At 37.9% G+C, this 56835-nt stretch carries 60 protein-coding genes, 1 pseudogene and 1 other annotated feature; of the genes and pseudogenes, 58 read left to right on the plus strand and 3 right to left on the minus strand.

Translation table 11 applies throughout. From position 1 onward, the window contains the following. Positions 1 to 102 precede the first annotated feature (102 nt). The 10 genes from FFM62_RS07025 to FFM62_RS07070 are packed head-to-tail and all read left to right on the plus strand — an operon-like array spanning position 103 to position 8662. Positions 103 to 939, plus strand: coding sequence for a phage tail domain-containing protein (locus FFM62_RS07025; RefSeq protein ID WP_115470279.1), 837 nt, complete (start codon positions 103 to 105; stop codon positions 937 to 939). Next, the gene (locus FFM62_RS07030) at positions 939 to 2066 is read left to right on the plus strand and encodes a phage tail protein (protein ID WP_115470280.1); all 1128 of its coding nucleotides are present in this window, start codon (positions 939 to 941) and stop codon (positions 2064 to 2066) included. Before FFM62_RS07025 ends, FFM62_RS07030 begins: the two co-directional genes overlap by 1 nt. Beyond that, entirely contained in the window at positions 2063 to 2872 is an 810-nt protein-coding gene (locus tag FFM62_RS07035; protein WP_165845851.1) for a GH25 family lysozyme, read from the plus strand. Before FFM62_RS07030 ends, FFM62_RS07035 begins: the two co-directional genes overlap by 4 nt. 3 nt (positions 2873 to 2875) lie before the next feature. After that, positions 2876 to 3256 carry a hypothetical protein gene (locus FFM62_RS07040; RefSeq protein ID WP_115470282.1) on the plus strand — a complete coding sequence of 127 codons (381 nt, stop codon included), beginning with the start codon at positions 2876 to 2878 and terminating at the stop codon, positions 3254 to 3256. Between the two features lie 4 nt (positions 3257 to 3260). After that, the gene (locus FFM62_RS07045) at positions 3261 to 5063 is read left to right on the plus strand and encodes a glycerophosphodiester phosphodiesterase family protein (RefSeq protein ID WP_115470283.1); all 1803 of its coding nucleotides are present in this window, start codon (positions 3261 to 3263) and stop codon (positions 5061 to 5063) included. Between the two features lie 12 nt (positions 5064 to 5075). Then, positions 5076 to 6638: a collagen-like protein gene (locus FFM62_RS10410; RefSeq protein WP_133296292.1), complete on the plus strand. Its 1563-nt coding sequence runs from the start codon at positions 5076 to 5078 to the stop codon at positions 6636 to 6638. Between the two features lie 11 nt (positions 6639 to 6649). Continuing rightward, complete coding sequence (locus FFM62_RS07055) at positions 6650 to 7003, plus strand: hypothetical protein (protein WP_115470284.1); 354 nt, start codon at positions 6650 to 6652, stop codon at positions 7001 to 7003. A 5-nt stretch (positions 7004 to 7008) separates the two neighbouring features. After that, the gene (locus FFM62_RS07060; protein WP_133296293.1) at positions 7009 to 7254 is read left to right on the plus strand and encodes a hypothetical protein; all 246 of its coding nucleotides are present in this window, start codon (positions 7009 to 7011) and stop codon (positions 7252 to 7254) included. A gap of 9 nt (positions 7255 to 7263) precedes the next feature. Beyond that, positions 7264 to 7560, plus strand: a complete 297-nt coding sequence (locus FFM62_RS07065) for a phage holin (RefSeq protein WP_115470286.1) — start codon at positions 7264 to 7266, stop codon at positions 7558 to 7560. 10 nt (positions 7561 to 7570) lie between these two features. Beyond that, entirely contained in the window at positions 7571 to 8662 is a 1092-nt protein-coding gene (locus FFM62_RS07070) for a GH25 family lysozyme (protein ID WP_115470287.1), read from the plus strand. 52 nt (positions 8663 to 8714) lie between these two features. On the opposite strand, the gene FFM62_RS07075 is transcribed toward FFM62_RS07070, so the two are convergent. Next, positions 8715 to 10514 carry a putative glycosyltransferase family protein gene (locus FFM62_RS07075; RefSeq protein ID WP_075269170.1) on the minus strand — a complete coding sequence of 600 codons (1800 nt, stop codon included), beginning with the start codon at positions 10512 to 10514 and terminating at the stop codon, positions 8715 to 8717. Positions 10515 to 10843: 329 nt separating this feature from the next. Then, positions 10844 to 10919: a sequence feature (ribosomal protein L21 leader region), on the plus strand. Positions 10920 to 10948: 29 nt separating this feature from the next. Here FFM62_RS07075 and rplU point away from each other — a divergent pair. The 11 genes from rplU to FFM62_RS07125 all read left to right on the plus strand — a co-directional run bounded on the left by rplU (position 10949) and on the right by FFM62_RS07125 (position 20876). Continuing rightward, on the plus strand, positions 10949 to 11251 hold the full coding sequence (gene rplU, locus FFM62_RS07080; RefSeq protein WP_075270165.1) for a 50S ribosomal protein L21: 303 nt from the start codon (positions 10949 to 10951) through the stop codon (positions 11249 to 11251). Between the two features lie 25 nt (positions 11252 to 11276). Beyond that, positions 11277 to 11588, plus strand: coding sequence for a 50S ribosomal protein L27 (gene rpmA, locus FFM62_RS07085; RefSeq protein ID WP_115470288.1), 312 nt, complete (start codon positions 11277 to 11279; stop codon positions 11586 to 11588). Positions 11589 to 12183: 595 nt separating this feature from the next. Further along, a complete protein-coding gene (locus FFM62_RS07090; RefSeq protein WP_115470289.1) occupies positions 12184 to 12765 on the plus strand; it encodes a hypothetical protein in 582 nt (193 codons plus the stop codon). Beyond that, a complete protein-coding gene (locus FFM62_RS07095) occupies positions 12753 to 13955 on the plus strand; it encodes a hypothetical protein (RefSeq protein ID WP_133296294.1) in 1203 nt (400 codons plus the stop codon). The genes FFM62_RS07090 and FFM62_RS07095 overlap by 13 nt, the downstream gene beginning before the upstream one ends. 11 nt (positions 13956 to 13966) lie before the next feature. Continuing rightward, positions 13967 to 15148: a poly-gamma-glutamate synthase PgsB gene (pgsB, locus tag FFM62_RS07100; RefSeq protein WP_115470291.1), complete on the plus strand. Its 1182-nt coding sequence runs from the start codon at positions 13967 to 13969 to the stop codon at positions 15146 to 15148. A 19-nt stretch (positions 15149 to 15167) separates the two neighbouring features. Continuing rightward, complete coding sequence (gene pgsC / locus FFM62_RS07105; protein ID WP_115470292.1) at positions 15168 to 15620, plus strand: poly-gamma-glutamate biosynthesis protein PgsC; 453 nt, start codon at positions 15168 to 15170, stop codon at positions 15618 to 15620. 18 nt (positions 15621 to 15638) lie between these two features. Then, positions 15639 to 16931, plus strand: a complete 1293-nt coding sequence (locus tag FFM62_RS07110; protein WP_115470293.1) for a CapA family protein — start codon at positions 15639 to 15641, stop codon at positions 16929 to 16931. A gap of 14 nt (positions 16932 to 16945) precedes the next feature. Continuing rightward, entirely contained in the window at positions 16946 to 18586 is a 1641-nt protein-coding gene (locus FFM62_RS07115; protein WP_115470294.1) for a gamma-glutamyltransferase, read from the plus strand. 312 nt (positions 18587 to 18898) lie between these two features. Continuing rightward, positions 18899 to 19060, plus strand: coding sequence for a hypothetical protein (locus tag FFM62_RS10135; RefSeq protein WP_165845852.1), 162 nt, complete (start codon positions 18899 to 18901; stop codon positions 19058 to 19060). Positions 19061 to 19207: 147 nt separating this feature from the next. Beyond that, positions 19208 to 19534 carry a hypothetical protein gene (locus FFM62_RS07120; protein ID WP_115470295.1) on the plus strand — a complete coding sequence of 109 codons (327 nt, stop codon included), beginning with the start codon at positions 19208 to 19210 and terminating at the stop codon, positions 19532 to 19534. A gap of 190 nt (positions 19535 to 19724) precedes the next feature. After that, positions 19725 to 20876: a tyrosine-type recombinase/integrase gene (locus FFM62_RS07125; RefSeq protein ID WP_115470296.1), complete on the plus strand. Its 1152-nt coding sequence runs from the start codon at positions 19725 to 19727 to the stop codon at positions 20874 to 20876. Between the two features lie 6 nt (positions 20877 to 20882). On the opposite strand, the gene FFM62_RS07130 is transcribed toward FFM62_RS07125, so the two are convergent. Then, complete coding sequence (locus FFM62_RS07130; protein ID WP_115470297.1) at positions 20883 to 22349, minus strand: hypothetical protein; 1467 nt, start codon at positions 22347 to 22349, stop codon at positions 20883 to 20885. 182 nt (positions 22350 to 22531) lie between these two features. On the opposite strand from FFM62_RS07130, the gene FFM62_RS07135 reads away from it, so the two are divergent. From FFM62_RS07135 to FFM62_RS07160, 6 genes are all read left to right on the plus strand, one after another. Then, positions 22532 to 23524, plus strand: coding sequence for a DNA polymerase (locus FFM62_RS07135; protein WP_165845853.1), 993 nt, complete (start codon positions 22532 to 22534; stop codon positions 23522 to 23524). Next, positions 23524 to 23979, plus strand: coding sequence for a hypothetical protein (locus FFM62_RS07140; protein ID WP_115470299.1), 456 nt, complete (start codon positions 23524 to 23526; stop codon positions 23977 to 23979). The genes FFM62_RS07135 and FFM62_RS07140 overlap by 1 nt, the downstream gene beginning before the upstream one ends. After that, positions 23972 to 25699: a hypothetical protein gene (locus tag FFM62_RS07145; RefSeq protein ID WP_115470300.1), complete on the plus strand. Its 1728-nt coding sequence runs from the start codon at positions 23972 to 23974 to the stop codon at positions 25697 to 25699. Before FFM62_RS07140 ends, FFM62_RS07145 begins: the two co-directional genes overlap by 8 nt. Then, the gene (locus FFM62_RS07150; protein WP_115470301.1) at positions 25686 to 25925 is read left to right on the plus strand and encodes a helix-turn-helix domain-containing protein; all 240 of its coding nucleotides are present in this window, start codon (positions 25686 to 25688) and stop codon (positions 25923 to 25925) included. Before FFM62_RS07145 ends, FFM62_RS07150 begins: the two co-directional genes overlap by 14 nt. Positions 25926 to 25939: 14 nt before the next feature. Further along, positions 25940 to 27061: a tyrosine-type recombinase/integrase gene (locus tag FFM62_RS07155; protein WP_115470302.1), complete on the plus strand. Its 1122-nt coding sequence runs from the start codon at positions 25940 to 25942 to the stop codon at positions 27059 to 27061. Between the two features lie 179 nt (positions 27062 to 27240). After that, on the plus strand, positions 27241 to 28236 hold the full coding sequence (locus tag FFM62_RS07160; protein ID WP_115470303.1) for an AbiH family protein: 996 nt from the start codon (positions 27241 to 27243) through the stop codon (positions 28234 to 28236). 566 nt (positions 28237 to 28802) lie between these two features. Here FFM62_RS07160 and FFM62_RS07165 read toward each other — a convergent pair. Further along, positions 28803 to 29156 (minus strand): winged helix-turn-helix transcriptional regulator, encoded by a 354-nt coding sequence (locus FFM62_RS07165; protein ID WP_115470304.1) that lies wholly within the window; start codon positions 29154 to 29156, stop codon positions 28803 to 28805. A gap of 106 nt (positions 29157 to 29262) precedes the next feature. On the opposite strand from FFM62_RS07165, the gene FFM62_RS07170 reads away from it, so the two are divergent. The 31 genes and pseudogenes from FFM62_RS07170 to FFM62_RS07310 form a co-directional block, all read left to right on the plus strand. Continuing rightward, positions 29263 to 30597 (plus strand): FAD-dependent oxidoreductase, encoded by a 1335-nt coding sequence (locus FFM62_RS07170; protein ID WP_115470305.1) that lies wholly within the window; start codon positions 29263 to 29265, stop codon positions 30595 to 30597. Positions 30598 to 30812: 215 nt separating this feature from the next. After that, positions 30813 to 31382 (plus strand): hypothetical protein, encoded by a 570-nt coding sequence (locus FFM62_RS10310; RefSeq protein WP_240005928.1) that lies wholly within the window; start codon positions 30813 to 30815, stop codon positions 31380 to 31382. 20 nt (positions 31383 to 31402) lie between these two features. After that, positions 31403 to 31588 (plus strand): annotated as a pseudogene (locus FFM62_RS10490) (ABC transporter permease); the annotation flags it as partial. Then, the gene (locus tag FFM62_RS10315; RefSeq protein WP_240005929.1) at positions 31589 to 32257 is read left to right on the plus strand and encodes an FtsX-like permease family protein; all 669 of its coding nucleotides are present in this window, start codon (positions 31589 to 31591) and stop codon (positions 32255 to 32257) included. It begins immediately after the preceding pseudogene. Positions 32258 to 32279: 22 nt separating this feature from the next. Next, on the plus strand, positions 32280 to 32939 hold the full coding sequence (locus FFM62_RS07180) for an ATP-binding cassette domain-containing protein (RefSeq protein WP_115470306.1): 660 nt from the start codon (positions 32280 to 32282) through the stop codon (positions 32937 to 32939). Positions 32940 to 33083: 144 nt separating this feature from the next. Continuing rightward, positions 33084 to 33437 carry a YisL family protein gene (locus tag FFM62_RS07185; protein WP_115470307.1) on the plus strand — a complete coding sequence of 118 codons (354 nt, stop codon included), beginning with the start codon at positions 33084 to 33086 and terminating at the stop codon, positions 33435 to 33437. 119 nt (positions 33438 to 33556) lie between these two features. Next, positions 33557 to 34747 carry a DUF2075 domain-containing protein gene (locus tag FFM62_RS07190; RefSeq protein ID WP_115470308.1) on the plus strand — a complete coding sequence of 397 codons (1191 nt, stop codon included), beginning with the start codon at positions 33557 to 33559 and terminating at the stop codon, positions 34745 to 34747. 205 nt (positions 34748 to 34952) lie between these two features. Then, entirely contained in the window at positions 34953 to 36134 is a 1182-nt protein-coding gene (locus FFM62_RS07195; RefSeq protein ID WP_240005930.1) for an isochorismate synthase, read from the plus strand. Further along, positions 36124 to 37803, plus strand: a complete 1680-nt coding sequence (gene menD, locus FFM62_RS07200; protein WP_115470310.1) for a 2-succinyl-5-enolpyruvyl-6-hydroxy-3-cyclohexene-1-carboxylic-acid synthase — start codon at positions 36124 to 36126, stop codon at positions 37801 to 37803. Before FFM62_RS07195 ends, menD begins: the two co-directional genes overlap by 11 nt. Then, positions 37800 to 38603, plus strand: coding sequence for a 2-succinyl-6-hydroxy-2,4-cyclohexadiene-1-carboxylate synthase (gene menH, locus FFM62_RS07205; protein WP_115470311.1), 804 nt, complete (start codon positions 37800 to 37802; stop codon positions 38601 to 38603). Before menD ends, menH begins: the two co-directional genes overlap by 4 nt. Positions 38604 to 38633: 30 nt before the next feature. Beyond that, complete coding sequence (menC, locus tag FFM62_RS07210) at positions 38634 to 39740, plus strand: o-succinylbenzoate synthase (RefSeq protein WP_240005933.1); 1107 nt, start codon at positions 38634 to 38636, stop codon at positions 39738 to 39740. A gap of 39 nt (positions 39741 to 39779) precedes the next feature. After that, positions 39780 to 40877, plus strand: coding sequence for a M24 family metallopeptidase (locus FFM62_RS07215; protein ID WP_338117861.1), 1098 nt, complete (start codon positions 39780 to 39782; stop codon positions 40875 to 40877). Position 40878: 1 nt separating this feature from the next. Next, the gene (locus tag FFM62_RS07220; RefSeq protein ID WP_115470313.1) at positions 40879 to 41331 is read left to right on the plus strand and encodes a phosphoesterase; all 453 of its coding nucleotides are present in this window, start codon (positions 40879 to 40881) and stop codon (positions 41329 to 41331) included. 15 nt (positions 41332 to 41346) lie between these two features. Continuing rightward, positions 41347 to 41967 (plus strand): metallophosphatase, encoded by a 621-nt coding sequence (locus FFM62_RS07225; RefSeq protein ID WP_115470314.1) that lies wholly within the window; start codon positions 41347 to 41349, stop codon positions 41965 to 41967. Positions 41968 to 41971: 4 nt separating this feature from the next. Continuing rightward, on the plus strand, positions 41972 to 43348 hold the full coding sequence (locus FFM62_RS07230) for a bifunctional metallophosphatase/5'-nucleotidase (protein ID WP_115470315.1): 1377 nt from the start codon (positions 41972 to 41974) through the stop codon (positions 43346 to 43348). A 17-nt stretch (positions 43349 to 43365) separates the two neighbouring features. Next, positions 43366 to 44037, plus strand: coding sequence for a YutD family protein (locus FFM62_RS07235; RefSeq protein WP_115470316.1), 672 nt, complete (start codon positions 43366 to 43368; stop codon positions 44035 to 44037). 1 nt (position 44038) lies between these two features. Then, positions 44039 to 44818, plus strand: a complete 780-nt coding sequence (locus FFM62_RS07240) for a TIGR01457 family HAD-type hydrolase (RefSeq protein ID WP_115470317.1) — start codon at positions 44039 to 44041, stop codon at positions 44816 to 44818. 112 nt (positions 44819 to 44930) lie between these two features. Further along, positions 44931 to 46088, plus strand: a complete 1158-nt coding sequence (locus FFM62_RS07245) for a hypothetical protein (RefSeq protein ID WP_115470318.1) — start codon at positions 44931 to 44933, stop codon at positions 46086 to 46088. Between the two features lie 99 nt (positions 46089 to 46187). Further along, a complete protein-coding gene (locus FFM62_RS07250) occupies positions 46188 to 47060 on the plus strand; it encodes a phosphate ABC transporter substrate-binding protein PstS family protein (RefSeq protein ID WP_115470319.1) in 873 nt (290 codons plus the stop codon). 12 nt (positions 47061 to 47072) lie between these two features. Then, positions 47073 to 47990 carry a phosphate ABC transporter permease subunit PstC gene (gene pstC, locus FFM62_RS07255; protein ID WP_115470320.1) on the plus strand — a complete coding sequence of 306 codons (918 nt, stop codon included), beginning with the start codon at positions 47073 to 47075 and terminating at the stop codon, positions 47988 to 47990. 1 nt (position 47991) lies between these two features. Beyond that, a complete protein-coding gene (gene pstA / locus FFM62_RS07260; RefSeq protein WP_075270123.1) occupies positions 47992 to 48885 on the plus strand; it encodes a phosphate ABC transporter permease PstA in 894 nt (297 codons plus the stop codon). Between the two features lie 18 nt (positions 48886 to 48903). Beyond that, positions 48904 to 49734, plus strand: coding sequence for a phosphate ABC transporter ATP-binding protein PstB (gene pstB, locus FFM62_RS07265; protein ID WP_115470321.1), 831 nt, complete (start codon positions 48904 to 48906; stop codon positions 49732 to 49734). A gap of 15 nt (positions 49735 to 49749) precedes the next feature. Continuing rightward, a complete protein-coding gene (pstB, locus tag FFM62_RS07270; protein WP_115470322.1) occupies positions 49750 to 50508 on the plus strand; it encodes a phosphate ABC transporter ATP-binding protein PstB in 759 nt (252 codons plus the stop codon). A gap of 48 nt (positions 50509 to 50556) precedes the next feature. Next, the gene (phoU, locus tag FFM62_RS07275; RefSeq protein ID WP_115470323.1) at positions 50557 to 51231 is read left to right on the plus strand and encodes a phosphate signaling complex protein PhoU; all 675 of its coding nucleotides are present in this window, start codon (positions 50557 to 50559) and stop codon (positions 51229 to 51231) included. An 87-nt stretch (positions 51232 to 51318) separates the two neighbouring features. Further along, positions 51319 to 52113: a RecX family transcriptional regulator gene (locus tag FFM62_RS07280; protein WP_240005931.1), complete on the plus strand. Its 795-nt coding sequence runs from the start codon at positions 51319 to 51321 to the stop codon at positions 52111 to 52113. 80 nt (positions 52114 to 52193) lie between these two features. Then, positions 52194 to 52748 carry a nucleoside tri-diphosphate phosphatase gene (gene ntdP / locus FFM62_RS07285; RefSeq protein ID WP_075270118.1) on the plus strand — a complete coding sequence of 185 codons (555 nt, stop codon included), beginning with the start codon at positions 52194 to 52196 and terminating at the stop codon, positions 52746 to 52748. A 171-nt stretch (positions 52749 to 52919) separates the two neighbouring features. Further along, the gene (locus tag FFM62_RS07290; protein ID WP_115470325.1) at positions 52920 to 54491 is read left to right on the plus strand and encodes a peptide chain release factor 3; all 1572 of its coding nucleotides are present in this window, start codon (positions 52920 to 52922) and stop codon (positions 54489 to 54491) included. Beyond that, positions 54488 to 54697, plus strand: a complete 210-nt coding sequence (locus FFM62_RS07295; RefSeq protein ID WP_115470326.1) for a hypothetical protein — start codon at positions 54488 to 54490, stop codon at positions 54695 to 54697. The genes FFM62_RS07290 and FFM62_RS07295 overlap by 4 nt, the downstream gene beginning before the upstream one ends. A 267-nt stretch (positions 54698 to 54964) precedes the next feature. Beyond that, positions 54965 to 55945 carry a ketopantoate reductase family protein gene (locus FFM62_RS07300; protein ID WP_115470327.1) on the plus strand — a complete coding sequence of 327 codons (981 nt, stop codon included), beginning with the start codon at positions 54965 to 54967 and terminating at the stop codon, positions 55943 to 55945. Positions 55946 to 56044: 99 nt separating this feature from the next. After that, positions 56045 to 56530, plus strand: a complete 486-nt coding sequence (locus tag FFM62_RS07305; RefSeq protein ID WP_137604534.1) for a helix-turn-helix domain-containing protein — start codon at positions 56045 to 56047, stop codon at positions 56528 to 56530. 62 nt (positions 56531 to 56592) lie between these two features. Further along, the coding region (locus FFM62_RS07310; RefSeq protein ID WP_137604535.1) for an IS3 family transposase at positions 56593 to 56835 on the plus strand (243 nt) is incomplete at its 3' end.

Genomic DNA, 56835 nt, shown 5'->3' on the forward strand with positions numbered 1-56835 from the left:
TGCAATTAGACAGTGGCGAAGTTGCTCGAGCTACTTATCCTAAGATTAAAATGTTACAAAATCAAGATATTCAATTGAAAGGTCAAATCACAGGTAATATGTATGGCTACTAAATTTCAAAGTGACATTTTAATTCAAAAGTTAGATGGAACTGTCTATGATTTAGGGGCAGAAGGTATTCGTGTTGTTACGTTTGACCCACCATCACCAGCCTATGCGCATACTTACGCACAGACGAGTGATTATGGGGCGTCTTTAACAGGCACACAGGTCACACAGACCACGATTCCTATAACGTTTGATGTATTTGCACACGATAATTTTGATTACGAATTACAAAGGCTCAAGGTACTAAAAATATTTAGTAGTGTGGAGCCTTTTTACGTGATTAGTTTACGAACGCCGTTTATGCGGTGGAAAGTAGTTGCTGATGCGTTCACTTACCCCCGATTAGGTAATTACTGGAAAGCTAAAAACGTGGCAATTAGCCTGGTTTGTTATGAGGGCTTTGCAGAAAGTATTGCCACAACACTACAAAAAGCCAAAGTGAATGGCGTTGACTATGATGCGAGCCTCGGTGTGCCATTTGATGATTATCAGTACGAATTTACAACGGCAAGTTTTAAAGTCTACAATCCGTCAGTCATTCCATTATTGGCGGATGAACGACCAGTCACCATCACGTTTAAAGGTAGCGCACCAAACGGACTGACAATTACGAATAAGACCACTAACCAATCCTTTACGTATAAAAAGGTGCTGACGGATAACGATAGTTTTCAATTAGTTGGGCTAGTTCCAATCGTTAATGGTATTCAACGGTTGGGTAATGATTACTCGAGTCGCAGTTTCCTAGACTTTGCACAGGGGTACAACGATATGGAAATTACTGGTGCGAGTGGTTTTACGATTTCATTTGAAACGAGGTTTTACTATTAATGGCAAATATAGTTTATGCACATACAGCTCATCTTGATGAAGTCCCAGCAGTTGTCACTGATTTGTCGATTACAGAGACACTGAATGAGTTTAGTACCTTGTCGTTTAGTTTTGTAGCTAATGACCGCAATAAGATAGCTGCAGAAGCTATGTTGCCACAAACAAGGGTGCTTGTGCCTGAAACTGGCCAATGGTTCCGCCTGAGCAACGTGAGCCCCACATCTACTGGTGACGTACGCACGTATCAAGTATCAGCTGTCCATGTTGGGACGGACTTACACGATAGGTACGTGGAAAATAAATTAACAAATACACAGGGTTTAGATCAGTGTATGAAATTAATTACTGAAGGCACTTTATTCAAGTATGTTATACATGATTCGTTTCCTAATTATTCGTTTAGTGATGGTTTTGGAGCAGATTATGCTGATTCATTGTTGATGAACACGTTGAAAGATGATTTTGGATTTGAATTTTATGTTGATAATTGGACCATTCATATTTATAAAATGCTTGGCCAGACAGATGGATTTATTTTCATTGACGGCTATAATGCCAGTAAAATTCAATGGACTGAAGATTACAGTAATATTCGGACCAAGATTAAAGGTCTGGGTAAGCAAAAGGATGATGGAACGTATGAAGCTACGGCCGAATACAACAGTCCAACTCAGACTATTTGGGGCATTAAACAAGCAGCAACCATTCAAGATGATCGCTTCACAGATAATAATTCATTATTAGCTTATATCAAATCAAAATTGCAAGATTATCCAATCGTCCAGTACACAATGGAACAAGCTGAGTTTGAGCATCATGCGAAACTATCAGAAATTAACAACGTTGCCATTGGTAATTCTGGTCTTATTAAGGATCGTCTGGGAGTGGATGTGGATGTACGCATTATTGGTATGACCATACATCCACAGGATGCGAAACAATCTGATACTGTGACGTTTGGTAATAAACTGTTTGATTATGCTCGTAACTACACTAATTTACAAAAAGCTCGTAAAAGCAATGAAACGTTGGGTAAAACTATTTCAAAGTTACAAATCAATATAGGAAACATTATAAATACTGATGCTAATCGAAAACTATGGAACATAGGAGAGGTGGAAGAATGACACTGAACGGAATAGATGTTTCAGGCTGGCAACCAGATATTGATTTGTCTAAAGTATCTGCTGATTTTGTCATTGTTAAAATGACACAGGGTGTAGATTATTTATCGCCTGTCAGAACAAGTCAGTATATTAGTGCTAAAAAAACTAAAAAGCTGTTAGGCGTTTATCACTATGCCGATGGTTCCGGAGCAGAGGCGGAGGCTAAATATTTTTTAAATAATGTTAAAGATTATGTTGGTGAAGCGGTATTAACTTTAGATTGGGAAGGTGAAGTTGTTACCAAAGGAGTTAGTTATGCTAAAACATGGCTAGATTATGTGTATAAGCAGACAAAAGTTAAGCCTCTAATCTACATGAGTAAATCAGTCACTAACGCTTACAATTGGTCTATTGTTTCTAAAGATTATGGATTGTGGTGTGCTCAGTATGCTTCTGAAGAATCAACTGGCTATCAAGAAGAGCCTTGGACAGATAACACGGTATTTGGTAGTTGGACGACACCAACAATTTATCAATATAGTTCACACGGTAATTTACCTGGCTACAACGGCAGCCTTGATTTAAATAAATTTTATGGGGGCAAAGATGATTGGGCAAAGTTAGCCAAAACTGGTGATATTGTGACAACCACCATTACACCTATTATTCAATACAGTGATGACAACGGTAACCGTGCGTATGCTTATACACATTGGCAGGCTGTTGCAGGGAAACCGGAATTAAATATTTTGGAAAGCCCTAACGGTACGAAATTTGAGTTGAGAGTAGATAACACGGGTAAATTAACCGCTGTTAAAAAGGAGTAGCTTATGTTCGACACAGAAAAATTGAATGATGTGGATGGTGCATTATACAAACTTCATAAAAGGTTGTATGAGCTATATATGATAAATTATCCACCAACTTCCGGTGGCCCTTTTGGAATTACTGTGGTTAATGAAAAAACCTATATTTATTTAATTGATACATTAGATCAATTAATAAAATGGCATAACTTGTTAGTGGATACTTTAACGTCATATCACATGAATCCATTTGGAAATATTAATGTTAAAAAAATTTACTATACAAATAAAGGTAGTGATTTGAACCTTTTGGTTGACGACTACAAAAAAACATTAATCGAATTGAATAGATCACTAGATACTTTTAATCAAATTATGGAATTAAACAAACTAATGAAGGAGTAAAATTATGGCAGAAAAACAAGGCCGATATACAGTAGTTGATACAACGTTAAATAAAACGGATTCTACAGTGGTGGAAGATTTGAGTGGTCGACAAGGTGATAACGGCCGCATTGTATACTTTGCAATGAAAGACAATGGATTGCCACATGACTTAACTAACCAAGATGTGACATTAAAAGCTCGCGATTCAGCTGATAAAATTAAGGTAATCAATGGTATTAATGAGATGATTTCAGCGACTGCTGGCTTATTTTCAATGTATATTCCAAATGAAATGTATGAAGCAGTGGGTGATATTAAAGAAGCCTTTTTAACAGTTACTGATAATAAAAATACAGTTGTTTCTACCATTCCGATTATGTTCACTGTGTTTGAAAATGGTATCGTCATTTCTACGCGTGCATCACAAGATTATATCGATTCAATTCAAAAAATTATTAATGAAGTCAAAGGTAAGTTAGATGGCTTTCAGTCAGCTTATGACAAGCTGAAGGCAACGATTAATGATTATGTGAATACAATCAATAGTAATGAAGTGGCGGTTAAGAATAAGACTAATGAATTCAAAGAAAATAATACGTTTGATAAAGACGTTATTGTAAAAGGAACTGTTGAAGGAAAGGTGACTGGGGATGTAACCGGTGATCTCCATGGTAAAGCAGATGATGCCAATAAATTTGGCGGCCACACGTACGCGGAAGCACTATCACATCCAGCCTTTAAAGTTGGAACGAAATTCTTTGCACATCGTGGGGCGCAAAAGATTGCGCCAGAAAATTCTTTGGTAGCCATGCGTAAAATTGCTAATCATTCTGGTATGGAAATTGACATTCATGTAACCAAAGACGGCCATTGGGTGGTTATGCATGATGGCAACATTGACCGTATGACCACTAAGTCTGGTGCCATTAGTTCATATAATTTTGCCGATTTGCGTAAGATACCAATTAGCAATGGAAGTAAGGCAGGACAATATGAAACTTCTGAGTTGGTTATTCCAACATTAGAAGAAGCTTTGACCATTGCAAAAGACAAGCGAATTATTCCAGTTATTGAAATTAAGAAAGATTCTACTGACAATTACACCGCTGCCAATTGGGATTCCCTGATTAAAATCATTAAGAAGTTCAATGTACAAAATGAAATGATGTTTATCTCATTTGATTATGGCTCACTACAAGAGGTAAAGAAACGTCTACCAGTAGTGGAAGTATCTTATCTGGTTAATAAGGTAACAAAACAGATTCTTGATGATGCCGTTGCTTTGGGTGTTAATTCAGGTGTCGATGTAAACATCGCAGGTCTAACTGCACAAAATGTTATTGACGCTCATAATCGCAATTTGAATGTTGGAGCATGGACGCCAAATGATGATTCGAAGCGAGAAAAATTGTTGTCATGGGGTGTCGATTCTATTACCACTAATAGTTTATCTGGGGAATTACGATACGAAGAATTACAGTTGGTTAATGGTTGGAAGAACCATCCTGCAGGAAATTTTAATGCTTATGTTACTGAAATTGCTCCTCAAAAAATTCAACTACATTTTCTAGTCTATGGTGGAACACGTACTAAGAATAAGGTCATTGCAAAATTGCCAAAGTGGGCAATGCCTCATTCAGCGGTTTGGGGTATTTCAGCTACTCGTATGACTAAAGGAACTGAATCAATCACTATCTCAACTTTTGATATTGATGGTAAAGGTGATTATCCAAATACAACAGTTAAGACTGGTCTTAATTGGGATAAAGGTGACAGCAATAATGATGGTGATTGGGTAAACGGTAGCCTGACCTATTACATTTAAGAAGGAGGACACATGTCAAAATTATTAAAACGGTTAAATGATAACCAAAATAAAGTTGCCGACACCAATGGCATCATGAAGTTACAGGCATGGGATTACGGTGTTGCCCAAGACTTAACCAATAAGCAAATTACAGCTACTGTTGCGAATGCCAGTGGCTTTTTATTTGACATCGATTTGGTAAGCAATGGCACTGAAATTGACTTGGACTTTAAGGACAGCCAATTGCAAAAGTTAACTCCTGATACGTATTTCCTTGAAATTAAAGTTACAGATAAAGATGGTGATGTCTCAGTATTTCCAACGGAAGGGTATGCCACATTCACTATCAATAAGAACTTACATGCCACAGAAGGTGCGTTAGTCCCGCAAATAACCTTTGACACTGTATTGGCAGATGTCAAAAAGGCAATGGACGACAAGGTGGCTGATTATACCAGCACGATTGCCAAAGGTGATAAAGGAGATACTGGTCCGCAAGGTCCACAAGGAATACAGGGTATCCAAGGTCCTAAGGGAGACAAGGGAGACGCTGGTGCTACAGGTCCACAAGGCTTTACTGGTAAAACAGGACCCCAAGGTCCAAAGGGTGATAAAGGAGACACTGGACCAAAGGGTGATAAGGGAGACACTGGTCCTGCTGGTAAAGATGGAGTTGTGGACTACAGCATGACCGTTAATACCACAGGGGACCAATCAGCAACAGGAACAAAAAGTTTTACTGATGTAAATGTCAGTCATATTTTGGAGGCAAACACACTTTACAAGCGCGTCCCTTCAGCAGGTGCTACCCCATTCCTTGAGATGAATGACACAAATAAAGGTACTAAACAAGCCATCGGGCATTACTACTCAGCATTTACTCATGGAAGTGGTGTCACTTTAGGTGCGGGTGGACTTACGATTGTTGGTGGTGGAGAGTCTGCAAAAGGACTTGGTGATGCCATCAATAATGGGTTAGCTGATACATCAGCCTCTGGTTTACCTATTTCCGACCACGGTAATGAGCATACAATTATCGCTTCAGATGGTTATATCTACTTCATGCCAGGTCAGCAAGCAGGTTACCCAACACTTGCCCCAGCGTTCCGCTTATCAAGTAGTGGATACCTTGATAAGTATACAGGTTCTGGTTGGACACCTTTAATTACTCCAACTTCTACCCTACTGGCACAAGATAGTCAAGTGGTTCACAATACAGGTAATGAAACCGTTGCGGGTAACAAGACGTTTTCTGGTAATACCACGATTGGTGGTACCTTGATGAACGATTCTGGTTGGAAAAATATGTCTCTTGCCAGTGGTGTGAAAGCAACTGTTGCTCGTTACCGCTTACTGAATGGTGTTGTTTACATTCAAGTGCTGGATGTTACTGCCGATGTTGGTAAAGTATTCGCAACGTTGCCTGCTGGTTATAGACCTCAACACTGGATTTGGGAGTCTTGGTTTGCAGCCAATAAATCAGGAAACTTTTTAATTGGCAACAATGGTGAAGTATCACGTGCCTCATCAACCACATCAGGCACTGACTCAGGTACAAAGGCTTCATTTGAAGTTTCTTATCCAATTGATTAAAGGAGGACGCAATGAACATTACAACATCAATCACAAATACCAGTCTTAAAAACTCAGATAAAGGGCTAGTCATCGAGTTTATCGACTTGGTGGTTAATTTTGTCGAACCAGATAATTATTTTGGTGGACAAATTCGATTAACTGCAGAAGAGGACGGTATCTCATTTCAAACAACCACTGAAGACTTACAAGATTTGGCAATCGTTAAAGCAAAGAAGTTAATTGCTAGGGCACAGGTGGTTGTGCCAGAACCAGAGCCAGAATATGTGCCAGATGACCCTGAACCTGTACAATCAGAAGCAACATCTGAAGCACCTGTTGCAGATACACCAACGTCAGAAGATCCTCAATCAGAAGCTGATTAAGGTGTGTGCCAATGAAAGGATTTATGCCCCATGATTTAGTAGGCTGGTTGACGACACTTGGTAGCATATCTGGTGCCGTGTGGGTGGTTATCAAGTTCACATTTGTTAAGTCGTTCAACCAATTAAATGACACCATCAAAGAGCTTCAAAACACGATTGGCTCCGTTGACCAGCGCCTCGATGATTTAGATAAGCGGACGTTACGTTTGGAGGATTGGCGAGAATACCACTCCAAAAAAGACGATAAGTAAGGAGACGTCATGTTACAAAAAATAAATAACGCACTTAAGAACCCAGACGGTAGTTACTCACGAAAAGTAATTGCAGGTCTGGTTTCTTTATTAATCGTACTTGTTCAACAAGTATTTTCAGTGTTTGGTATCAAGTTTACTGGCGATTGGAACGCCATTGTTGCTGTGGTTAATACCGTGTTGACCATCTTGGGTGCATTAGGTGTACTGTCTGGTGGTGGTGTGGTTGAAGCACCAACAACTGTTAAGTTAGAAGATCCAGTCAAAGTCACTCAAGTACCCGATACGACTGAACAATTAAAATAAGGGAGATGTTATGAATAAATTAAAGCAAGCACTTGTTCTGGCAGGTGCTTTTTTAGCGTTCGCAGGTGTTGGTCAATTAACTGTCCATGCTGATACACCTCGTGTGGACATGGTGGACGTGTCTAACCACAACGGACAAATGACAGCGCCAGAGTTTGTGTATATGCGAAATAACTATGGTATGAAAGCTGTGGCGACCAAGATTTCAGAAGGAACAACCTTTCATGATTACACCGCACCAGGTAACATTGCTTCTGCAAAACGAGCTGGCTTGTACATCAATGGGTATCATTTCCTGTCATCAACGACAGTTGCTGGGGCGATTGCTGAAGCTGATTATGCGGTTCGAATGGCAAAGGCTGATGGATTACCTGTTGGTGCTGTCTTGGCTGTGGATATTGAGAACTCATACCAATTGTTAATGGGTTCACGTATGCAACCAGTTGCGACAGCGTTTGAGAATCGTGTCCGTGCTTATGGTTACCGCTCAACGACTTACACTGGTGGTTACTCATCAAGTGTCAGCCCTGCTGGTGAGAAAGCATGGTTAGCACAATATCCATACGTGCCAACATCAGCCATGAAGCATTACTCAACTGAACACGCATGGCAATGGACGTCTAATCAACGTTTCGCCAGTTCATTAGGGCGTTTTGATGCTTCAATTCTGTACGACAATTTCTTCACGGCAGGTACTGATAAGGATGTTGTTGTGCCAAACGTGACACCATCTAAGCCAGTAGTGAATAAGGACACATCAGCTATCAAAAAATTTAAGAACGCTGGTAATCGCTTCACGGCTTACAAGTCATTCCGTGTTGACAAGATCGCTTATGCAAATGGCATGTGGCAAGCTATCAACTATGACCTGGCAGGTGGCAAGGATGCTAACTGGACGGCTAATGGTATTCCGCTAGCAATGTTGGATAATGTGACTCGTGGTAACTATGCAGCAACTCGCGTAGGTGATCAGGTTAAGTTCATGCGTGGTTACAACTACGGAACGATTGATCAATACGATAACAACTCAAATGGTGCTGGTATTGTTGAAGGACGATATGGCAACGTTTGGTACAATGCCAATTCATTATTAGCTAAATAAAATTAAAGCCCACTAGGTTATTCGATTGAATAGCTTAGTGGGCTTTTTGTGTTTACTGTGGTATTGATTTAGATATTTCTTTATCAGATCTTACCAACGTGTTCATAAATATAAAATAACCAATTAAAATTAACCAACTCAAATCAGACACGATGACCATAAGATTAAATATGTGACTAGTTTTATATTGTAGTGTAAGTGAATTTTTACCTTTAACACCATTAATATTTATTGTTCCAATTGGTGTCTTAGAAATAGTTATAGCATTTATTTTTTTGCCATTAAGGTGGGCAATTGTGTTTTTATATATAAAGGCAGGTACCTCAATTTGGTGAGCTTTATTTTGAATCCAAGAAATATGCAAAATTCCATGTGATCGTACATCTTTATTAAATAAACTATGTTTTTCTAAAACATGTTCTGTATATAGTCCATAGTAATCTTCTTTATTATTGAACTTAGTAATAGGTAAGTAATCTGGCGTTGTCCGATCTACTGTATTTATAAGTTGACTTAAGTCTCGATTACTCCAAGCTGCTCTTAGGTCAGTTGTTGTATTTACTGGATGACCATTCATTGGCTTTAGTCTTAAATCTTTTGGATTGATTGCAGCACTTTGCGCGATGCTAGTAGTCTGTCTGTAGTTTGAAATAACGTTGTTTGAAACTGAGGTTACTAGGCTAATAACGCTAATAACAGACATTGTAATTACTATGAACTCTAGTAATTTATTAAAATTAAAATCAGTACTATTTACTAATTCTTTCATAGCTAATAATGTACCAATTAAAACGAATATTTCGCCAACCAGTGTGAATCGGAAAGAAAATTGCAAAAAATTCCTTATTTCAGGCAAGTTTAGTTGGATAATTGGCCATGGCATTAAATTACTGCCTAAGACAAAATAAGCAAGGCCTGAAATAATTAAAATCCTGCTTAGGATAGATATTCTTTTCCAAAACATAATGATTATGGCAATCCCTAGCATAGATAAAATGGCCAATATGTTTTCAGATACTGATATATGGTTTCCTAGTAAGGAAATACCATTCGTTGATAGAACATCAAATGGATTAAAAATACTATTAGTTACATCTATGCTTGTTGGTGGCACTAAGATATTATGTGTTGATAACTGTAGATAAGGTAAAATAGTATTTAAACATAATATTATTGAAGTGAAAATCGCAATAACAAGATACTTGATCATTAACCATTTTTTGTGCGTTTGAATGAAGCCAACAACGAAGGCAGAAATCAATACAGGGATTGCAAATGCGGCGCTTAGTAAGTGACCCTGAACTTGTAAACTAACAGCTAACGCTAGCACAAGAGAGTTTTTTAATTTGAAATTACTATTTAGCATGTCTATCATAGGCAAGATTATCAAAGGTAGGAACGCTAGCCCTATTGAACGCCAACCAGATACAATTAAGAATGATGCAATAGCATTGGTACTTAAATAAATGGTTCCTAATCCAATACTTATATTTTTACTAAATCCAATTTTTCTTGAAATAAAGTAGGTAATTAAACCTGCTGTAAAAAGTACTAAAATGTTTAAGACTATCTGAAATTTAAGCCAAGAACCAGAAATCAATAGTAAAACCCCAAGTAAATAAGTTAAAAATGGACTATATAGCGCGTTTACAACACGTCCAGACTGCTGAAAAGAATATAGATTCAACGTTGAAAAATTTAAATGTTTTATTTGCAATGCAGCTTCATATATTCTGCCATAATGAAAATATCCATCAACTCCTAAAACAGGGGTTTTATTTAAAATAATTGGGCTGACTATAAAAATAGAAATAAAAAAGATAATAACTATTGGTTGAATGTGTTTTTTCATGGTACACCTCTAAAAAATTTATCAAATTTAATATACCATATATAGACAACAATATTTTCTTTATCCTTAATTAAAGTTTCCCAGTCTTGCGGTTTTTTATATAGGCAGAAAAAATTACCGCATAGTTACTGCAATAGGTGTACAATCGTTGAAGTAATAACATTCGCTAGTCCCACCAGTTGCATCAATATGACCTTAGGAATGTTGATAAATCAACGCTCCTAAGGTCATTTTTGTATTTGTAATACTTATTTACTTGAACTAACGCATTACCATTGAATTTGTGTGTTGACTAGGTTATAATAGTTTACGTTGTGTTTGTGGAATCTCACAAACTGCAACCACTCATGGCCTGTATTAAGCAATTCTTTGAGTTCGCGGGCATTGGTGAGTCTAAGTTTTTACAAAAATTTTTTATGGAGGTCTACAGACTCATGGCAGCATATGCAATCATTGAGAACGGTGGAAAGCAATACAAAGTTTCTGCCGGTGACGTAATTTACGTCGAGAAGTTGGATGCCGCAGAAGGTGACAAGGTTGTCTTTGACAAAGTTGTCTTCGCTGATGGCAAAGTAGGTGCACCTTACGTTGAAGGTGTTACTGTTTCAGGAACTGTTGAGAAGCAAGGTAAGGAAAAGAAGGTTGTTACTTTCAAGTACAAGCCAAAGAAGCACTCACATGCTAAGCAAGGTCACCGCCAACCTTATTCTAAGGTTGTCATTGACTCAATTGCCTAAGCCATCGGATAGGAGGATTTAAATCATGCAATTAAATTTGAATAACTTGACGATGCTTGCTCACCACAAAGGTGGTGGTTCATCAGCCAACGGTCGTGACTCAGCTGGTCGTCGTCTAGGTACAAAGCGTGCCGACGGACAAGAAATCAAAGCTGGATCAATCATTTACCGCCAACGTGGTACTCACATCTACCCAGGTGTTAACGTTGGTCGCGGTAACGATGATACATTGTTTGCACTGACTGATGGTGTTGTAAAGTTCGGTCGTATGGGCCGTGACAAGCGCCAAGTATCAGTTGTATCTCGTGAAGAATACAAAGAAATCATCGCTAAGTAATTAGCTAATAAAATGACCTTACTAACTTTGGTTAGTAGGGTCTTTTTTGTTGCTATGATAGGGTTTGTGGACATTGATGTGTAATATTGGTACTGAGTAGACAAGATCGCTGATAAGGCGAATTTGTTCAAAATTGACTTTAATTGACTCCAAAAATGTCACCAATTGTCACTTACTTGTCTCTGCTTTTGTTCAAGGAGAGGTTAATTGTTGGGTCCAATATTTTCTTGGCCAATAAAAAGCACAAACCCAACGACCCCAATGACCCCAAAAATTAATGAAAAATTCATATATTGTATTGTAATACAATATAGAAGAGCATCGTGTACAGTAGGATGTATATATTGTGAAAAGAATAACGTATTAAGTAGAATGTATTAAATTAATTTCGTAAATACGAATCAAGTTAGAAAAGTGGTTATTATTTTTGGAGGGACGAATTTATAATATATAAACCATGAGCATTATATATTATAAATGAGAGTATTTTAATTTCACCTGTATATCCCTTTATTATACATATTTAATATTGATTTAAAGTTGAATCAATGATAAATTTTAAGTATATAACATGGAGGTTCTGGGTGATTTTTTTATGGTGCATAAAATATTAAAAGTATTATTAATTGGTTTGAGTAGTATTGGTTTATTTTTTATTGGACAGAGTTCATATATAGTTAGTGCTTCGCAAACACCAAATAAAGTTATTAATACGCATGACAATGTCAAAGATAGGGTGTTTGAAAGCTCACAAACGAATACGACAATTGAACAAGTACAAGACTATTTTTTAGTCCAAGATTCTGATACACAAAAACAATATACTCTAAAGAAAGATAAAAAAATAGATTTCCGTGGACAAAAAATGCAAAGCTATATAAGTAGCGACTCAAAAAAGATGGTTTTATTTTTATCAAAGGGTAAAAAAGAAATCATTTATAAAAATAATAAATTTGAGTTATTGAAAACCGGAAGGAAAATACTAAACGTTCAAACAGCAATCAACAGAGTTAAGGCGAAAATTAATTTAGATCATGTAACTTTTGGTGGCTCAAATATACGTTTAACCAGTCGAAGTGGTCGACTATACTACCGGATTAACGTCTATCAATCACACCAATTGGTTAGAACTTATAGGGTCTACTCTGATAATGGAAATGTGTATTGGATAAAGTGAAGGTGATTATTTTGTTTCAAAGAATTAGTTTAATAGTTATTTTTTTAATTAGTATTGGGGTTGGTTTAGCTATCCACAAAACACGGAAAAGAAATCCAACCATTTTAAATCATATTAGTAAGATTATCTTTGATGCTATTGCTATCATATCAGGAGCCTTGGTAGGTGGCCTTTTTTTACGAGTTAAAGAACAACAAATGGGCATGATAATGATTTTAATCACAGTAATTATATTCTTTCAAATTGTTATTGAAATTGTTAATGAACCAATTAAGACAAATAAAATAATATTGAGCTTGTTGCTTATACTACCCGTGGTAGGTATTTATTATGGGAATAGTCAGTTCAAAGTAATCTATAATTCTGAACAAACGATTTTAAAAAAATCCGAAGATAGCGGAGATTATATTAATACAACATATAAAAGAAAATTTAACTTACGAAGTCAACGGGGGAATAAACTTAGTAATAAGCAGCAAAAAATATTGAAATATGATGACTTTTTGCTAATAAATGGGAAAAGTACTCCTAATATATATGTTTATGGTGAAGATGCAAGTACTCATAAAAAGCTATTTCTAACAAAAACTAACAACGTTGGTAATTTTACTGTTAAATTAGATAAAAAAAAGATAGCTAACAATTATAAAATTAATGTGTTTGTTAATAATATTGCCTTGCAAAATAAGCAAAAAGTTGTCAAAGGAGCGTCAGCAATACCCGACCGTGTGTTAAGTTTAAATAATCTATCGGAACAAGGGATACTTACTGAAGGGGTACATCAAGTTGGTGATGATCTGGATGCAGGTAATTATGTATTGCTGAGTGAAGATACTGGAAGTATCCAATGGCTAAATGGTGACAATATAGAGAGAGCTTTTGACAAAAATCTATATATCAAGTTTCATCAAAATGATATGATCAAGGTTAATAATGCTAAATTATTAAAAATAACATCAGGAATGAATTTTGCTAATGGTGATGCAACAAATGGTATGTTGAAGGTAGGAACCGACATACTACCTGGAAAATATCAATTAAAATCAACAGATAATTATAGTATTGCAAAGCTTTATTCCAAACCATTCGAGAATAATAGTCAAGAGGGTGAGCTTGTCATTACTGAACATGTAACTTTGCAACCAGGCGACTATATTTATGTAATGAACACGAAATTAATTAAAAAGTAAAAGAGGTAGCGATGAACTTCGAATTAGCATTACTCATTATTATTGCGGTTGTATTAGTCGCTGTGGGTATAATAGAAAAAAAGCATAATCACATACGAGCTACTAACATTCCTATTCGAGTGAATGTTAATGGCATTCGTGGTAAGTCAACAGCAACTCGGTTAATTACTGCAATTATTGATGAGGCTGGTTATAAAACTATGGGGAAAACAACGGGAACAGCTGCACGTAAGATTTTTCCTTATAAGCGTGAAGAAATACCAATTCAACGTAAACCACAAGGAGCCAATATAAAAGAACAGCTAGATACAATTAAAGAGGCTGAACGTTATAAAGTGGATGCTCTAGTTTGTGAGTGTATGGCTGTAAAGCCTGAATACCAAGAAATTTATCAACATCAGATGTTCAAAAGCAATATCTACGTGATTGTCAATGTATTGGAAGATCATTTGGATCAGATGGGACCAACATTGACAGAAATTGGTTATACTTTTGCTAAATCTATTCCTTATAACGGATATGTTGTCACAGTGCCTAGTCCTTTTACTACATACTTTCAGAAGGTCGCTGATGAAAGAAATACCAAGTTAGTTTTAGCAGATAATTCAAGAATTCCTTCAGGCTATTTGGATAAGTTTGATTATGTGCTGTTTAAAGATAACGTTAGTTTAGCAATGGCAGTCGCGGATATTTTAAATATTGATGAAGAGGTAGCTTTCCGAGGGATGTTAAACGCTGAACCTGATCCAGGCGCATTAAAAGTTAAACGTATTCAAAATGACAAAGTTGACTTTACTTTTGTCAATGCGTTTGCAGCCAATGAGCCAGCGTCTACGTTAAATATTTGGGAGTATATTAAGAATAATCCAGATATTCCAAGCGATAATCCGATTGTTTTGTTTAATGGTCGTCCAGATCGTGGCGATCGTACAGAACAGTTCGCTAAAGACTTTTTCCCATATGTAGAAAATGCAACAATAATTGGTATGGGACAAGCAATTAGACGTATTGGTTATTATTACGACAAGGGATTTTATCCTGACGCAAAAGAGTACATTGATGAAGAAGATGAAAAGCCAGTAAGTATAATGAAAGAACTGTTACCATTGTTAAACGGGCGTGTATTATTAACTGTTGGTAATATCCATGGTGATGCTGAAGAATTATTAGACATCATTAAAGACATAATGTAATAGGGAGTATATAAGTTAAATGGTTATAACGGATTTTTATTTAGCATTAATTTTTGGGCTATTCATAGGTTTATTTTTTTCTGAGTTTACGGGTATTGCTACTGGTGGAATAATAACACCTTGTTATTTATCCTTAGTTATTGATACACCAGAGGTTTTAGTTTCAATCTACTTAGTCGCAATTTTGTCATTCTTAATAGTACAATATATTTTACCTAAGTTTGTTATCTTGTTTGGTAGACGACGCTTTGTGGCTTTTCTTTTGACTGCTGTAATTTTAAAGCTCTTGCTTGAACTAGTTTATCCATTAATGCCATTCTCGACATTCCTTTTTAGAGGAATTGGCATTATTGTTCCTGCGTTAATTGCGAATACATTCTCTAAGCAAGGGATTAGGCTAACGACATTTTCAACATTATTTATTGCTTTTCTGGTTTTTGTGGTTATTTCAATTATCCATTTATTTATATAAGAGGGGTAGTTATTGATTATGAAAAAAGATATGCATGAAGATGAACAAATGTCTAGACTAAAAAGAAATAAACATTTGAAAAATAATAAGCATTTCGGGTTAAAAAATACACATGTACATAAGGGAAAAAATCTTACGTTACTACCACAATCCGATAATGAATCTTTGACTCTAAAACAAAAAATAAACCGGTCTATACGGTATCAAGTTAAGGCTAAGCCAGCCGCACTATTATTAGGAGCATTGATTTTATTTGGGTTAGTATGGGCGCTAGATTATGTACATAATGATTTATTAGTTTCAAATAAAAATGTATCATTGACTAGTAAAAAATCTGATCGTTTTCAAATGACACTCGTTGGTGATATGATGATGGCCCGAGGAAACCAACGTCAAGCAGATCATTTAGGGTATAATCATTTTTTCCAAAAAAGTAAATATTTATGGCAAGACTCTGACTTGGTTATGGGAAACTTAGAATCTGCCATTATTACTGATAGGAAAAAAGTTAAGGAAAATCCAGATACCAATATCCATCTTTTGATGGATCCTAAAGGTGCATCAGCTATGAAAGATGCTGGATTTACAACTTTAGGTACAGCTAATAATCACGTTGGTGATTATGGTAAATCAGGTATACGCCAAGAGCTAAATTATTTAAAGAAAAATAATATAGATTTTGTAGGGATTGGTAGTGATACTTCAGAGGCATTAAAATACCAAACTTATAATGTAAATGACGTAAAAATTAGTGTAGTAGCTGTTACTGACGTTATACCTGATCATACAAGTGTTCAACAAAATGCAGCTGGAGCATTGACAACAAAGAATAATGATTATTTAAATCTTATTAAGGAAGCTTCTGCTCATTCAGATTATACAATTGTTTATTCTCATGGTGGCTTTGAAAATGGTTTGACGGTTACTGAGCGTCAAAAAGAATTAGACAAAAAGATGGTTGATTCAGGAGCAGATTTGGTTGTGGGTGCGCATGCCCACGTGTTACAGCCAATAAGTAAATATAAAAATGCTCTGATTTTAAATGGCATGGGTAATTTCATTTTTGAACAAGAACAGTCTCGTACAAAGGATGCTGTGGTTGCCAACTTACGTATGACGCAAAAAGGAAAAATGAAATTAGAACTTATTCCTATGAGAATTAAAGATGGTGTGCCAACAGTAACTAAGAACTTATTTTATCAACAACGAATTTTTCATCAATTAACAAAGAATTTACCGCAACGTGATTACCATAAAGTTGACCAGTCAGTAATAATGGACAACTTTGGTTATAATTATCGCTTTGAGTAGGCGAGGTCATTAATATGAAATATCTTAAAACAATTGGTAGTATATTACTTATTATTCTGGGTGTTGTCTTTTTATTCGTTATATTGGGTTATTCTACGAGCAATACAGGAAACACTAAAAGTTTAGTAGCAAAAATAACTAAAACTGTTCCTTGGCATAATGAAAAAGAAAAAATATCTCATCATAAAGTGGCTGTATCAACATCTAATCCATATGCTACAAGAGTAGGAATGGATATATTGAACGATGGTGGTAACGCTGTTGACGCTGCAGTAGGGGTTTCATATGCGCTATCAATTACAGAGCCATACGCATCCGGTTTAGGTGGTGGTGGTGGAATGCTAATATATAATCCTAAAAATAATCAATATCATGGTATTGATTATCGTGATAGTGCTCCAGTTTCTCACCAAACAAATACTTCAGAGATTGGTGTTCCCACTTTTGTTAAAGGTATGGATTATGCTAGTCGACAGTACGGGACAAAAACAATGTCTGAAAATATACAACCGGCCTTGAATATTGCACAAGAGGGTTTTAAAGTATCACCCTTTTTTGCAAAATATATTAATGTATATCGTTATTTTTTAAAAAATAACGATGATTATTTAGACAAAAATGGTAATCTGATTACCCAAGGGGAAAAAATGAACCCTAAAAAGATGGCTAAAACGTTAAAATATATTCAAAGACGTGGTGTTGAAGGCTATTATTCAGGTCCTGTTGCCAAGGAAATTATGAAACAGGGTGACTTAACAAAAAAAGATTTAAATTCATCTAGAGTAGAAGTGACTGAACCAGTTGTGTCTAATGTTGGGGATAGTCAGTTTGCTACATTAGCTGCGCCATTTTCAGGTGTTACTCTGTTACAAATGGTTAAAATGGCTGATAAAGTTTCATTAGCTAATCCAGGTACAAATCCTGATACTTATTTAAAGCAATACGATCATATAAAGCAACTAGCATATCAAGACCGTATGCAGCACCTGGGTGATCCAACACGTAAACACGTGAATTCCCAAAAAATGGTTAGTTCTGAATATATCAATCAATTACTAACTAGTTATGGTCAGCAGCCTGATTTGAGTGCACAAGAAGACGATAGTCAAAATACTACTCATTTTTCAATAATTGATTCAGAGGGTATGGCTGTTTCGAGCACAAATACCTTAGGTAATTTTTATGGATCACAAAAAGAAGCAGGTGGCTTTTACTTGAATGCTGCGAACCGATTATTCACGGCTAGTAAGACGAGTATTAATAGCTATGAGCCTGGGAAAAAGCCACGTAATTTTACGTCACCAATGATTATTAGAAAAGAAAATAAGGAAACTATTGCACTGGGAACACCAGGTGGTAACATGATTCCCGAATTTCTTTTTCAAATTATTTATGATCATAATGTTAGAGGGACAGACTATCAAAAAGCAATAACCAAGAACCGAATGTATACTACTAAAAACAATCAATTAGTTTTAGAAGACGGTGCAAAAAGACCAGATTATGTAGCAATATCGAAGCTTAAGGATATTCCTTATGTAAAAAAGAAAACTAGTGAATTTTTTGGATCTGTGCAGATAGCTTACAGAAATAATGAGACTGGTAAGACAAATGTTTATAATGATAATCGTCGGGCTCCAAATTTGAATAATTAGTAATAGTGTGGATTTTTCTGTGACTTGTAATAGCTTTGAGCTGTGTGTTAGGAAATACTAATAGAATAGTTATCTTATTAATACAAGAGTTTAATAGGGGAATGTTTATAGAAAAGCGAACATTTTTCATTAACTTGGTAGTTGATTAAATTTTGGTTATTCATCAAGTGCTATTGATAGCAAAATTATTTAATTGAATAGGTAAAGAATTAGTAGCTAATATTTTACGAAGTACCTAGAAAAGTTGGTTATGTAAATCATTTTTAATTATCTAATACCCGTTTCTGATATGCAATTAGGTACAGGCTTTTTATGCCTGATAAAAAAGCAGATAGTGTTAGCCTAGGTATTTTGGATGAAGTTAACCCAACTAAGCTATTAAACCTAACATTAGAAGAAACTGGAAAGTTTGACCGTAAAACGATATGGATAACTGAACAGGCATTAAATGTAAACGCAGGGTTTAAGGACTAATATCCTGTCCACAAGAGGCTGCACAATTTTTGACAGTTAGTAGTATAATTGAGCAAATTCAGACACATATCTTAATAATGTACGATTGGTATGTATAAGCAAAAGAACCAACAACGTTGTTGGTTCTTTTTTGTATAGGAGGAAGATATGGATGTTACACGTATAGTGCCACAAATAGAATTAGATATTGTATATTTGGCAGTGAGCTTGCTAGATATGCAAAATGTGCAACGAATAGATTTTTCAGGACTGGATAATGCCCGCTTGGATATTGATGAGATGGAACCGACTATGGTGCCATCTTTTTTATTATCCAAGCAGACAGTCAATTGTTTTATGTTAGCTGGGACGATCAACCAAAAGGAAGAGTTGTTGGTAGTCGTTTATTGTGATTTGGCTGGCAATTATATCGGTAAAGCAGCTTTATATCATGGCGATGTTGCCTTTGAAAAGAAAGTGGGTGAAAGCACATGACAGTAGATATTATCTCAATTATTGTGAAAGAAATGATGATTGCAGTTGGCAAAGCGTTAATTGAATTAAGCGCTAATTTAGGTTAAGTGAATTAGCTATATTTTCATACAACGACGTAAAAATTGGTTAGATAAAGCATCCTGAAAATGAGGATGCTTTATTTTTTTATTCTTTGTAGGAGGTCATAAGAATGAAATTGCCCAAGGGAATTGATTTAATGCCAAGTGGCAAATATAAGGCGACGGCTAGCATTGGGTCAGGTAGTACACGTAAACGTAAATCAAAAAGTTTTACGACGGTGAGTGATGCCAAAGCATGGTTACTGGAAATGAATGCCGATATGCATTCGGGGACAACTTATGTTGGCGATGATGTCAAAATTACAGATACTTATAATGAATGGGTGGCTACTTTTGTGACTAGTAAGGTCAGTCCAGCAACTGAAAAAGGCTATTATTTTACAGGAAAGATCCTCGCAAAATATTGTGAAGGTTGGTTAGTGAAAATACTAGATCGTCGACATTGCCAAAAGTTGTTCAATCAATTAATTGCTGATAACTATACCAAAAATACAATTAAGAAAATCAAGGTACATGTCGGTAAGTATTGTCGCAGTTTAGTCACAGAGGGGGTTATCAAGCGAAACCCCATGCAAGAAATAGACATTCGAGGGGCTCGCTTAGGTAAGGATGCTAATCAAAAATTTATTAGTATCGGTCAGTACAAGCAGTTGTTGCAAACACTAAAGCAACGACCAATATCACAGATGACACCCTACACGATGGTTATACTGGTTATTTTGTGTACCGGTATGCGAGTAAGTGAGGCCATTGACTTACGGCAGGATGATCTTGACGAAATCAAACTGACGTTACGCGTTGACTCAAGTTATTCACGAACGGTGCACGATAGTAAAGCACCTAAGACCAAAAATTCATATCGGACCATACCGATACCTAGATTTTTATTGCAACGTTTAAGAGAATGGCGGTTTGAACAGAATCGCTTGTTAATGCTGAATGGTCATCGAAATCACGAGCAGCATTTATTCATCACCAAATTTGGTAATGTACCCGATGCAAGTAGTGTAAATTACTATGTACAAAAACTAGAACATACAATCTGTCAGATACCAGTGGGGCAAACAACTTCAACACATTCACTTCGACATACTTATGCGAGCTACTTATTATCACGTGAAGGTGGTAATCAGTCGTTACAGTATGTCGCCAATGTATTAGGTGATACCCAAGCAATGGTACAAGAAGTGTATGCACACTTGATGCCAGAAGAAAAAGCATCACAAGCCAATGTGGTTCGTGATGCTTTGGAAGTTATTTAATATGGGTTAATTGTCGTGCATATCACCTTTTGTGTAAATTTTTTTAACCGACAGCTTATTTGGATTGCCTTCAGTTGAAGAAATAGTAGTAGAAAGCATATTGCTTTCTTTTTTTAGTGCAATCAAATCTAAAATATCCTGGGCGGTAATAACAACATCAGTATTTAAAAGACTATTCATCATACGCTCAAGGAATAAACCATCTTGGTCAGTTAGTAGCGGGTCGCAAGAGTTCGCAAGCATGCCAAAGTTTACGTTCTTGTATTCATGCAAGAACATGAACAGCTTGGATGACCATTCTTTAGTTGTTGCGTAAAGCAGCCAAGTATCAATTGGGGCACGGGTAATTGACCTATCAGCATTTGCCAAATTAAGAAGTACTGGTTGATTACGCAATAGGTCAAAAGTATAGTTAAATTTTCTAATGCCCAAACGAATATTCTGCATTTTAGTGTTGAAATCTTGAATTATGTGATTATCAGTAAAGTTATATGGGTCTAATAGCGCAGACAAATCACCAGGGATAAAGTCATTCAACTGATCTAAAATAGCAGAAAATTGTTCAATATCACGGATCGAGGCCGCTTTAATTTGATGATTCAGGTACATAGTGGCTGCTGCAAATTTGAATTTACTGATTGAATTGATATTTGAATTATCGTTATTGAAAGAGGCTAGCTCTTGTAGGTCAGTTACGTCCAGGTGGTACAGGTCCAAGAAAGCTAATAATGCTTTTGTAATAAAAAATTGATTAGATTGTGTTACTGAAATTTGTGATAAATGTAACTCATTATCAGCATCCTCTCTGCTAAAGCAAACGTCCAAGGGCAAGGCCAATAAGAACATGCTGTAAATTTTAACTATTGAATTTAATAATGACAGTGGTTCTTTCAATTTGGTCTGCAAATCCGTAATTTCTTCAGAGAACGGCTGATTGTTGGTGATTGCAAATTGTTTTTGAGCATGCAAGTCATTTAAATCATCCCAAGTAGTTTCCTTGAAGTTATGATAATTAAAGTCACGCCTAAATCTTTGAATGGATTCACGATTTGATGGCAAAAGTTTCCTCCAGTCAGAAAATCGCTTGTCTAATATATCTTCAACGTATTGTCCAGGTAATGCGTGGAATATAAATAATGGAATTAGTACAGCATCAATAGGTCCGTCTGTCTGTAACCCATAAAAGTCGTAAAAATTTTGACTCGTCCGTAACTGATTACGCCAATCATGATGATAAATTGGTTTAATATATAAATTTGAGTCTTTTCCATTATTTTTTAATTGCATAGCCATAGAAAATTTTCGAAGCTTTATTGTGTCTTCAAAAAAAGATTTATCAATTTCATTTGGCATATGTTTATTTGAGTAGGTACTAATGTTGATGATGGGGGTAGATTGATCATTGGGATAGTCAGTTTTCAGAGCAATATTTAAAGTTAAAAATAATGCGTTACCTTTTGAAAAAGCATACATAAATATCACTTCCTTATTTTTTTTTATACATAATGAATTGTGAGCATTTTACTAGTATTAACGCCCTCAGCAATTTTTTATAGAGTGCCATATGATTATGAATGTACCAAGGAATACGAATTGGTACTTTCTAAATCAGCGCTGATTTATGTTTTATTGTATAACAAATGAAGGGGATTTATATGGCTTTATTGAATATTGAAAAAAATTTAGTTGGTGTTGATCAAGGGTTTGATGAACTTATATTGCCGCTGCTTGATTCGACTGGTTTTTCTGTGGCTTACTTTCAAATATTGAATGACCACAATACTGGCAAGTTAGTTGTAGATGATTTGGTGGAGTTGCGAAGGTGGAGTACTGGCTTGTTAAACATACAAGGTAGGACGATTAATGAAGTTGATGGGACCGTGCATATTATTGGCAAGCATGAAGCCTACGCTAACATTCCAATGCAACTGACAACCAGAGCTCCGAACACACAGGGTATACCAAAATGGTGTAGGAATTATCTGGTTGCACCAACTGGAAGACGCTTTGTTGCCTTGGACATTGGCTCTGCTGAGCCTCGTGCGTTAGCTGGTGTTGCTGATGATGAAAAATTACGAATGGCAATCTCTGAAGGGTTGTACGAATCAGTGGGTAACTCTTTACTAGAGCACACGGGAATCGTAATACCACGTAAACTTGTGAAAGTTTTACTGCTAGGGTTCCTGTACGGACAATCCTCGAAGGGTGTAGCTAATACTCTGTCTGAAATGAAGTTAACTAATGAATTAACCAGGGAGGTATTTTTGGCACTGCAAAGTTTATTTCTAAAATCTAGATCTCTGTTGGAGCAAGTTAGCAAGATGCAGGTCGCCTTTTTACAAGGACGACCCTCTAAGATCGATGTTTCAGACAAACGACCTAATCAACGACGATCCTACTTGGCTTCCAGTATCATAGCGGCCCTGGTAAAACGTTGGGCAACTAGGCTTATTGAATTGAATCCAGAAATATGGATACATGAAATACCAAGGGATGCTTTGTGGTTAAGTATACCTGAATCAGAAACTGATGAAACAGTGCTCAATCAAGGCATTTTGGCATTGAAACAAGCAATTAACGATTGCAAATTTCAGTTCCCAATTGATGAACATATAATGACAATAAAAAATTTTGGAGGACAAGAATAATGAAAATTGGTAAGAATGTTACGCCACGATTGGTTAATGATAAGGAACCTGTAGCAGTTAAATTAGTAAGTTTAGATCCTTATACACAAATGAATTCATTTGGTGAGGTTGCCTGGCGGGCGTACATCCTTGAGTTGGTTCCTGAGGACACAAACATACGTCCGTTTAAAACACGGATGTATTTGGCTGACAAGACTGATGCCAGCTTCGAAAATATCGGTGATCGATTTTTGGCTATGATAGAACGCTTTAATGACTTTGCCGCAGAGCAATATGGTAAGGAAGAATACGATATTACTGACTTAATTGGGTCAACATTTGTAGTGGAAGTTACTTACAGTAAAGCAGGTCACTTGCCTTATATTAATTTAATTAAAATAAATTCAATGCCTGCATTAGAAGATAACGATAATAATGGGCATGGACTAGGTTATTTGGTGACTGAACATGAATAATATCAAAAGTAGAACTACTCTAATGGAGGATGTCGAAACATTCATTACACCCTTGTTATCCCAAGATAAAATTGTAGGGCTAACAGAATTTCGACCGTTAATACTAGCCGAATCACTTAAGGATCAACTTAAGCAAGCAAACATAACTACGCTTAATGATGCAGGTTCTAAACTGGTTAGCATATATGGCGAAAAATTAATTTCTTTTCTGAATGTTTACTTAGGTACTCTGGGCAAAAAGTTGGATTATCGTGATGGACATATTGAACAGGCAGACAATACCGCGGTTCAATTATTGAACGAGTTGTTGAAGGAGGCTTTGTTTGCACATTTAGGATTGCCACGTAACAGAAATGGCCATCAAACACCTATTGATGCTGGTAAAGCGGCCGTAGGTTTACGCTCGCTAATGGATGTCGTTACTTTAAAAACTGAATCACCGGTGGATGCTACTTCAGTACGCGTTTACAACGATAGGCTTCACTATTATCAAGCACTGCAATCTACATTTGGTAGCTTTTGGCTGACTCTGTTAACACGGATACTAGGAATCAAGGCCACTATTCAATCTGAAATAGAAACCTTGCTTGCATTAGCTAAGCTAGGGGAGAAGTTCGATTTTTCAGAGCTGAACAAGTCTTATACAACGCTATTAACCGGTGATCTTAATTTAAGCACGTTTGAACTAGAACCATTTGATGCCAGTCATATGACTTCCTATCAACTGAATTTAGCACCGAATTTAGATGCTCAAGTGATACCGCCTGCTTGGCAGAAGTATTTGGATGGACAATGGGAAAATGATGAAGAGACCGTTACGTTTATTCTGGAATGGTTAGCAACACATTTGCTTTTACAAAACCCAGGAAAGGTACTCTTTTTGTATTCGCCAGGTGGGTCAGGAAAGACACTACTGCTCGATGCAATCAGGGCAATGCTTTCACCACAGTTGACGGCAAGCGTGCCCACAGATCAACTGGATAGGCAATTTGGCTTGGAATACTTACTTCAAGGTGATCGTCAAACGGTAGTCAGAGCTAATTTGGTTGATGAAAATTCGTTGTATAAAAGCATCGATTGGTCGAAGATAAAACGTCTGGCAGATATTAATGCTGTGATGAATGTTGACCGCAAGAATACTAGCAGCTTGTTATTGCCTATGAATGTGCAATGTACATTTGCTATGAATTCATTGAATGTGCAGACCAACAATGTTGAAACAACGTATGCAGTACAACGTAAAGTTTGCTTGCTGAGGTTTGAAAAATCATTTTCTAAGGAAGAAATGGACGAGGGTCTTGGTCAAAGAATGATTGGCGAGTTACCACAGTTGGGTGGGTTACTAATTCAAACGTTAAAAGAAATGAAGGGACGCGGCGATATGGTTCCAAAAGAGAGCCATAAGATGTTGGCTGATAAGAAAGCATGGTTTGCTAGCATGACCCAGGATAATTCACCAGTGGCATCATTTGCAACAGAGAGATTACAGCAAAAGAATGATGAGAGTGTTACGCGTATTGAGCTCTTGGATGCATTTGTTGATTATTGTGTAAAAAGAGATATACCTAAAATTGGTTTTGATAGTCCCAGACGCTTTTTTCCTGAACTTCGACGAGTTTTGAAAAATAATGGTATCGAAGTCGTTGAAAATAATTCGCATACGTCACCTAAATTCTTAAACTTGATAATTACAGGAGATACAGACGATGAAGCAATTTGATGAGATGGGTGAAGCTAATGATAGCATGACACTAATTAGTGCTTCGCAAGCCGCCAAGCTGTTGGGAATATCACGGGCAACATTTAAACAATTATCTGACATGTATGATTTCCCACGAATTAAGGTAGGTCGGGCTATTAGATTTCCAAAGCAAGGTCTGTTGGATAAGGTAGACTATGTTGCAACTAACTATCGAGAGTTCTTATCACTTGATGATTTATTATAGGAAGGATAGGTGATATGCAAAAAATTAGTAGTGGCAAATACAAGGTTGTCATTTCTTCAGGTAGTGGTACTAATCGTGTCAGAAAGAGTCGGACTTTTGCAACTAAAAGGGAGGCGTTATCATGGGAAGGTAAGATGCAGCTATTACGTAGTACAACGCGCACAATAAACTATGCTAATGTGTCATTTTGTTCAGCGTTTGAAGTATTTATCTTAAAGTATAAGCGACCTGTGGTATCAGCAGCGACGTATAAGTCGTATGAGAGTACATTGCGAATGCTATCCAGACAAGTACCGGATCTGAAGTTGGGTAATTTGAATCATGATATGATGTATAAATTATTCAATAGATTAGGAAAATCTGGACTATCAAATCGTAGTTTGCGGAAACATAAGAGCAATATCAGCGCAGCTTTGAGCATGCTTGTCCAACATGGTGTCTTATTGAAAAACTATGTCGCCTTAGTTGATTGTCGAAGCGCTGCTAAAAATATGCCGCCAAAAGAGATGAGTGTGCTATCAATTACGCAATATAAGCGGTTGGTTGGTTATCTTAATCAAACAGAGGTATCAAGACTTGATTGTTGGCAAATGCTGATTTTAGTCATGTTGTCTACGGGGTTACGTACGCAGGAAGCACAAGCTCTAACTGCAGATTGCTTAGACCTAGATAATCAGACACTAACTGTTAAACAAGCCTGGTCTCGGGCAGGTCATTCGATAAAAGAGCCCAAAACAAGGCATTCATATCGGACCATCAAGATACCACAATCACTACTTAATAAGTTAGTGACTTGGGATAATATCCATAATCAGACTCATGATGATAACCAGCTGCTTATTAGGAATGCCAATGGTTGTGTACCTGATTCTGCAGCACTTAATTACCACTTTCGACAGATACAACAAGACGTTTTGGGAATGGATCCTAGTGATTGTATTGCACCGCATGGATTACGAAGGACGTTTGCTTCGGTCATGCTTTCCAAAGACTTTGGTAACATGAGTGTGGAGGTGGTTAGCCAAATATTGGGAGACACTATTACAGTGGTCAATGAATTCTATCGCAAGGTAATGCCGGAAACCAGCCATGCAGAAGTCTCTAACATGATTGAGCAATTGAATGATATAGCGTAAATGATCTAGTAAAGCACGGAGTGAATAGCTTCGTGCTTTTGTATTGGGGATGTCGGGGTAGTTGGGATGATGTTTCATACTAGCCTAACTCTCTGCTGTTGAAAAATGAGCCTATTTATATGTAGTAAATTGCGAAAAATATGTTAATATAATGTAAAAATGTAAATGGAGCAATAGATATGAGCAATTTGTTGATTATTGGTAACGGCTTTGATATGAAACATGGATTACAAACCGGATATGATTCTTTTAAGGACTATTTGGAGATTAAAAAAAAGTCTTGTTCAGATTTTGATAGTGTAAAAGAAAGTCCGGATGGTGATATCTATCTTGAGGAAGATGATGCAGCAACTATTCTTTTTGAATTATTGAATAATACTAATGAGGATTGGGCTGAATTTGAGAAAATGCTGGGATCAATAAACTATGAATATTTAGATAATCAGGTTCAACCCTTCTTTCAAAAGGACCGTTGGACGGGAGAACTAGATGAAAACTATTCTGCAAGTGATGAAAATGCTATCTCAGTATATGAGTGTCCATACTTGGCATTTAAATACCATTTAATTCCACTTTTTAAAGAATGGTTGGAATCTAAAGAAATTAAATCAAGTAAATTCGAAAAAAATAAGTTGGATGATATTAAAAAAAGTACGATAGATAAATTAATATCACCAGAAACATTAATAATAAATTTTAACTACACCAATACAGTAGAAAAATTATATGGTGAGAAATTAAATGAGAACAATGTCCTACATATTCATGGCACCATTGATAATGATGACATTGTTTTAGGACACTTAAAAGAGGGAAAAGTATTTGACAACAAATATTTTTCAGCATCAGAATATCAGAAAAAAATTTATGATTTATTGATTAAAAATACTGAAAAGGGTCAAGATGTTTTAAAAAGATTCATAGCAAATCATCAATTTGAAAAGGTTGATAAGGTGTATATTATCGGACACAGTGTATCTGAAGTTGACAAGGGATACTTTACTAAATTAGCGGGTAGTACATCGGATGTAACTTTGTTTTTGGATAAATATCAATATGAACATGCAGGTAAAAATAAGAACAAATTGTTTAATAGAATAGAAAATGTGTGGAATGATAATCGAAATGGGAATAACAAGGAGATTCAGATAAAGTGTATTGATCTTGAGAAATGATTTTTTGCTTATTCCAATTTAATGATTTAGTAGTTTAAATTAACTACAGCTAATACCTTTACTAAAATTTCGATAAATTTGGCTGCATCTGTGTAAAAGAACTATCCTTGATTGATGTCAAGACTGCTCAAAATTGACTTCAAAAAAGGCGCTTAATGGCACTTGGAAAAGGATACTTGTCGCTCGTATGTCGCTTGCTATCAACGTTTTCATTGAATTAATAAGCACCGATAAAGAACTCGTGAAGAATACAAAGAAATCATTGCTAAGTAATTAGCGATTGAAAGAACCTTACTAATTTCGGTTAGTAGGGTTCTTTTTTGTTGATATGATAGAGGGGATGATTATTAGTTATATGATTAGTGTTGGAGTATGAATAAATATTTTTAAGTTGATTTAGAAAAGTTAATACAAGCATTTTATAATTAAAAAGCATCAGAATGAAGACAAGGTTCTTCGTTCTGATGTTTATGCTTAACTGGATTTTGTTTTTATAGAAAACCTATTCTTAATCCGTGTTTTACTGTAACGTGTTTTTAAACTAATTTTTATACTTAAAGTGCCAATCAATTTAATTTACTGTCAGAATCACAGACTAAATATTGATTTCCCCATTTTTTCATTGCAAGAATAATTGGCATAAGTGATCGGCCCTCTTCAGTCAGGGAATATGAAGATGTCACTTGGTTATCATTGCTATATTTATTATTAAATACTAGCCCGTTGCTAATTAATCTATCTAGTTGTTGCTTGGGTACTTTTCGGCTGGCTAACATTGTCTTGTGTAATTCTTCAAAACGATACGGATGATTGGCAAGCGTCAACATGATGGTTGGCACCCATTTTTTACCAATCAAATTGGTAGTTGTTTCGACGGGACAACTAAATAATTGTTGATCTGCTAAGTATGTTTTTACCATGAAGAATACCTTATCTCTCTAGTTACTTTAAAGTTCCTAATTGTTTACTCGCTTCTCTGTAATTATACTATAGATAAAATTACTAAAAGACAAGGGGTCATTGATTATGAAACATTTTGAGAATATTATTATTGGCTTCGGTAAAGCCGGTAAGACACTTGCTGGATCATTAATAAAAAATGGACAAGAAGTTCTACTAATTGAAAAAGATTCTGCAATGTATGGTGGTACTTGTATTAATGTTGCTTGTCTACCGTCTAAGAATATGATAATCAATGCACAGCGCGGTACCGGCTATGATGAAGCAATCGCCACTAAAAGTAGACTGGTTGATAAATTAAGAAATAAAAATTATCATAAGGTTGCTGATCAAGAAAATGCCACAGTTTTAAGGGCTGATGTGTCGTTTATTGATGATTACACGATTGAGGTTAGTGATGATTCAGGACAAGAGACGGTGACTGGCGACAAAATTTTTATCAATACAGGGTCAACGCCTGTTTTGCCAAATGTTCAAGGGTTAAAAAATAGTCAGCATGTTTTTACATCTAAGACACTTTTAGACCAGACACAGCAAACTAAAAATATTGCTATCTTAGGTGATGGTCCAATTGGATTAGAATTTGCCGCAATGTATGCCAAATTTGGTAGCCAGGTTACGGTGGTTGGTCAAAATAAAATGATTCTAAATCAGCTTGAACCAGAAATAGCCAATGCAGCCAAGGAAGATATGATGACAGATGGCGTTCAATTTTTATTAAATAGCCAACTCACAAAAGTAACTGATATGGCTAACGGCATTATCTTAGATATCGATACGCCTAATGGCGGGCAAACTCTACATGTCGATGCCTTGTTGGTTGCCACAGGACGGCGTGCTAACACGGATGACCTTCATCTTGAACGTACTAACATCAAAACAGGAAGTCATGGTGAAATTCTTGTTAATGACGTATTAGAAACCAATGTCACTAATGTTTTTGCAATGGGGGATGTTAAAGGTGGTCCACAATTCACTTATATCTCATTAGATGATTGGCGTATTTTAAACAGTCAATTTTTTGGCGACCAGACGCGTACACGTGCTAATCGCCCCGTTTTTGCTAATACTATTTTCTTAAATCCAGCAATTAGCAGTGTTGGTCAAACTGAAGCCCAGTTGCAAAAGAAAGCGCAGCCTTACAAAATTTTCCAAATGCTCACTGCGGGGGTTCCGAAAGCACAAGTCATTGGAAATCCACGTGGTAGTTATAAAGTTCTTGTAGATGAAAAAAAACACCAGATACTTGGCGCAACGATTTATGCAGAAGAAGCATATGAGACAATCAATGTTATCAGTCTTGCCATGCAAAACAATTTACCAGCTGAAGCATTGCGAGATCAAATTTATACGCACCCCACTATGACTGAAGCGTTGAATGACCTTTTTGCTGAATTGTAGTATGTCAAAATTTGGTGAATAAAAATACCTTATAATGAAAAAGAACCTGACTAATTTCGGTTAGTCGGGTTCTTTTTTGTTGTTATTTTTAGTATTAAATAACAACACACATAACTTAAGTTTCAGTTGAGCCTAGTTTAACATTTATGAAAGTTCGTCCACATAGAATAAAATTATTCAAACCTCATAAATTATTCGGAAGTGGAGTCGGAAACATGAATTTTATTAAACGAGCAGGGATTACCCTGTGGGCCCGCAAAGGTCGGACCGTTTTGCTGGTAATTACTGCTAGTGTTGTTTTGATGTTTGTGATGGCAGGATTAATTATTCAAAATGCCGCATTAATGTCGGCAAAGACAGCTACTAATTCAATTGGTTCAACTGTTACCTTGTCACAAAATCGAGAAAAGATGATGCAAAAGATGCAGAAAAAAATGTCATCATCTTCGGCTGATGAGCAGCCAACTTTCACTCAGCCGACAACAACAATTGCAAAAGTTAAAAAGATTGCTGCACTCTCAAATGTTGCATCATACAATATATCAACCAGTGCTTCTGTTAACGCCAGTGGTTTCAATGCAGTTTCGACTTCGTCTGCATCAAGTCAAACTGGTATGGGCGGTCCCTTTGGTAACTCATCGAGTAATGGGAGCATCCAAATTAATGGTGTTAGTACAACAGCTGGTTCAGCAAATTTTTCGGATGGTACGGCTAAGATGATAAGTGGACGGGGATCAAGGCAAGCGATGAAAATAAAAATAATGTTGTCATCGAGTCAGAATTAGCCAGTGCTAATAATTTAAAGATAGGTGATCGCATTAAGTTTGCAAATACTTCAGATGCATCAAAGAAAACATCAGTAAAGGTTGTCGGTATTTACAACGCGAAAACTACTACGAATGGTTTTTCACACCAAGATCCTTCAAATACGATTTATGCCTCATTTACTTTGTCGAATGAATTGGCTGGTACTGAAGGAAAGGTTTCAAATGTGATCTACACGATGGCCGATTCATCAAAGACAAAAGCCTTCATTAAAGCAGCTAAACAGATTTTGAATGATTCAAACATGACGCTAACAAGTGATGCGGCGACATACAAGACGGCAGCAAAGCAAATGAAAGACGTTGCAAACTTTGCTTCAAAGATTATTTGGGTAGTTGCGATTGCTGGTGCGTTGATCCTTGGTTTGATTATTCTTTTAATGACGCGTGAACGTCGACATGAAATTGGTATTTTGGTTGCGTTGGGGGAGACTAAGGTTAAAGTAGTTGCCCAGTTGTTTACTGAATTGTTAATTGTTTTGGTTGTGGCGTTAGGGATTGCGACAGCTGCCGGAACAGCAGCTTCTGGACCAATTTCAGATCGCCTAGTTTCACAACAGCAAAGTTCACAACAGTTTGTGATGAAACAAGGTGCCCCCGGTGGGAATATGAATAAATCGGATCACCAAGGTAATAGCGCACCCGCTACTGGTAAAATAACTGATGGTGCAATGGACCAATCAACGACAAAACCAACGACTATTAATACTGTCTTAACGCCAATGGCAGTCGCTGAGTTAGGTGGCATCGCAATCTTGATTGCTTTGTTATCAGTTAGTGGCGCAGGCATAACCATTTTACGATTGAAACCGAAGAAAATATTACAAGCTGATTAACTAGAGAGCGAAGGAAGATGAAATGATATTAACCACTAAAAATTTGGCGCATTGGTATACTGATGAGTCCAGCAAGCTCTACAGTGATGTCAATTTAACATTTGGATCTAATAAGTTTTATGCGATCATTGGTGAGTCTGGCTCAGGAAAGACAACGATTTTATCATTTTTAGCTGGTTTAGATGTCCCACGCACAGGTGAAATAGCTATTGATGGGGTATCAATTAACAAAATTGGCTTAACCAAATACCGGCAACGTTATGTGGCAACGATTTTTCAATCGTATAATTTATTAACGTCAATGACAGCCTATCAAAATATTGAAACTGCTTTGGCAATAACGCGTTCGTCACATAAAGGTGATCGTCAGTATATTTTAGAGCAGTTAGCTCGAGTTGGTATAAGCCAAGCGCAAGCCTTTAAAAATGTTCAGAAACTTTCTGGTGGTGAACAGCAACGTATTGCTATCGTGCGAGCGTTACTTGTTGATGCACCGATTGTTGCGGCTGATGAAGCGACAGGAAACTTAGACCATGAGAATTCAGGAGTCATTGTTAACTTGTTTAAAGAGCTAGCCCATGATTACGGTAAAATGGTCATTTTAATTACGCATGATCGCGAGATTGCCAAAGAAGCAGATGTTCAAATAGAATTGAAAAATCGTCAATTTACAGTCTTGTAAAGAATACATCTTTAGCAAAAAAAGGTTGAAACGTTTTTGCCTGTTTCAACCTCTTTGTTATTTATTGATAATTTATTTAAAGGGGAGCCATTCTCTAATAATAGGTGTACGATAAAGAGAGTATTTCTTCAGGAGGGAATAGTTATGGTAAATATGTGGGTTCATTTTGTGACATGGATCGTCTTAATTATCGTTGTGGCAATCGCAGTTTTTAGCACAAATCAGAAGGTTAGTGTCATTAGTATGATGATTGCCCGTCTTTCTTACATCGTGGCAATCATAACAGGGATTGGGCTGTTTCAATATGCTTATCAATCAAGTCCGGTATTAACAATTGTTAAAATCATTTTTGCTATCTTATTGATGGGCATTATCGAAATGAGTTTTGCTAAGAAAAAGCAACAACGGTTAAACAGAAACTTTGTGATAGGCGTTATAATTCTAATTTTATTGTTGGGACTATTTGGTATTTACTTAGCAAGTGGTTTCCCTTTTTAAATATTTAATTTGATAAAAGGTTGAAACGATACAATGTTTCAGCTTTTTTTAGTTGCTTTGGATTGCATAATCAGTGAAATGGTCCGTGAATCTTTGTTCGCATATTGTATACTAGAATTATGAAAAATTCTGCAGTAGAAAAATTTAATGTAACCGATTTGACAGAAAATCAAAGACAGCAATTAACTAAGATAGAAGGTTTTGTCCAACGGCAATTGCAACAATCCGAGTCTAGTATCGCCGTCATTGAAGGAGCTGCTGGGACTGGGAAAAGTGTCATCTTAACAAAATTATTTGAAAAATTACAGACGGGGGCTAAAAATCCGGCCAGCCCATATTATGGATTAAAAAATAAGTTTACAGTGAATCATCCAGAGCTACTGAAGGTTTACCAAGAGTTATCGACAACCATTCCTAGTTTAAAAAAGGGCGACTATATTCGGCCAACGTCTTTAATCAATCAGGCACATAAAAATAACCAACGTTATGATGTCATCGTTGTTGATGAAGGTCATTTACTACTTTCTAAGCCGGAACCCTATATTCGATTTACACAGGATAACCAGTTGAGCGAATTAATTAAACTGGCAAAAGTGGTGATTGTTGTGTTTGATTTCCAACAAGTCATGCAATCAAAAATGTTTTGGAATCGTTCATTATTAGAAAAGTGCCTAGCGCCGTATCCGCATCAAACATTTAATTTAACGATGCAGTATCGCATGCAAGCACCAGCCAGTGTGCAAGCTTGGATAAAATCACTGGCAGCTGGACATCTATCAGCCTTACCAAAGGATTTGGGCGACTATGATTTAAGAATTTTCTCGCGAGCAGCTGATATGTATGAATTGATCAAGGAGAAAAACGAGTCGTTTGGCTTGTCACGTATGTTAGCAACAACGGGGTTTATTAAACGAACAGCAAACGAACACAATGTTTACCTCGACGATTTTGACTTACCTTGGGATGAATATGATGTTCAAACGACGCCTTGGGCAGAACGACCAGAGTCTATTTATGAGGTTGGATCAATTTATACGATTCAAGGATTTGATTTGAATTATGCAGGGGTAATTTTAGGACCACCTTTTAGATACGATGAGGCGAATGATCAATTATATATTGATACAGATAAAGTGACTCATCGTGAAATATATAAGAAAACTCCTCATATTACTGATGAAAAATCCATGCAGCAGATGAAACAATCAGTTATGTTTCATGTGTTGAACGTTGTATTAACGCGTGGCACCAGGGGGTTATATTTAACGGCAGCAGATGACGACCTACGGCAACGTCTTGAGCGGTTATGAAGCGCAAAAAGTGGTTAGGACATTTATTTGTCCCAACCACTCCATGCTTTGGATACAGGAGAACAGTTAGGGGTATTACGCTACTGTTATCCCGTATGAATTTAGTATACGCTAAACTTTGCTCAATGGGTAACAAATTGCGAGATTATATCAAAGCAATCGTTGCAATAGTGAAACAATTATTAAAAATAAGTGAGGTATCATAGTGGGATTTTTGACGGAAGAAGAGCTACAAAATACTTTTGCATTAGCTAGTGATGCGGTTTATTTTGCAACACCTGATGGGCAGACGAAGTATTATGGTTTTGGAAAGCAGGCTGAATTAATTGGTGCTTCTTTTGATCAGGTACAAGAGTGGCTAACAACCCTTAAAAAGGATGAACCAAAACCAGTATTTGGTGGTTTTGCCTTTGATGACCAGCAAAATGCTGATTCAGAATTGATGAATGGTTATTTCATGCAACCAGCAATTGTCTATGATGTTGTTAATCATAAAAGCAGCGGTCAACCAATTGATTTGGTGCGCCACCAAACCAGTTTTAATACCACTATTAAGCAAATTACGGACGAAATTGATTGGCCAGTACGCATCCAAGAAGCGATTGATGATATGAAGCAAAATAAACAACATGCAAAAGTTGTGTTGGGACGTCAGCGTCAAGTTGCTTTATCAGATCCATTAGATGAAAAGCAATTGCTTAAAAAGTTACAAAATTCACAATCAACGAGTTATCAATTTGTTTTAAAACATTGTGACGAGTTATTTGTATCTGCAACACCAGAACGATTAGTTAAAATAACTAATGGTCAACTAGCAACAGCGGCTGTTGCGGGTACGATTAAGCGTGGTACCGATGTGGCGAGTGATCAAGCACTAGCTGATACATTATGGCATGATACAAAGAATCGAATTGAACATGAAACGGTCGTTGCCACGATTAAGGAGCGCCTGCAAGCGGCGCAAGTGCAAGCATTGACGGTACCAGATGAACCACAAATTATGAAAAATCCGCAGGTACAACACTTGTATACGCCAATTACTGGCCAATTAGCACCTGATTCAAACCTGTTACAGATTGCAGCAGCACTACATCCGACACCTGCATTAGGTGGTAAGCCACGTGATTGGGCACTTGCAGAAATTGCCCAGATTGAAAAACAACCAAGAGGTCTATTCAGTGGGCCAGTTGGGATGATTGATCCTGATGGCGATGGCGAATTTATTGTTGGTATTAGATCGATGTGGTACCGTGAAAACCTGGCAACTTTATTTGCTGGCGCAGGTATTTTAGCTGATTCGGATGCGCAAATGGAGTACCAAGAAACGGCATTAAAATTATTACCAATGATGAACTTATTGAAGGAGCAAACAGAAAATGACGGATAGCTTAACACGCAACATTAAACATTTACTAACGTCCCTTGTTTTACAAGGTGTGCACGACTTTGTGGTTTCACCGGGTTCAAGAACAACCCCGGTGGCATTATTACTAGCAGAAATGCAACAAGTTCGTGATGACGTGCGCGTGACAGTTGATGTCGATGAACGTTCGGCAGCTTTTTTTGCGCTAGGTATTGCTAAAACTGCGCATCAACCCGTTGTCTTACTGGCTACTTCAGGAACGGCGACTGGTAATTATTTACCAGCCTTTATGGAAGCTAGTATTTCACACATTCCATTGATTGCGTTGACAACTGATCGACCAACCGAATTACAACAAATCGGCGCCCCCCAAACGGTGCATCAAGAACATTTATATGGTAATCATGCAAAGGCCTATACTGCTATTGAAATGCAAGATGATCATGCAGATGTGACGGCATATATTGACTATCACGTACAGGAATTAGTTGGTCGTGCATTAACACAGCCAATGGGACCCATCCAAATCAACTTACCTTTGCGAAAGCCACTGATGCCTAAGTTGGGTGAAGCATGGCCGGATGTAACACCACAAAGAATTTTAGTTGGCCAACGTCAAGCAGGGTGGCAAGATATTCAAGCCATTGCGGCATTGTTACGAAAGCCAAAGGCTATGATGTTATTAGGACCAGATGAAATTGGTTGGCAGACTGAAAAAATAGAACAATTAGCAGCTCACTATCAACTGCCTGTTTTGGCTGATATTTTGAGTAATTTCCGTCCCAGTCAGTATGCCGTTAATGGTATTGATAGTCTAATAGCGGCTGATGTCATTGATGATTCACTAATACCGGATGTTGTCCTCCGCTTTGGTGGTACACCGGTTTCAGCAAAAGTCATTACGTGGTTACGTGAGAAAGAAATTCCAGTTATTCAAATTGGTCAGGAACATGCAGGTCATGACCATGGCCGTCATACGCATACGACGGTGGTTGCGGACCCAGATACCGTCATATCTGACTTATTAGCTGAACCGGGCGTTAAAAATGCGAATTTCTTGAAAAAGTGGCAAGATTTGACTGATAAATTAATGTCAGTTGTGACAGCAGAGGCATCTAACGCAGTGGAATATCAAGTGCCAACGGCATTAGCGGAATTACCAGAAAATGCCAAGTTATTCATTGCAAATTCAATGCCAATCAGAGATATGGATAATTATTTTGTCCCTAAGCAACGGTTTCAGATTGCTGCTAATCGTGGTGCCAACGGAATCGATGGCACAGTCTCTTCTGCATTTGGGATGGCAATGTCCGGACAGCCAACGACTTTATTAACGGGTGATTTGACATTATTCCATGATATGAATGGGTTAATGTTAAGTCATCAGGCACATGTGCCCATGACGATCGTCGTTGTTAATAATCAGGGTGGTGGCATTTTTTCATTTTTGCCACAGTCTGAGGCAGCAGCCTACTTTGAACCGATGTTTGGGACGCCATTACCAATTGTGATTGAACGAATAGCCCGCTTGTATGATGCCGAATATAAATTAGTCGACGATCTTGCATCCTTATCAGAGTTAATACGCAAGCCAGCTACTCGCTTGCGTATCATTGAAATTCAGAGCAACCGTCAAAAGAATGTTACCGCTCATCGTGATTTGACCACGGCGATTAACGAGGCTTTATCATGAAAAAGAAGGTCTCCATCAATGGTTACGAGTACGAATTAGAAATTAAAGGCACTGGCCGACCTACCTGGCTATTTTTACATGGCTTTATGGGGAGTTTGGCAGACTATCAAGGCATTACCCCCACTGGTACGCGCATTTATTTGAACTTATTCGGCTTTGGAGCTAAATCACAGACAGTGAAGCAGCCCAAACGTTTCATGGTTCGACAACAAGTGTCCGATATCTACCAATTATTAGATAAACTGGCCATTGACCAAGTGAATTTAGTGGGGTATTCAATGGGTGCTAGATTAGCGCTCGCTATGGGTATAATGATGCCTGAGCGAATCAATCATTTGGTCTTAGAGAGCGGTACGGCCGGATTGCCAACACAATCAATGCGGCAACAACGTATTATTGCAGATACGCATAAGGCAGAACATGTGGTGCAGGTAGGTATGCCAACATTTATTCATGAATGGGAGCAGTTACCACTCTTTAAAAGCCAACAAAATATGTCTATGCAGCAACAATCATTTATGCATGAGCAACGTATTAATCAAAATGCACAAAATGTTGCCAATTCACTACGCTTTTTTGGTACGGGAGCGATGCCTAATCTATGGTCAGAATTAGCGTATGTGAAACTACCGGTTACTTTAATTACTGGGACGGGTGATTATAAATTTACTCGTATCAATAAAAATATGCAGGAGCGATTACCTAACGTCCAATGGCAGCAAGTACCTCACGCAGGACACAATGTTCATTTCGAACAACCCAGTCAAGTGACTGCTATTTTGAACGGTATTAATAATTAATTTGCATCTTGGGAGGTGTTTGGTTTGCAGGTGAAAGAAATCAAGATTTATCCGCTCGCATTGATGATGAAATCGCCATTTAAAACGGCTCATGGGACGACATTAAAGCGGCCGCTGACGTTAGTTGCGATTACCTTAATGAATGGCATCACGGGTTATGGTGAAATTCAATCATTTGCGGATGATCAATATGCGCCTGAAACACATGCTCAGTCTTTATCAGTGGTGCGACGTTTGAGCAAGGATTTGCTAACCCGTCATTTTGAGACACCGTTTGCGGTTGCGACATGGCTAGCGAATCAGGCGGATCAATCATTTGCCAAGGCTGCTATTGAAATGGCGGTTTGGGATGCCTATGGTAAACAGGTACAACAACCACTATGGACGATGCTGGGCGGGCAGCAACAACAAATTGCTGTCAGTTCGGTTGTCGGGATGCAGACCAATTGGCAACAAACGTCCCATTTAGTCAACAGGCTGAATCAGCAAGGTTATCAACGGATAAAAATTAAAATTAATCAACAGACGGATATCACGGCTATTAGACAATTAGTGGCAGAATTTCCGCAGCAAATGTTTTCATTGGACGCCAATGCCTCATGGGCAACAACTGATATTGAGCGGTTAAAGGCATTAGATCAGGCTGGTTTAGCCTTGATTGAGCAGCCGTTTCAATCCAACGCCTGGACTGAACATAAGTTTGCACAACAGCAATTGACGCAGTTACAGTTAAGTTTGGATGAATCATTAAATAGTTTAGCCGATGTGGACTATGCCATTGCAAATCGAACGACGCGGGCGTTAACCATTAAGCAAGGCAAGTTGGGCGGCATTGCATCAGCGCGCCAAGCCATTATGTCAGCAACCCAGGCCCAATTGAATCCATGGATAGGTGGTATGTTAGGCAGTGGTTTGGGACGAGCAGTGGATTTAGCGTTAGCTAGCTTACCAGGCGCAAATCAAGTACCGGCTGACAGTGCCCAATTTGATCATTATTTTGAAGCTGATATTGGGAAAAATTTACCATATGTGCAACAAGGTACCTTACCTTTGCCTGCCGAAAATGGTATCGGTGTGTCAATTGATTGGCCAACGGTGGCCAAATATCTAGTACATGAACCAATTGTTTACCAATAAGCAAGTGTTACAATTTGATATAATAGAAGTAATATAGAAATGAGGGCTACTATGACAACGAGAATTGAAAATGTACGACAAGTATTTACACCCTTAAAAATTGATGGGGTGTTAGTGGCTGATGGTACTAATATGCAATATTTGACGGGCTTTACTGGTGGTACTGGGGATGGACTTGTCCTGGTTGGCCCGGAAAAGGCGGCTTTGATTACAGATTCGCGGTATGAAGATGCCTATCGTGATCAATTACCAGCAGGTGTTGAACTACTAGTGACCCGCAATTACTGGGGTGTCGCCATGGCTGCGGCACGTCGTTTTAAAATTGAAAAACTGGGATTTGAAGATACCCTGGCTTTCCGGGATTTTGATTATATTGATGAAAATTTCGTTGGGACTGACATTGCGCCAGTACCTGATTTAATTGAAGCTCTACGCGAAATTAAAGATGACAGCGAATTAGACAAGTTGCGCCATGCTGCTGATGTTGCGGTGGCTGGCTTTAATGACTTATTATCAGAATTACACGTTGGTATGACTGAGCGTGAAGTTGCTAACTTATTAGATTATAAAATGAAACAACACGGTGCTGATAAACCATCATTCGATACAATTGTTGCGTCAGGATATCGTGGTGCTTTACCACATGGTACTTATTCAGATAAGCCAATTGCTGAGGGCGAGTTAGTGACAATTGATTTTGGTTATTATGTTGATGGCTATACGTCTGATATTACTCGTACGATTGCTTTTGGTGAATTAGATGATGAATCACAGAAGATTTATGACGTTGTGTTACGTGCACAAAAAGCAACCATTGCCGTTACTAAGGACGGGGTTTCAGTCAGTCACTTGGATGATGTGGCTCGTCAAATTATTACCGAAGCTGGTTATGGTGAGCAATACACACATTCGACAGGTCATGGTGTTGGACTAGATATTCATGAAGGACCAATTCTTTCTGGACATGCACCAGTAGAAGACCAAGTTAAAGCGGGCATGATTTTAACGATTGAGCCAGGCATTTATCTTAGTGGCAAAGGTGGCGTTAGAATAGAAGATGATGTTATCGTAACATCAGATGGTTATGAAAACTTGACTGAGGGCATCACAACCGATTTGATTGTGATTGATAAATAATATGGCATTAGAATACTTAACTTTTTATCAAGGTAATTTAGCAACAGGTTTTGATTACATCTATGCTAAGAAGGTTGCAAGTCACGCATTTTATGTGAATGCACCAGCGAGTCTTGGTGCATCCATCATGGATATTACAGCAGATAGTTTTGATTTTTCACAAGAGAATCATTTGAAAATTTTAACTGATAAGGATTTGCGTCAGTTTTCATCAGTTTGGCAGAACATTACTTTTCAGTGGCCAAATATTGAGCGTCAACTGACAATGATTACGGCTGATTGGCAGTCAGAATATCAGCAACAAGTCCCAGGACCAGTTAAAGAATGGGGCTTAACGATGAAGTGGTCTGATAATGAAAAGCCCCACCAAATAATTGGTTATAATGATTATCCGGAGAATTTTTCTCAGTTGGTCCAGTGGTTAAATAGTTACGCTGGTGGTAAGTTGCGTTAAGAAAAGAGGTTGATGATGGACTTTTTTACGGCAGATACCCATTTCTATCATGAGAAATTATTATTAAGCCAACATTTTTTACCACGTCCATATGACAATTTAGCAGACGAACATGCTGGATTGATTAAAGTTTGGAATCAACGGGTTGATGAAAATGATACGGTCTATCATCTTGGTGATATCGCCATGATGAATCATGTCCGTCCGGAGAAACATGCTCATGAACTGGTGGCGGACATTTTAAATCAACTGCAGGGGCATATTGTGTTCATTAAAGGCAATCATGATTCACGATCATTGTTTAAGTACTTAACGGCACATAATCCTGTTTTAGCAGATGGCCGTGCAAAGTTTGATTTTGAAGATGTTGGCCGTATCGTGAAAGCCAATCATCATCAATTCTTTTTGACACATTACCCGTTGATTCTAGGGCAAACGCAAAATAGTATCAATTTACATGGACACATTCACCATACAATGGTCGCCGTCCCCGAGAATATTAATGTTGGCGTTGATAGTGCTGATTTAGATTACTTAACAATCAGCGAAAAGCCAGTTTGGGGCAGCCCCTTATCTTTAGAAGAGATTGAAATGATGATGCAGCGTAAAAAAGATGATTTTGCAAAACGGAGGTAAAAGAATGTCGGACAAAATTTCAATTCTCCATACCAATGACTTGCATTCACATTTGGAACGATGGCCAAAAATTCGCCGTCATTTGTTGACTCGTAAACGTCAATTAATTCGAGATGGACGCAGTGTCTTAACTTTTGATATTGGTGATTTTATGGATCGACAACATCCATTAACTGAAGCAACCTTTGGCCAAGCGAATGTTAGCTTAATGAATGAAATTGGTTACGATGCCGTTACCATTGGTAATAATGAGGGGTTAGGGCTAAATCATGATCAACTCAATCATTTATATGATGAGGCTAAGTTTCCGGTCATTTTAGGCAATTTACGTGATCGGCAGACCGATGAATTGCCTAGTTGGGCAATCCCATATCACATTATTACAACTCATGAAGGTACTCGTATTGGTGTTTTAGGTTTTACGGCACCATTTGAATTAACCTATCCCTTATTAGGCTGGACACCAGAACAAGTTGATGCTGCGCTAGCTAAAATATTACCGGAACTAGCTGGTAAAACAGATTTTAATATCTTGCTATCCCATTTGGGACTACCGGTGGATCGTTATATTTCTGAAAGATATAGTGAGATACAGGTGATTATTGGTGCCCATACTCATCACTTACTAGAGCATGGTGAGAAGCATGCTAACTCATTACTTGCAGCAGCGGGTCGTTATGGTGATCATATTGGTCGCATTGATCTCGAATTTGCTGATGGCAAGTTGATTAATATGCAAGCTCGTACAATCGTGACGGATGATTTACCACCTGTTTATGGAGATGAAGTAGAAATTAATGGTTATCAGGCGAGTGGTGAAGAGCAATTGACCAAACGAGTGGTTGCTACTTTGCCAGCTGATTATCATATGGAGTTAGGAATTGATCATCAGTTGATTGACTTGGGCTTGGCGGCATTAATGGACTGTACAAAAACTGACATTGCCATGTTATCAACGGGAATGTTTTTACATGACTTACCCGCTGGTGTGGTGACAGCTAATGATTTGCATGCTTTACTACCGCATGCCGTTCATCCAATGCGGACGATTTTACAAGGACGTGAATTATGGCGTTTGGTGCATGAAGTGTTGAAAAACCAACGCTTTTTGGAGAACCATCGCTTAAAGGGCATGGGATTCCGTGGTAATTTGTGGGGTCGAGTTGTTTGGTCAGGTCTAACTGTTGATGACAATGGCGATGTCTTGATTCATGACAAACCACTTGAAATGGATACCTATTATACAATTGGCGGTTTGGACCACTATTTGTTTATTCCATATTTCCCAACCTTGGAAATTATGGGCCAAAATACGTTATCGTACGATACTGTATTAAGAGAAGACTTTGCAAACTACCTACATAAGGAATTTGCACCATAATTATAGAAAGAAAAACTATGAATCGAGAACGCATGAAAGAGCTAGCTGATGCGCAATTTATTGAACGTCAGGCTAGTACAGCAATTACAACGGGAGATACGCCAGAAGATATCTTTATCAATGAGCGGCCATATCGATTATTAAAAAACTATCGAGACGCTTATGATCAACAAAAGATGGCAGCTCGTTTTAGTGATTTCCTAGAAAAGTATGATTTTATTGTGGGCGATATTGCAGCAGATCAATTGCGGTTACAGGGATTTTACAAGGATGGGACCAAGGGCATTGCCCGGAGTCAACAAATTTCATCATTACAGGATTTTTTGTATGAAGAAGCAAATTTTGGAGCACCCTACTTTGTATTAGAAAATTTGAATCCGCACGAAGTTGTTGACCCGGCGGACAAGGAAAACGCCAAACCTAAGCGCCGTCGTCGCCAACATCGCAATGGGAATAACGGTGGTGCAAAAGCTAAACATGGTAACAAGCAACATAACCATAGTAATCAGCATCGCGACAATAAGAAACATAAAAATACGCCAGCCACGAAGGAAAAAGTTAACTCAGGAAATCATCCTGAAAAGCATGTGGCTAATCGTTCAAATTCTGTGGCGTCTTCTGATTCAAAGAAACGTCGTCATTTCCAAGTAAGAGAGCGGTCAAAAAATAAGACAAAGGGAAAAGAATAACATGGCAACACAGTATGATGGTTATTTAATTGATTTAGATGGTACGATCTATCAAGGGACCAAGAAAATTCCTAGTGGTCGTCGTTTTATCAGTCGGCTAGCAGCTAATGATACAAAATATCTGTTTGTCACTAATAATTCAACGAAAACACCGGAAGCTGTCGCTGAAAATTTAACTAATAATCATCAGATTCCAACGACGCCTGAGCAAGTTTATACTTCTGGCATGGCGTTGGCTGATTATTTAGCAAAGTTTGACCATATTCATCGAGTACTAATGATTGGTGAGGAAGGCCTTGAACAGGCTTTGTTAGACAAGGGATTTGAATTAGTGACTGAAGCACCGGCAGATGCAGTGGCCATTGGTTTAGACAGATCAGTTACTTATGAAAAAATTCTCCAAGGTACCTTAGCGATTCAACAAGGGGCAATGTTTGTTGCAACGAATCCAGATACTAATTTGCCAACAGAGCGGGGGATGGTACCTGGTGCCGGTTCGGTGGTTGCCTTCTTGGCAACTGCAGTGAGACCAGCCCCAGTCGTCATCGGTAAGCCAGAGCATATTATTATGGACGGTGCCCTAGAAAAACTACAACTTAAACGTGATGAAGCGATTATGGTTGGAGATAACTATAATACAGATATCAAAGCCGGGTTAAGTGCGGACATCGATACATTATTAGTTTATTCGGGTGTCTCGAAAAAAGCTGATGTGTTGCAGCAAGCCAAGCAACCGACACATTGGGTTGACTCATTAGATGATTGGACCATTGAAAAATAACATCGACGTATCGTCAGTCTGGTTAATAAAAAATTAGCTAGAGCTGGCGTTTTATTTTATAAACTATTTTTATATAATCAATGTCATAGTAAATTGTGCTGAGGGTACATTGATGAAAAAAATAGTATTTTGTTTCAGGGCAACGGTAATTTATAATAACAATCATTTTTTGGGGCATTGGACAGACGTCAATTACCAAAAGGTATATGACAAATTAACTTTAGCTTGTGAGTCACTTGATGCAAATGGTTATATACAAATTATTGATGAGGGACTTGCCGAAAATAATCAAACAAAATGGACCATCTTAACACAACTTTGGGCTTATCACTGGGCAAAGTCTTGGCAGGTTGCTATAAAACAGGCAACACAGTGGTTAGAAATCAATGAGAGTGCGCAATGGTGCGAACGACGCTGTTACGGTCTCAATGACAAAATGGACGCCAGGATACCAATACCTCTGGTGAAAATTTCTGTCAATCAACAAGATATGACAGTTAATGAGCAATCCATTTGGAGTATAAGTGAGGAATATCTATATGGCTGTCAACTGACGACATATGTCTTAACCAATCATTGTCAGTTAACTGTTTTAAAGTTACGTTCAATTGGGACACAACAATGGTTAGGGCAACGAATTACAATGACCACTAATCACGCAACGCCTATGGCACTGGCGCTTTCAAATCAAGGCGATCAAGTAGCTTGGACGAGTAATGGTCAATTACGACAAATTGGCCAACAAACATTTTATGTGTCACATGATAGACTAGTACTAGAAACACATTTATTTAAGGGAAAACTTGGACAGCAACGGGGATTATGGCAGCGTTACTGGCAATTATTTGCGATTACGTGGGAAAAGGACTATCGTTGGGCGCGATTATATCAACACTTAATGTATGAAATCTATCTTAGAAAATCAATTCAAGAAATCCAAGACCTATTATGGGAACCACCATTAGATGTTACGGGAGATTTTTCTTGTCTGGCTTGGCAATGTGATTGGCAACCAGTGTTGACTGGATTTTGGCGACAATTAATTGGTGGCCATATGATTGACGGGCAATTAGTGATTGTCGATTGGCCGCAATTGCCGCTACTGGGGAAGCGTGAGTTAACAATCCATTTGGATCAGCAAAAATTCAAAGTCAGACTAACTGAATGGCAAATGGCGGTACAGCCAAGTAAGCCCTTAAACGTTGTCAGTCAGCAACGTCAAATACTGTGTCCACGACAATGTTGGACAGTTATTTGGCAAAATAGTTAATGTAAAGGAAAAATTTACAAAAAATAGGTATCACATTTACAAAGATTAGGGATAATAAATGTATGGTCATAGCAAAATAAATTTAGGAGGCGTTCACTAATGAAACGCAATTGGTTGATAAGTGCTGCAATCGTGATTGTTGCAGTCTGCCTATTAACGTTTGGCTACGCAACGCGACAAAAAGATAATGGCGTGAATATCACAGCAGTGGGATCCACAGCATTACAGCCACTAGTAGAGGCAGCAGGAGAGGACTTTGCTGGTGAAAATAAGGGCGTTTACGTTAACGTGCAAGGTGGTGGTACAGGTACCGGCTTAGCACAAATTCAGTCAGGTGCAGTCGACTTGGGCAATTCAGATATGTTCGCTGGTGAAAAGGACGCCATCAATGATAAAAAATTGGTTGATCATAAGGTTAGTGTCGTTGGTATTTCACCAATGATCAATAAAGAAGCTAAGGTTGATCATTTAACAAAACAGCAATTGATTGCAATTTTTACAAAAAAGGTGACAAATTGGCGCCAAGTTGGGGGTGCTGATTTGCCAATTATTCTTATTAATCGTGTGACTGGCTCAGGAACACGGGCTACGTTTGAAAAATGGGGCCTTGACGGCGCTAAATCAGCTGACTCTCAAGAACAAGAATCTTCGGGAACAGTCCAGTCAATGGTCAGTTCAACTCCTGGTGCGATATCATATGCTTCATTTGGTTATCTGAATGATTCAGTGGTTGCACCAAAAATTGATGGTGTTACCGCAACTAATGAGAATGTTATTTCAGGTAAGTGGCCAATTTGGTCTTATGAGCATATTTATACCAATGGTCAACCAACCGGAGAAGTTAAACAATTCCTAGCTTATATTGATTCAGAACATATTCAAAAAACGCTGGTACCAAAATTAGGATATATCTCAGTGCATGATATGAAGGTATCTCGTGATGAGAATGGTAAGTTAAGTACAGTAGATTAAGGAGTTTAGGCCATGGATTCAATTCGTGAATCATTATTAAAGAAATCAAAGGCAACTAAGAAAGATCGATTTGGTCGTGTGATTACTTTTTCAGCACTGTTATTGATCGTTGTCGTTGTTATCTCAATCTTTTTGTTTGTCGCTTCAAAAGGCTTGGCGACATTTTTCACCAACAAGGTCAATCTTTGGGATTTCTTGTCTGGTAAAAAGTGGGCTCCTGGCCAAACAAATGCGCAGGGACAACCCTTAACTGGTGCTTTGCCGATGATCACTGGGTCATTTTTGGTAACATTGATTGCAGCATTAGTTGCAACCCCATTTGCGATTGGTACGGCGGTGTTTATGACAGAAATATCACCTAAGCACGGTGCCAAAATTTTAGGTCCGGTTACTGAACTATTGGTTGGTATTCCATCAGTGGTTTATGGTTTTATTGGACTATCAGTAATCGTGCCAGTTATGCGTCATATTTTTGGTGGTTCTGGTTTTGGTATCATAGCGGGGGCCATGGTGCTATTTATTATGATTCTGCCCACGGTGACATCAATGACCGTCGATACTTTGAAATCTGTGCCACGCCACTATCGTGAATCCGCATTGGCATTGGGTGCAACGAGATGGCAAATGATTTATAAAGTTATTTTGCGTTCAGCAACACCGGGAATTTTAACGGCGGTGGTATTCGGTATGGCGCGTGCGTTTGGTGAAGCTTTAGCTGTTCAAATGGTCATTGGAAATGCGCCTTTGATGCCAAAGGGACTAACGTCACCTTCATCAACATTGACCTCTATCCTGACGCAAGGAATTGGAAACACGGTGATGGGCTCGTTAGAGAATAATGCCCTATGGAGTTTGGCTTTGATTCTCCTTTTGATGTCATTAGTCTTTAATATCATTATGAGAGCAATCGCGAAGAAGGGAGCAATGTAAGATGTTAAATCCAAAACAAAGTGATAAATTAGCAAGCATCATCTTATATACAATTGCTGGCTTGGTTATATTGATTTTGGCGGCATTAGTTGGTTATATTCTTGTTCAAGGTGTTCCCCATTTATCATGGCACTTCTTAACGTCACCATCATCTGCCTTTACTGCTGGTGGTGGTATCGGTGTGCAATTGTTCAACTCGTTCTACTTACTGATTATTACGATGCTGATTTCTTTCCCAATTGCTTTGGGAGCAGGTGTTTACTTGCACGAGTATGCTAATCAAAAAAGCCGCTTGATTCAACTCATTAGAACAGCTATCGAAATTTTGTCGTCGTTACCTTCCGTTGTTGTGGGACTGTTCGGTTTCTTATTGTTTGTTGTGCAATTCAAGTTAGGTTTCTCGATTTTATCAGGAGCCATTGCGTTAACATTCTTTAACTTACCGCTATTAACACGATCAGTTGAAGAGTCTCTCCGTAGTATTCCTGATTTACAAAGAGAAGCTGGTGCGGCATTAGGCCTGTCACGGTGGGAGACAGTTGGGCATATTATCTTACCTGCCGCTGTACCATCGATTGTAACCGGAGTTGTTTTGTCGGCCGGACGTGTCTTTGGTGAAGCCGCCGCATTGATCTATACCGCTGGACAATCTGCACCGGCTTTAGATTTCGGTGATTGGAATCCATTTAATACGGCGAGCCCACTAAATATTATGCGACCAGCTGAAACTTTGGCTGTGCATATTTGGAAAGTCAATTCAGAAGGTATTATGCCAGATGCAGCAGCTGTTTCAGCCGGTGCTTCTGCAGTCTTGATTATTGCCGTGTTGTTATTTAATTTCCTGGCACGGTTCTTGAGTAACGTTTTGTATAAACGTCTAACAGCGACAAAATAGAAAAGAGGACGGTCATTTATGGCAGCAGGAACACAAGGTTCTTTAAATTTAACAAATGAACAACCCGATCGTCATATTTATCATATGGACGAAAATAAGCATGAAATTGCTTTGTCTACCAAAAATTTAGAAGTTTATTATGGCGACCACTTAGCTTTACAGGGTGCTGATTTATCTTTTGAAAGATTTAAAATCACTTCATTGATTGGTGCATCTGGATCAGGGAAATCAACATTTTTGCGTTCATTGAATCGGATGAATGATGATGTTGCGACTGTTAAGGGAAACATTATGTATCGTGGTTTGGACATTAATTCGCAAGATATCGATGTTTATGAAATGCGTAAACATATTGGGATGGTCTTTCAGCGTCCTAATCCATTTGCTAAGTCAATCAGTGACAACATCACTTTTGCCCTAAAGCAACATGGTGTACACGATAAAGCAAAACTGGCAGAGATTGTGGAGACATCCTTAAAACAAGCTGCCCTGTGGGATGAGGTTAAAGATGACTTGAAAAAATCAGCCTTATCGCTATCAGGTGGTCAGCAACAGCGGCTAGTGATTGCACGTGCAATTGCTATGCAGCCAGATATTTTATTGCTGGATGAGCCTGCTTCTGCATTAGACCCAATTTCATCTGCTAAAATAGAAGACACGCTGATGGAATTGAAGAAGCGATTTACAATTATTATTGTGACGCACAATATGCAACAAGCGAGTCGTGTTTCGGATTACACAGCATTCTTTCACACAGGTCAAGTACTTGAATATGACTTGACCAGAAAAATATTTACACGGCCAAAGGTCCAAATGACAATTGATTATGTGAACGGTAACTTTGGTTAAAAGGGGAGCTAACAGATGACACAAAAAATTTTAACAACTGAGAATGTGCATCTTTATTACGGTAAAAAAGAAGCCTTGCATGGGATAAATCTTGACTTTAATAAAAATGACATAACAGCTTTGATTGGTCCATCTGGTTCAGGAAAGTCGACCTATTTACGCGCTTTAAATCGCATGCATGATTTATCGGATTCTGTGACTGTCAATGGTACTTTCATGTTCAATGGTCATGACATTTATGCGCCCAATACTGATACAGTTGCCTTACGCCAAAAAATTGGCATGGTCTTTCAACAGCCTAACCCATTTCCGTTTTCAATCTACGATAATGTTGCATTTGGCGTTCGCACTGCTGAGAAGAAAAGTAAAGCTGAACTGGATGAAATTGTTGAAAAGTCTTTGAAACAAGCGGCTATTTGGGATGAAGTCAAAGATAATTTACATAAGTCGGCTTTATCATTATCAGGTGGTCAGCAGCAACGAGTTTCAATCGCCCGTGCATTGGCAACGAGTCCGGAAATTTTATTGTTGGATGAGCCAACAGCGGCACTAGACCCAGTTTCAGCAAGTAAAGTTGAAAATACTATGATGCAACTGCGTAATCAGTTAACAATGATTATTGTGACCCATTCAATGGCGCAGGCATCACGCATATCTGATAATACGGCTTTCTTTATGGATGGTCATTTAGTTGAATTTAATCATACGAAGAAGGTTTTCTTAGATCCGGATCGGCAGGAAACACAAGATTATATATCTGGGCGTTTTGGATAAATTGATTTTTAGGGTATGATAAGGGAAACATAGAAAGGAAATATTGATATGCGCCAGTATTTTGATGATGAATTAGCAGACTTGGATACGTCCTTTAAAGAAATGGGGTTGCTTGTATCTGAGACTTTGGATGAAGCTGTTCAAGCGTTTTTAGATCATGATCGCGTTGTCGCACAAGAAATCATTGATCGTGACAAGGCAATTAACCAACGTGAAATTGCTATTGAGAAGAAAAGCTTTGAAATGATTGCTTTGTATCAACCCGTGACAACTGACTTACGTGAAATTATGACGGTACTAAAAGCAGTATCTGTTTTGGAGCGTATTGGGGATAATGCGCGAAATATTGCCATATCAACGATTCACGTTAAGGGTAACAAGCGTGTCGCAGAAATTGAAGAAACTATCGGTAATACGGGAACAGTTGTTGCCAAGATGGTTTCACAAGTTTTGGATTATTATGTTAACGATGACGCCGTTGCTGCTGAAAGTATTTCCGAAGTTGCTTCGGGGGTTTCAGAGACGACTAGACACATCCGTGAGCTGGCTATTGAAGCTAGTAAAGCTGACCCAGAACAAGTGACTGCGGCAACGGATTACCTAGTTGTTGCCGGCTATTTAAAGCGTACATCAGATTACGTAACTGACATTGCCGAATGGATTATCTATAAGCGAACAGGAAAAATCGTTGAGCTAAATCCTGGGACATCTTCATTTATTTAATGACTTATAAAGTAAGAAACAGTGGATCTAAATCTTGGTTCACTGTTTTTACTATTTCAGTTAAAATGAACATGAATGGAGGATACGATGCAAACAGTAACGAAGGTGACACGTCAACGGCGCAAGGGACGTTATAATGTCTACTTAGATGATGAGTATGCCTTTGCAGTTGATGAAAAAATATTGATTTCGTATAACTTATTTAAAGGTACGACCCTAGATGAAACGGCTATTGATGAAATTAAGACAGCCGAATTTAGTCAAAAAGCTTATACGAAGGCGTTGCTTTATGCAACTGGTCAAATGCGGACAAGCCAGCAAGTATCTCGTAAACTGAAAGACCAAGGTTATGACTGGGCAACAATTAAAGATGTGGTACAGCGTTTGCAAAATGATCATGTCCTTGACGATGAGACATATGCTGAAACGTATGTTGATCAAGCTAAGACAGCCGGTAAGTTGGGACCACGAGGCGTTAAATTTAAATTACAACAAGCAGGTATTGATCAATTTGTCATTGAAGATGCTTTAGTGGCTTACACAATTGATGATCAAATAGATGCATTGACGGAACGCGTGGGGGCTTTATTAGAGAAAAACGCTCGTCACTCAAAATTTTTAGCGGAACAGAAAACACAGCAAAAATTGTTACAACAAGGTTTTAATCAACATCTTATTCAGCAAGCAATTAGTGAGTACCGGGAAAACGAAGCATTTGATACTGATCAAGAGTGGGAAAATCTAGATCGAGATGCGACAATTGCAGCTGATCGTTATGCATCTTTTACTGGCTGGGAATTTAAAACGAAAGTTAAAGCAGCAATGTATCGTAAAGGCTACAATTTGAATTTAGTTGATCAATGGCTAAAGCAAAGAGACTAAGTCGACAGTGTTTTTTAACGGCTCGCGTGATACAATGAAATAGAAAAAAATTTGGTGAAATTCACAGAAAGCTCAAGATAATGAAAGATAGTCGATTACCACGTGAAGGCGACTTCGTAACTATTAAGAGCTACAAGCATGATGGGAGTTTACATCGGACTTGGCGTGACACAATGGTGTTGAAAACCAGTGAGAATGCAATTATTGGCTTAAATGATCATACATTAGTGACCGAAGATGACGGTCGCCGATGGGTGACACGGGAACCGGCAATCGTTTATTTTCATCGAAAGTATTGGTTTAACATTGTTGCTATGATACGAGAGAATGGTGTGTCGTACTATTGTAACCTGGCATCACCATTTGTGTTGGATAAAGAAGCGTTGAAGTATGTCGATTATGATTTGGATGTGAAAGTTTTTCCAAATGGTGAGAAACGTTTGTTAGATACAGACGAATATGAATTACATAAAGCACGTTGGCGTTATCCAGCAGATGTTGATTATATTGTGCGTGAGCATGTCAAAATCTTAGTCGATTGGATCAACAATCAGCAAGGGCCGTTTTCCGATGCCTATATTGACTTGTGGTACCGACGTTATTTAGAAATTAAACGTCGAAATAGTCAACAATAGTTGTCATAATATAAATAAAAAGACTGGGCCATGGGATGGTGCCAGTCTTTTTTGTTGCTATTTACAATAGCAGCACAGGATTATGATCTATTGAAACGAATGATAATATTCGTTATACTAAATTGTTAAGAATTTTAAAAATAATATAAAATAATAAAAAGGCGATTAATTATGGCATCATTAAAAGAAGCAACGCAAACCCGGCGTACATTTGCTATTATTTCTCATCCGGATGCTGGTAAGACGACAATTACAGAGCAGTTACTAAAGCTTGGAGGAGTTGTCCGTGAGGCTGGTACGGTTAAGGGTCGTAAAGGAAACTTTGCGAAATCTGACTGGATGGAAATTGAGCAAAAGCGTGGTATTTCTGTTACATCATCTGTTTTACAATTTGATTTTGACGGTAAACGAATTAATATTTTGGACACCCCAGGGCACGAGGATTTTTCTGAGGATACTTACCGTACATTGATGGCTGTTGATTCAGTTATCATGGTAGTCGATTCAGCAAAGGGAATTGAGCCACAAACTAAGAAATTGTTTGAGATTGTTAGCAAGCGGCACATTCCTATTTTTACTTTCTTCAATAAGCTTGACCGCGATGGTCGTGAGCCATTGGATTTAGTAGATGAATTAGAAACTACGCTAGGTATCAACGCCTATCCAATGAATTGGCCAATTGGTTCGGGTCAAATTTTGGCTGGATTATTTGATCGTTACCATAACAATGTGGAAGTCTATCGACCAGCTAGTGAATCAGAACGCTTTTTACCACTTAATGATGAGGGTGTTGATCTCGCTAAGCCAAATGCTATTCAAGAGAATTCATTATGGGATGATACACGTGATGAAATTGAGATGCTCCAAGATGCGGGTAATCAATTTGATGAAGCAGCTGTTATGAATGGTAAGCTAACACCAGTTTTCTTTGGTTCAGCACTACGCGGATTTGGTATCGAGACATTTTTGCAAACTTATATGCAATTTGCGCCAGCACCAGGAGCGAAAAACACCACTACTGGTGAAGCAATTGCACCTGAAAATGAGCAATTTACAGGTTTTGTTTTCAAAATTCAAGCAAATATGAATCCAAATCATCGTGATCGCATTGCCTTTTTGCGGATTGCTTCAGGGAAATTTGAGCGTGGTATGGATGTCACGTTGCAACGGACCAAGAAGAAAATTCGGCTCGCTAATGTGACGCAGTTTATGGCTGATACACGTGAGAATGTTGAAACAGCCTATCCGGGTGATATTATTGGTATTTATGATACGGGGAATTTCCAAATTGGTGACACGATTTATGCTGGTAAGCATGAAGTCGCTTTCGAAGAGCTACCAACATTTACACCTGAACTATTTATGCGTGTGCATGCTAAAAATGTCTTGAAGCAAAAATCATTCCATAAAGGTGTGACGCAATTGGTTCAAGAAGGAACGATTCAAATGTATACTGCTTGGGATTCGGGAGACTACATTATCGGTGCCGTTGGTGCCTTGCAGTTCGAAGTTTTCCAATTCCGTATGGAAAATGAATACAATACTGAGGTCTCATTAGAAACGATGGGTCCAAAGATTGCTCGTTGGATAAACCCAGAGCAGTTAGATCCAAAAATGGCATCATCACGAAACTTACTTGTTCGTGATCGCTATGAAAATCCCGTCTTCTTATTTGAGAATCAATTTGCGGAGCGCTGGTTTACAAATAAGTATCCGGATGTTGAATTGGAGGCCAAGCTATGACATTAATGTTACCTGTTATGCCAACTAATTGGCTGATGGGCGCATTGGTGTTTGCCGTGGTATTATTAATGCCTACAGCAGTTTATTTTGCTGGTCATTCGGCGTTAAGGCGGTTTCCAAAATTATTCAATGCCTTACATTGGTTGTTTGGGGCGTATTTAATTTATTTAATTGTTGCTGGCGTGGCAACTTTGTTAATTAGCTAAAAATTTAAACACTTGTGAGCAATAAGCGAACGTCTATCTGGTTCGTTTATGCGTTTATGCTCACAGGTGTTTTTTGTTATTTATAACATTAAAAAATAATGAACTTTATTTGTTTTAAATTAGATTGTTAAATTATTTTTTCTAATATATTATTGACATTTACTAGTTAAAAAGATTAAACTGCATTCAATCTTTAAATTTAAAAACATGTTTCGTATGAGTGGATTTGTTGTTAAGTTTAAAAATAATGAAAAAGAGGTGGTCAATATGAAGTACGGAGTTATCGGTGCAGGCGCAATGGGGTATAGGTTTGGAATCATGTTACAAAAGAACGCCGATGTTGACGTTGATTTTATTGACACTTGGGAACCTAATGTTGAAGCAGTTCGTGAACAAGGCGGTGTTTCTGTCGCCCGTGATCACGAAAATCGCCATATTGAACCCATTAATATTTTTTATCCCGAAGAATATACAGGTCATCCTGATGTTTGGATTGTCTTTAAAAAGCAGATGCAACTGGCAGAAGAGTTAAAACGTGATGCTGCGGCAGGTATTTTTCATGATGATCAGTTTGTTTTTTCTGCGATGAATGGGTTGGGGCATTTTGAAAAGATTGCCCAATATTTTCCTAAAGACCATATTTACTGTGGGACAGCAATGATTGCAACTCGCTTGGATGGTCCGGCTAACGTTGACTTTATGGGTGCTGAAGGAACTGAAGTTATGCACATCGCCAAATATGATCAACAAGCAGACGAAGAAACATTTCAGGCCGTGGTCGCTGACTTGAAACAGGCAAAATTAAACCCAGTTGTCGTGGATGAATGGTTGGGCATGTGTATGTCAAAGGTTGTCTTTAATGCGGTGACGAATACACTATGCACCATGTTTGAAATGCAGATGGGACAATTTATTGAGTATGATGGTGTTAGAGAAATGTCTAAACAACTGTTTGATGAGGCTTATGATGCCTGCGAGCGAGCTGGTATCTATTTGATTGCAACACGGCAGGAACAAGTTGATTCAGTAATCATGGTTAGTCAAGAATATAAATATCATTATCCTTCAATGTATCAGGATTTCTCGAAAGGACGTCCAACTGAGGTAGATTATATTAATGGCTATATTGCAAAAATAGGACGTGAACATGACTACGTTTGTCGCACTCATGAATTTGTTGTTCATGAAGTACACATGGCAGAAATGATGCGCAAATATCATCAAGTTCAGGAGAATGTGGCACAGTAGTCTATGGACCATCAAAATTAATACAGATTAAACGTAAAAGGATTGGGTGAACTGAACCCCGTAAGTTGGAGTAATTTCCAAAACTTACGGGGTTTTACTATGTTTTCAAAAGAAGTACAAATTGAAGCAGTCACGATGTACCTACAAGGTATTCCGCCTTATAAAATACGGAAAAAGTTTGGTATTAAAGGAACAGACACCATTCGTAACTGGGTTACTAATATCAAGGAACTTGGTGTCTATGGATTAAACAACGCTAGTCAAAGTAAGACAAATTATCAATATTCCTTTAAAATCAAGGTAATTCAATGGCGACTTGAGCACAAAGCTTCGCTTCCGGTAACTGCTAAGAAATTTCATATTCGTACCCCAGCTACCATTTGGCAATGGGAAAGAGCACTGGAATCTGGGCGCCTGAAATCTAATAAGCAAAGGCGGAAGAAAATTATGACTAAGCAAGAAGATAATAAAATTAAGAAACTTGAAGAAGAGAATGAATTACTGCGTATTAAGGTAGCCTATCTGGAAAAACTCGAGGCCTTAGCACAGGAGAAAAAGAAATTACAAACCAAGACAAGGCGGTAGTAATTACTGTGTTAAGGCAAGAATTGAAATGTAAATTGAAATTAATTCTTCAAGTAGCAGAAATGTCTAGTAGTAGCTACTATGATGCTTGCAAGCGAGCATATAAAGAATATCCTCGTGATTTGATTAATGCCATTACTGCAGTTCGTAACGAAAATCCCGATTATGGTTACCGTCGTGTCACTCAGGAATTGCATAACCAAGGGTTTAATACCAACCATAAGGTTGTATTGAAAATCATGAAAATGAACGGTATTCTTTGTACTGCATTTAACCGAATAACTCGTAAGTACAATTCATATGTT

The organism is Weissella thailandensis (assembly GCF_005405465.1).
GTDB classification, from domain to species: Bacteria; Bacillota; Bacilli; order Lactobacillales; family Lactobacillaceae; genus Weissella; species Weissella thailandensis.

What these genes read in the sequence shown, in the direction of transcription:
- FFM62_RS07145 (WP_115470300.1), top strand. Translation starts at nt 23,972, where the DNA reads ATGAATAATATCAAAAGTAGAACTACTCTAATGGAGGATGTCGAAACA.
- FFM62_RS07055 (WP_115470284.1), top strand. Translation starts at nt 6,650, where the DNA reads ATGAACATTACAACATCAATCACAAATACCAGTCTTAAAAACTCAGAT.
- pgsB (WP_115470291.1), top strand. Translation starts at nt 13,967, where the DNA reads ATGAACTTCGAATTAGCATTACTCATTATTATTGCGGTTGTATTAGTC.
- pstB (WP_115470322.1), top strand. Translation starts at nt 49,750, where the DNA reads ATGACACAAAAAATTTTAACAACTGAGAATGTGCATCTTTATTACGGT.
- FFM62_RS07295 (WP_115470326.1), top strand. Translation starts at nt 54,488, where the DNA reads ATGACATTAATGTTACCTGTTATGCCAACTAATTGGCTGATGGGCGCA.
- FFM62_RS07230 (WP_115470315.1), top strand. Translation starts at nt 41,972, where the DNA reads ATGTCGGACAAAATTTCAATTCTCCATACCAATGACTTGCATTCACAT.
- FFM62_RS07035 (WP_165845851.1), top strand. Translation starts at nt 2,063, where the DNA reads ATGACACTGAACGGAATAGATGTTTCAGGCTGGCAACCAGATATTGAT.
- FFM62_RS10410 (WP_133296292.1), top strand. Translation starts at nt 5,076, where the DNA reads ATGTCAAAATTATTAAAACGGTTAAATGATAACCAAAATAAAGTTGCC.
- FFM62_RS07155 (WP_115470302.1), top strand. Translation starts at nt 25,940, where the DNA reads ATGCAAAAAATTAGTAGTGGCAAATACAAGGTTGTCATTTCTTCAGGT.
- FFM62_RS07120 (WP_115470295.1), top strand. Translation starts at nt 19,208, where the DNA reads ATGGATGTTACACGTATAGTGCCACAAATAGAATTAGATATTGTATAT.
- FFM62_RS07300 (WP_115470327.1), top strand. Translation starts at nt 54,965, where the DNA reads ATGAAGTACGGAGTTATCGGTGCAGGCGCAATGGGGTATAGGTTTGGA.
- FFM62_RS07280 (WP_240005931.1), top strand. Translation starts at nt 51,319, where the DNA reads ATGCAAACAGTAACGAAGGTGACACGTCAACGGCGCAAGGGACGTTAT.
- FFM62_RS07025 (WP_115470279.1), top strand. Translation starts at nt 103, where the DNA reads ATGGCTACTAAATTTCAAAGTGACATTTTAATTCAAAAGTTAGATGGA.
- pgsC (WP_115470292.1), top strand. Translation starts at nt 15,168, where the DNA reads ATGGTTATAACGGATTTTTATTTAGCATTAATTTTTGGGCTATTCATA.
- FFM62_RS07190 (WP_115470308.1), top strand. Translation starts at nt 33,557, where the DNA reads ATGAAAAATTCTGCAGTAGAAAAATTTAATGTAACCGATTTGACAGAA.
- FFM62_RS07140 (WP_115470299.1), top strand. Translation starts at nt 23,524, where the DNA reads ATGAAAATTGGTAAGAATGTTACGCCACGATTGGTTAATGATAAGGAA.
- FFM62_RS07040 (WP_115470282.1), top strand. Translation starts at nt 2,876, where the DNA reads ATGTTCGACACAGAAAAATTGAATGATGTGGATGGTGCATTATACAAA.
- FFM62_RS07075 (WP_075269170.1), bottom strand. Translation starts at nt 10,514, where the DNA reads ATGAAAAAACACATTCAACCAATAGTTATTATCTTTTTTATTTCTATT.
- FFM62_RS07160 (WP_115470303.1), top strand. Translation starts at nt 27,241, where the DNA reads ATGAGCAATTTGTTGATTATTGGTAACGGCTTTGATATGAAACATGGA.
- FFM62_RS07045 (WP_115470283.1), top strand. Translation starts at nt 3,261, where the DNA reads ATGGCAGAAAAACAAGGCCGATATACAGTAGTTGATACAACGTTAAAT.
- FFM62_RS07170 (WP_115470305.1), top strand. Translation starts at nt 29,263, where the DNA reads ATGAAACATTTTGAGAATATTATTATTGGCTTCGGTAAAGCCGGTAAG.
- FFM62_RS07290 (WP_115470325.1), top strand. Translation starts at nt 52,920, where the DNA reads ATGGCATCATTAAAAGAAGCAACGCAAACCCGGCGTACATTTGCTATT.
- rpmA (WP_115470288.1), top strand. Translation starts at nt 11,277, where the DNA reads ATGCAATTAAATTTGAATAACTTGACGATGCTTGCTCACCACAAAGGT.
- FFM62_RS07180 (WP_115470306.1), top strand. Translation starts at nt 32,280, where the DNA reads ATGATATTAACCACTAAAAATTTGGCGCATTGGTATACTGATGAGTCC.
- rplU (WP_075270165.1), top strand. Translation starts at nt 10,949, where the DNA reads ATGGCAGCATATGCAATCATTGAGAACGGTGGAAAGCAATACAAAGTT.
- FFM62_RS07240 (WP_115470317.1), top strand. Translation starts at nt 44,039, where the DNA reads ATGGCAACACAGTATGATGGTTATTTAATTGATTTAGATGGTACGATC.
- menD (WP_115470310.1), top strand. Translation starts at nt 36,124, where the DNA reads ATGACGGATAGCTTAACACGCAACATTAAACATTTACTAACGTCCCTT.
- FFM62_RS07305 (WP_137604534.1), top strand. Translation starts at nt 56,045, where the DNA reads ATGTTTTCAAAAGAAGTACAAATTGAAGCAGTCACGATGTACCTACAA.
- FFM62_RS07135 (WP_165845853.1), top strand. Translation starts at nt 22,532, where the DNA reads ATGGCTTTATTGAATATTGAAAAAAATTTAGTTGGTGTTGATCAAGGG.
- FFM62_RS07030 (WP_115470280.1), top strand. Translation starts at nt 939, where the DNA reads ATGGCAAATATAGTTTATGCACATACAGCTCATCTTGATGAAGTCCCA.
- pstC (WP_115470320.1), top strand. Translation starts at nt 47,073, where the DNA reads ATGGATTCAATTCGTGAATCATTATTAAAGAAATCAAAGGCAACTAAG.
- FFM62_RS07235 (WP_115470316.1), top strand. Translation starts at nt 43,366, where the DNA reads ATGAATCGAGAACGCATGAAAGAGCTAGCTGATGCGCAATTTATTGAA.
- FFM62_RS07185 (WP_115470307.1), top strand. Translation starts at nt 33,084, where the DNA reads ATGGTAAATATGTGGGTTCATTTTGTGACATGGATCGTCTTAATTATC.
- FFM62_RS07250 (WP_115470319.1), top strand. Translation starts at nt 46,188, where the DNA reads ATGAAACGCAATTGGTTGATAAGTGCTGCAATCGTGATTGTTGCAGTC.
- FFM62_RS07245 (WP_115470318.1), top strand. Translation starts at nt 44,931, where the DNA reads ATGAAAAAAATAGTATTTTGTTTCAGGGCAACGGTAATTTATAATAAC.
- FFM62_RS07125 (WP_115470296.1), top strand. Translation starts at nt 19,725, where the DNA reads ATGAAATTGCCCAAGGGAATTGATTTAATGCCAAGTGGCAAATATAAG.
- FFM62_RS07165 (WP_115470304.1), bottom strand. Translation starts at nt 29,156, where the DNA reads ATGGTAAAAACATACTTAGCAGATCAACAATTATTTAGTTGTCCCGTC.
- FFM62_RS07115 (WP_115470294.1), top strand. Translation starts at nt 16,946, where the DNA reads ATGAAATATCTTAAAACAATTGGTAGTATATTACTTATTATTCTGGGT.
- pstB (WP_115470321.1), top strand. Translation starts at nt 48,904, where the DNA reads ATGGCAGCAGGAACACAAGGTTCTTTAAATTTAACAAATGAACAACCC.
- pstA (WP_075270123.1), top strand. Translation starts at nt 47,992, where the DNA reads ATGTTAAATCCAAAACAAAGTGATAAATTAGCAAGCATCATCTTATAT.
- FFM62_RS07215 (WP_338117861.1), top strand. Translation starts at nt 39,780, where the DNA reads ATGAGGGCTACTATGACAACGAGAATTGAAAATGTACGACAAGTATTT.
- FFM62_RS07130 (WP_115470297.1), bottom strand. Translation starts at nt 22,349, where the DNA reads ATGTATGCTTTTTCAAAAGGTAACGCATTATTTTTAACTTTAAATATT.
- FFM62_RS10310 (WP_240005928.1), top strand. Translation starts at nt 30,813, where the DNA reads ATGAATTTTATTAAACGAGCAGGGATTACCCTGTGGGCCCGCAAAGGT.
- FFM62_RS07225 (WP_115470314.1), top strand. Translation starts at nt 41,347, where the DNA reads ATGGACTTTTTTACGGCAGATACCCATTTCTATCATGAGAAATTATTA.
- FFM62_RS07065 (WP_115470286.1), top strand. Translation starts at nt 7,264, where the DNA reads ATGTTACAAAAAATAAATAACGCACTTAAGAACCCAGACGGTAGTTAC.
- ntdP (WP_075270118.1), top strand. Translation starts at nt 52,194, where the DNA reads ATGAAAGATAGTCGATTACCACGTGAAGGCGACTTCGTAACTATTAAG.
- FFM62_RS07110 (WP_115470293.1), top strand. Translation starts at nt 15,639, where the DNA reads ATGAAAAAAGATATGCATGAAGATGAACAAATGTCTAGACTAAAAAGA.
- FFM62_RS07150 (WP_115470301.1), top strand. Translation starts at nt 25,686, where the DNA reads ATGAAGCAATTTGATGAGATGGGTGAAGCTAATGATAGCATGACACTA.
- FFM62_RS07070 (WP_115470287.1), top strand. Translation starts at nt 7,571, where the DNA reads ATGAATAAATTAAAGCAAGCACTTGTTCTGGCAGGTGCTTTTTTAGCG.
- FFM62_RS07220 (WP_115470313.1), top strand. Translation starts at nt 40,879, where the DNA reads ATGGCATTAGAATACTTAACTTTTTATCAAGGTAATTTAGCAACAGGT.
- phoU (WP_115470323.1), top strand. Translation starts at nt 50,557, where the DNA reads ATGCGCCAGTATTTTGATGATGAATTAGCAGACTTGGATACGTCCTTT.
- FFM62_RS07090 (WP_115470289.1), top strand. Translation starts at nt 12,184, where the DNA reads ATGGTGCATAAAATATTAAAAGTATTATTAATTGGTTTGAGTAGTATT.
- menH (WP_115470311.1), top strand. Translation starts at nt 37,800, where the DNA reads ATGAAAAAGAAGGTCTCCATCAATGGTTACGAGTACGAATTAGAAATT.
- FFM62_RS10135 (WP_165845852.1), top strand. Translation starts at nt 18,899, where the DNA reads ATGCCTGATAAAAAAGCAGATAGTGTTAGCCTAGGTATTTTGGATGAA.